At 71.0% G+C, this 55,848-nt stretch carries 57 protein-coding genes and 1 pseudogene (1 of these 58 only partly in view); 23 read left to right on the top strand and 35 right to left on the bottom strand.

Features of this window, described 5'->3' with window-relative positions; translation table 11 throughout:
* The 4 genes from IF02_RS0122210 to IF02_RS0122195 form a co-directional block, all read right to left on the bottom strand.
* Positions 1 to 6: the 5' portion of an AI-2E family transporter gene (locus IF02_RS0122210; RefSeq protein ID WP_037836890.1), read on the bottom strand. Its footprint begins 1,395 nt before the window's first position; the window shows 6 of its 1,401 coding nt (coding positions 1–6); the start codon lies at positions 4 to 6; its stop codon lies beyond the left edge, outside the window.
* Positions 7 to 114: 108 nt separating this feature from the next.
* Positions 115 to 816 carry a transglycosylase SLT domain-containing protein gene (locus IF02_RS0122205; protein WP_030159552.1) on the bottom strand — a complete coding sequence of 234 codons (702 nt, stop codon included), beginning with the start codon at positions 814 to 816 and terminating at the stop codon, positions 115 to 117.
* Positions 817 to 1,241: 425 nt separating this feature from the next.
* On the bottom strand, positions 1,242 to 2,558 hold the full coding sequence (locus tag IF02_RS0122200) for a PhoH family protein (RefSeq protein ID WP_030159550.1): 1,317 nt from the start codon (positions 2,556 to 2,558) through the stop codon (positions 1,242 to 1,244).
* 318 nt (positions 2,559 to 2,876) lie between these two features.
* The gene (locus IF02_RS0122195; protein WP_030159549.1) at positions 2,877 to 3,638 is read right to left on the bottom strand and encodes an isoprenyl transferase; all 762 of its coding nucleotides are present in this window, start codon (positions 3,636 to 3,638) and stop codon (positions 2,877 to 2,879) included.
* Between the two features lie 128 nt (positions 3,639 to 3,766).
* Here IF02_RS0122195 and mgrA point away from each other — a divergent pair, with 128 nt between their 5' ends.
* A complete protein-coding gene (mgrA, locus tag IF02_RS0122190; protein ID WP_030159548.1) occupies positions 3,767 to 4,804 on the top strand; it encodes an L-glyceraldehyde 3-phosphate reductase in 1,038 nt (345 codons plus the stop codon).
* 131 nt (positions 4,805 to 4,935) lie between these two features.
* Here mgrA and IF02_RS0122185 read toward each other — a convergent pair whose 3' ends face one another.
* Positions 4,936 to 5,709, bottom strand: coding sequence for a prepilin peptidase (locus tag IF02_RS0122185; RefSeq protein WP_030159547.1), 774 nt, complete (start codon positions 5,707 to 5,709; stop codon positions 4,936 to 4,938).
* A 70-nt stretch (positions 5,710 to 5,779) separates the two neighbouring features.
* Between IF02_RS0122185 and IF02_RS0122180 the strand changes: the two genes are divergently transcribed.
* From IF02_RS0122180 to IF02_RS0122170, 3 genes are all read left to right on the top strand, one after another.
* Entirely contained in the window at positions 5,780 to 6,190 is a 411-nt protein-coding gene (locus IF02_RS0122180) for a DUF192 domain-containing protein (RefSeq protein ID WP_078622247.1), read from the top strand.
* A gap of 36 nt (positions 6,191 to 6,226) precedes the next feature.
* Positions 6,227 to 6,844: an SMI1/KNR4 family protein gene (locus IF02_RS0122175; protein ID WP_030159545.1), complete on the top strand. Its 618-nt coding sequence runs from the start codon at positions 6,227 to 6,229 to the stop codon at positions 6,842 to 6,844.
* A 311-nt stretch (positions 6,845 to 7,155) separates the two neighbouring features.
* Positions 7,156 to 8,403: an ABC transporter substrate-binding protein gene (locus IF02_RS0122170; protein ID WP_234318299.1), complete on the top strand. Its 1,248-nt coding sequence runs from the start codon at positions 7,156 to 7,158 to the stop codon at positions 8,401 to 8,403.
* A gap of 214 nt (positions 8,404 to 8,617) precedes the next feature.
* On the opposite strand, the gene IF02_RS0122165 is transcribed toward IF02_RS0122170, so the two are convergent.
* From IF02_RS0122165 to IF02_RS0122150, 4 genes are all read right to left on the bottom strand, one after another.
* On the bottom strand, positions 8,618 to 9,244 hold the full coding sequence (locus IF02_RS0122165; RefSeq protein WP_030159542.1) for a hypothetical protein: 627 nt from the start codon (positions 9,242 to 9,244) through the stop codon (positions 8,618 to 8,620).
* Positions 9,245 to 9,336: 92 nt separating this feature from the next.
* The gene (locus IF02_RS0122160; RefSeq protein WP_030159540.1) at positions 9,337 to 9,657 is read right to left on the bottom strand and encodes a hypothetical protein; all 321 of its coding nucleotides are present in this window, start codon (positions 9,655 to 9,657) and stop codon (positions 9,337 to 9,339) included.
* 124 nt (positions 9,658 to 9,781) lie between these two features.
* Complete coding sequence (locus IF02_RS0122155; protein WP_030159533.1) at positions 9,782 to 10,630, bottom strand: polysaccharide deacetylase family protein; 849 nt, start codon at positions 10,628 to 10,630, stop codon at positions 9,782 to 9,784.
* A gap of 302 nt (positions 10,631 to 10,932) precedes the next feature.
* Positions 10,933 to 12,522, bottom strand: coding sequence for an MDR family MFS transporter (locus IF02_RS0122150; protein ID WP_030159532.1), 1,590 nt, complete (start codon positions 12,520 to 12,522; stop codon positions 10,933 to 10,935).
* Between the two features lie 118 nt (positions 12,523 to 12,640).
* On the opposite strand from IF02_RS0122150, the gene IF02_RS0122145 reads away from it, so the two are divergent.
* The 4 genes and pseudogenes from IF02_RS0122145 (at position 12,641) to IF02_RS0122130 (ending at position 15,089) form a co-directional block, all read left to right on the top strand.
* The gene (locus tag IF02_RS0122145; protein ID WP_030159531.1) at positions 12,641 to 13,219 is read left to right on the top strand and encodes a TetR/AcrR family transcriptional regulator; all 579 of its coding nucleotides are present in this window, start codon (positions 12,641 to 12,643) and stop codon (positions 13,217 to 13,219) included.
* A gap of 144 nt (positions 13,220 to 13,363) precedes the next feature.
* Positions 13,364 to 14,368, top strand: coding sequence for an SGNH/GDSL hydrolase family protein (locus tag IF02_RS0122140; RefSeq protein WP_030159530.1), 1,005 nt, complete (start codon positions 13,364 to 13,366; stop codon positions 14,366 to 14,368).
* A 56-nt stretch (positions 14,369 to 14,424) separates the two neighbouring features.
* Positions 14,425 to 14,882, top strand: a pseudogene (locus IF02_RS32605) (DUF5753 domain-containing protein); the annotation flags it as partial.
* A 9-nt stretch (positions 14,883 to 14,891) separates the two neighbouring features.
* Positions 14,892 to 15,089, top strand: coding sequence for a hypothetical protein (locus IF02_RS0122130; protein ID WP_030159529.1), 198 nt, complete (start codon positions 14,892 to 14,894; stop codon positions 15,087 to 15,089).
* On the opposite strand, the gene IF02_RS0122125 is transcribed toward IF02_RS0122130, so the two are convergent.
* Both IF02_RS0122125 and IF02_RS0122120 read right to left on the bottom strand, forming a co-directional pair.
* A complete protein-coding gene (locus tag IF02_RS0122125; RefSeq protein WP_030159528.1) occupies positions 15,052 to 15,921 on the bottom strand; it encodes an alpha/beta fold hydrolase in 870 nt (289 codons plus the stop codon). The two genes, IF02_RS0122130 and IF02_RS0122125, sit on opposite strands and share 38 nt — an antisense overlap.
* An 85-nt stretch (positions 15,922 to 16,006) precedes the next feature.
* The gene (locus tag IF02_RS0122120; RefSeq protein ID WP_030159526.1) at positions 16,007 to 16,432 is read right to left on the bottom strand and encodes a nuclear transport factor 2 family protein; all 426 of its coding nucleotides are present in this window, start codon (positions 16,430 to 16,432) and stop codon (positions 16,007 to 16,009) included.
* 105 nt (positions 16,433 to 16,537) lie between these two features.
* Between IF02_RS0122120 and IF02_RS0122115 the strand changes: the two genes are divergently transcribed.
* Positions 16,538 to 17,101: a TetR/AcrR family transcriptional regulator gene (locus IF02_RS0122115; protein WP_030159524.1), complete on the top strand. Its 564-nt coding sequence runs from the start codon at positions 16,538 to 16,540 to the stop codon at positions 17,099 to 17,101.
* Here the strand turns inward: IF02_RS0122115 and IF02_RS0122110 are convergent.
* From IF02_RS0122110 to IF02_RS0122045, 14 genes are all read right to left on the bottom strand, one after another.
* Positions 17,098 to 17,745, bottom strand: a complete 648-nt coding sequence (locus tag IF02_RS0122110) for an OmpA family protein (RefSeq protein ID WP_037836888.1) — start codon at positions 17,743 to 17,745, stop codon at positions 17,098 to 17,100. The genes IF02_RS0122115 and IF02_RS0122110 overlap by 4 nt on opposite strands.
* Positions 17,746 to 17,749: 4 nt before the next feature.
* The gene (locus IF02_RS0122105) at positions 17,750 to 18,292 is read right to left on the bottom strand and encodes a hypothetical protein (protein ID WP_420708190.1); all 543 of its coding nucleotides are present in this window, start codon (positions 18,290 to 18,292) and stop codon (positions 17,750 to 17,752) included.
* Positions 18,293 to 18,365: 73 nt separating this feature from the next.
* Complete coding sequence (locus IF02_RS34440; protein ID WP_030159518.1) at positions 18,366 to 19,007, bottom strand: pilus assembly protein TadG-related protein; 642 nt, start codon at positions 19,005 to 19,007, stop codon at positions 18,366 to 18,368.
* Positions 19,004 to 19,204, bottom strand: coding sequence for a hypothetical protein (locus IF02_RS34435; RefSeq protein ID WP_037836886.1), 201 nt, complete (start codon positions 19,202 to 19,204; stop codon positions 19,004 to 19,006). Before IF02_RS34435 ends, IF02_RS34440 begins: the two co-directional genes overlap by 4 nt.
* A gap of 110 nt (positions 19,205 to 19,314) precedes the next feature.
* A complete protein-coding gene (locus tag IF02_RS0122090; RefSeq protein WP_030159517.1) occupies positions 19,315 to 20,001 on the bottom strand; it encodes a response regulator in 687 nt (228 codons plus the stop codon).
* A complete protein-coding gene (locus IF02_RS0122085) occupies positions 19,998 to 21,146 on the bottom strand; it encodes a sensor histidine kinase (RefSeq protein WP_234318298.1) in 1,149 nt (382 codons plus the stop codon). The genes IF02_RS0122090 and IF02_RS0122085 overlap by 4 nt, the downstream gene beginning before the upstream one ends.
* 68 nt (positions 21,147 to 21,214) lie before the next feature.
* Positions 21,215 to 22,108, bottom strand: coding sequence for a DUF5936 domain-containing protein (locus IF02_RS0122080; protein ID WP_030159514.1), 894 nt, complete (start codon positions 22,106 to 22,108; stop codon positions 21,215 to 21,217).
* A 13-nt stretch (positions 22,109 to 22,121) separates the two neighbouring features.
* The gene (locus IF02_RS0122075) at positions 22,122 to 23,060 is read right to left on the bottom strand and encodes a type II secretion system F family protein (RefSeq protein WP_030159513.1); all 939 of its coding nucleotides are present in this window, start codon (positions 23,058 to 23,060) and stop codon (positions 22,122 to 22,124) included.
* Complete coding sequence (locus IF02_RS0122070) at positions 23,057 to 24,403, bottom strand: CpaF family protein (protein WP_030159511.1); 1,347 nt, start codon at positions 24,401 to 24,403, stop codon at positions 23,057 to 23,059. The genes IF02_RS0122075 and IF02_RS0122070 overlap by 4 nt, the downstream gene beginning before the upstream one ends.
* Positions 24,404 to 24,410: 7 nt before the next feature.
* Positions 24,411 to 24,788, bottom strand: coding sequence for a TadE/TadG family type IV pilus assembly protein (locus tag IF02_RS0122065; RefSeq protein ID WP_030159508.1), 378 nt, complete (start codon positions 24,786 to 24,788; stop codon positions 24,411 to 24,413).
* Positions 24,785 to 25,159, bottom strand: a complete 375-nt coding sequence (locus tag IF02_RS0122060) for a TadE/TadG family type IV pilus assembly protein (RefSeq protein WP_030159506.1) — start codon at positions 25,157 to 25,159, stop codon at positions 24,785 to 24,787. The genes IF02_RS0122065 and IF02_RS0122060 overlap by 4 nt, the downstream gene beginning before the upstream one ends.
* 3 nt (positions 25,160 to 25,162) lie before the next feature.
* Positions 25,163 to 26,440, bottom strand: coding sequence for an AAA family ATPase (locus tag IF02_RS0122055; RefSeq protein ID WP_051696441.1), 1,278 nt, complete (start codon positions 26,438 to 26,440; stop codon positions 25,163 to 25,165).
* 7 nt (positions 26,441 to 26,447) lie between these two features.
* Positions 26,448 to 27,149 (bottom strand): Flp pilus assembly protein CpaB, encoded by a 702-nt coding sequence (gene cpaB, locus IF02_RS0122050; protein WP_030159501.1) that lies wholly within the window; start codon positions 27,147 to 27,149, stop codon positions 26,448 to 26,450.
* Positions 27,150 to 27,188: 39 nt separating this feature from the next.
* Positions 27,189 to 28,106 (bottom strand): hypothetical protein, encoded by a 918-nt coding sequence (locus tag IF02_RS0122045; protein WP_234318297.1) that lies wholly within the window; start codon positions 28,104 to 28,106, stop codon positions 27,189 to 27,191.
* 382 nt (positions 28,107 to 28,488) lie between these two features.
* On the opposite strand from IF02_RS0122045, the gene IF02_RS0122040 reads away from it, so the two are divergent.
* A complete protein-coding gene (locus IF02_RS0122040) occupies positions 28,489 to 30,183 on the top strand; it encodes a carbohydrate binding domain-containing protein (protein ID WP_030159497.1) in 1,695 nt (564 codons plus the stop codon).
* Positions 30,184 to 30,324: 141 nt separating this feature from the next.
* Positions 30,325 to 31,662, top strand: coding sequence for a M14 family metallopeptidase (locus IF02_RS0122035; RefSeq protein ID WP_030159496.1), 1,338 nt, complete (start codon positions 30,325 to 30,327; stop codon positions 31,660 to 31,662).
* A gap of 119 nt (positions 31,663 to 31,781) precedes the next feature.
* On the opposite strand, the gene IF02_RS0122030 is transcribed toward IF02_RS0122035, so the two are convergent.
* Both IF02_RS0122030 and IF02_RS0122025 read right to left on the bottom strand, forming a co-directional pair.
* Positions 31,782 to 32,192, bottom strand: a complete 411-nt coding sequence (locus tag IF02_RS0122030; protein WP_030159494.1) for a RidA family protein — start codon at positions 32,190 to 32,192, stop codon at positions 31,782 to 31,784.
* Positions 32,189 to 32,971, bottom strand: coding sequence for an IclR family transcriptional regulator (locus tag IF02_RS0122025; protein WP_030159492.1), 783 nt, complete (start codon positions 32,969 to 32,971; stop codon positions 32,189 to 32,191). Before IF02_RS0122025 ends, IF02_RS0122030 begins: the two co-directional genes overlap by 4 nt.
* 156 nt (positions 32,972 to 33,127) lie before the next feature.
* Between IF02_RS0122025 and IF02_RS0122020 the strand changes: the two genes are divergently transcribed.
* From IF02_RS0122020 to IF02_RS0122000, 5 genes are all read left to right on the top strand, one after another.
* Positions 33,128 to 34,408 carry an amino acid deaminase gene (locus IF02_RS0122020; protein WP_030159490.1) on the top strand — a complete coding sequence of 427 codons (1,281 nt, stop codon included), beginning with the start codon at positions 33,128 to 33,130 and terminating at the stop codon, positions 34,406 to 34,408.
* Between the two features lie 13 nt (positions 34,409 to 34,421).
* Positions 34,422 to 35,993, top strand: a complete 1,572-nt coding sequence (locus IF02_RS0122015) for an N-acyl-D-amino-acid deacylase family protein (RefSeq protein ID WP_030159488.1) — start codon at positions 34,422 to 34,424, stop codon at positions 35,991 to 35,993.
* A 24-nt stretch (positions 35,994 to 36,017) separates the two neighbouring features.
* Entirely contained in the window at positions 36,018 to 37,028 is a 1,011-nt protein-coding gene (locus tag IF02_RS0122010; RefSeq protein ID WP_030159486.1) for a YdcF family protein, read from the top strand.
* Between the two features lie 225 nt (positions 37,029 to 37,253).
* Positions 37,254 to 37,439, top strand: a complete 186-nt coding sequence (locus IF02_RS0122005) for a hypothetical protein (protein WP_030159484.1) — start codon at positions 37,254 to 37,256, stop codon at positions 37,437 to 37,439.
* A gap of 164 nt (positions 37,440 to 37,603) precedes the next feature.
* Entirely contained in the window at positions 37,604 to 38,050 is a 447-nt protein-coding gene (locus tag IF02_RS0122000) for a nitroreductase family deazaflavin-dependent oxidoreductase (protein ID WP_051696440.1), read from the top strand.
* A gap of 30 nt (positions 38,051 to 38,080) precedes the next feature.
* Here IF02_RS0122000 and IF02_RS0121995 read toward each other — a convergent pair whose 3' ends face one another.
* Complete coding sequence (locus IF02_RS0121995) at positions 38,081 to 38,557, bottom strand: macro domain-containing protein (RefSeq protein ID WP_030159480.1); 477 nt, start codon at positions 38,555 to 38,557, stop codon at positions 38,081 to 38,083.
* Between the two features lie 64 nt (positions 38,558 to 38,621).
* The gene (locus tag IF02_RS0121990; RefSeq protein WP_158708536.1) at positions 38,622 to 38,867 is read right to left on the bottom strand and encodes a hypothetical protein; all 246 of its coding nucleotides are present in this window, start codon (positions 38,865 to 38,867) and stop codon (positions 38,622 to 38,624) included.
* A 352-nt stretch (positions 38,868 to 39,219) separates the two neighbouring features.
* Between IF02_RS0121990 and IF02_RS0121985 the strand changes: the two genes are divergently transcribed.
* Complete coding sequence (locus IF02_RS0121985; RefSeq protein ID WP_030159477.1) at positions 39,220 to 40,431, top strand: pyridoxal phosphate-dependent aminotransferase; 1,212 nt, start codon at positions 39,220 to 39,222, stop codon at positions 40,429 to 40,431.
* A 90-nt stretch (positions 40,432 to 40,521) separates the two neighbouring features.
* Positions 40,522 to 40,935 (top strand): hypothetical protein, encoded by a 414-nt coding sequence (locus IF02_RS0121980; RefSeq protein WP_030159475.1) that lies wholly within the window; start codon positions 40,522 to 40,524, stop codon positions 40,933 to 40,935.
* 121 nt (positions 40,936 to 41,056) lie between these two features.
* Here the strand turns inward: IF02_RS0121980 and IF02_RS0121975 are convergent, their stop codons facing one another.
* The gene (locus tag IF02_RS0121975; RefSeq protein ID WP_158708535.1) at positions 41,057 to 41,482 is read right to left on the bottom strand and encodes a hypothetical protein; all 426 of its coding nucleotides are present in this window, start codon (positions 41,480 to 41,482) and stop codon (positions 41,057 to 41,059) included.
* Between the two features lie 143 nt (positions 41,483 to 41,625).
* On the opposite strand from IF02_RS0121975, the gene IF02_RS0121970 reads away from it, so the two are divergent.
* Genes IF02_RS0121970 through IF02_RS0121955 form a run of 4 tightly spaced genes read left to right on the top strand, consistent with a single transcriptional unit; the run spans position 41,626 to position 46,133 of the window.
* Positions 41,626 to 42,702 carry a substrate-binding domain-containing protein gene (locus tag IF02_RS0121970; RefSeq protein WP_030159471.1) on the top strand — a complete coding sequence of 359 codons (1,077 nt, stop codon included), beginning with the start codon at positions 41,626 to 41,628 and terminating at the stop codon, positions 42,700 to 42,702.
* Positions 42,703 to 42,716: 14 nt separating this feature from the next.
* Positions 42,717 to 43,904, top strand: a complete 1,188-nt coding sequence (locus IF02_RS0121965; protein WP_030159469.1) for a toxic anion resistance protein — start codon at positions 42,717 to 42,719, stop codon at positions 43,902 to 43,904.
* Positions 43,901 to 45,526 carry a substrate-binding and vWA domain-containing protein gene (locus tag IF02_RS0121960; protein ID WP_030159467.1) on the top strand — a complete coding sequence of 542 codons (1,626 nt, stop codon included), beginning with the start codon at positions 43,901 to 43,903 and terminating at the stop codon, positions 45,524 to 45,526. Before IF02_RS0121965 ends, IF02_RS0121960 begins: the two co-directional genes overlap by 4 nt.
* Positions 45,513 to 46,133, top strand: coding sequence for a hypothetical protein (locus IF02_RS0121955; protein ID WP_030159464.1), 621 nt, complete (start codon positions 45,513 to 45,515; stop codon positions 46,131 to 46,133). Before IF02_RS0121960 ends, IF02_RS0121955 begins: the two co-directional genes overlap by 14 nt.
* A gap of 85 nt (positions 46,134 to 46,218) precedes the next feature.
* Here the strand turns inward: IF02_RS0121955 and IF02_RS0121950 are convergent, their stop codons facing one another.
* Positions 46,219 to 48,063, bottom strand: a complete 1,845-nt coding sequence (locus IF02_RS0121950; RefSeq protein ID WP_030159462.1) for a phosphoenolpyruvate carboxykinase (GTP) — start codon at positions 48,061 to 48,063, stop codon at positions 46,219 to 46,221.
* Positions 48,064 to 48,274: 211 nt separating this feature from the next.
* Between IF02_RS0121950 and trhA the strand changes: the two genes are divergently transcribed.
* Positions 48,275 to 48,952 (top strand): PAQR family membrane homeostasis protein TrhA, encoded by a 678-nt coding sequence (gene trhA, locus IF02_RS0121945; protein WP_106977339.1) that lies wholly within the window; start codon positions 48,275 to 48,277, stop codon positions 48,950 to 48,952.
* Between the two features lie 74 nt (positions 48,953 to 49,026).
* Here the strand turns inward: trhA and IF02_RS0121940 are convergent, their stop codons facing one another.
* From IF02_RS0121940 to IF02_RS0121925, 4 genes are read right to left on the bottom strand one after another with little or no spacing between them, the layout of a single operon-like run.
* A complete protein-coding gene (locus tag IF02_RS0121940) occupies positions 49,027 to 51,450 on the bottom strand; it encodes a galactose oxidase-like domain-containing protein (protein ID WP_030159458.1) in 2,424 nt (807 codons plus the stop codon).
* 46 nt (positions 51,451 to 51,496) lie between these two features.
* A complete protein-coding gene (locus IF02_RS0121935; protein ID WP_030159456.1) occupies positions 51,497 to 52,714 on the bottom strand; it encodes a glycosyltransferase in 1,218 nt (405 codons plus the stop codon).
* 6 nt (positions 52,715 to 52,720) lie between these two features.
* A complete protein-coding gene (locus IF02_RS0121930; RefSeq protein ID WP_420708189.1) occupies positions 52,721 to 54,436 on the bottom strand; it encodes an ArnT family glycosyltransferase in 1,716 nt (571 codons plus the stop codon).
* Positions 54,433 to 55,758, bottom strand: a complete 1,326-nt coding sequence (locus IF02_RS0121925; protein WP_051696439.1) for a glycosyltransferase — start codon at positions 55,756 to 55,758, stop codon at positions 54,433 to 54,435. Before IF02_RS0121925 ends, IF02_RS0121930 begins: the two co-directional genes overlap by 4 nt.
* Between the last annotated feature and the right edge of the window lie 90 nt (positions 55,759 to 55,848).

Here is a 55,848-nt window from a genome sequence, read left to right as displayed (position 1 = left end):
CGCCATGTCGTTCCCTTCCCCCCGCCCGTGGACACACCTCGAAAGACCGTACACGCGAGGAGCCCCGCACCGTAGGACGGTGCGGGGCTCTTCGAGGTTGAGCGGAGGCGGGCTCTAGTACCAGCCGTTGGCCTGGTGGAAGCTCCAGGCCGCGCACGGGCTGTGGTAGCGCTCGTTCATGTAGTTGAGGCCCCACTGGATCTGGGTGGCCGGGTTGGTGCGCCAGTCGTCGGCGACCGAGGACATCTTCGAACCCGGGAGTGCCTGGACCAGACCGTACGCGCCCGAGGACGAGTTCACGGCCTTGTAGTTCCAGGTGGACTCCTCGTTGATGATGTTCGAGAAGCACTGGAACTGACCGGCCGGGACGATCTGCCGGGCGATGTCCTTGACCTGGGCGACCGTGTAGGAGCTCTGGACGGCGAAGTCGCCGGCGCTGCGAGCCGCGGAGCGGCTGGCGATCTGCTCCTTCTCGTCGCGGTCCTTCTTCGCCTTCTCGTCGGCGGCCTTCTGCGCCTCGGCCTTCTTGGACTTGGCGTCCTCGGCGGCCTGGATGCGGGCGGCTTCCTCGGCGACGCGCTTGGCGTCGGTGTCGGCGCCCTGGGCGATGGCGTCGGCCTGCTGCGTCAGGGACGCGTTCTGGACCTGCGCCTGCTCGCCGACCGGGATGTCGGTGAGGAGGGTCGCCCCGGACGCGGTGGTCTCGAGATCGTTCGAGGCGGCGGGGTCGCCAGTGGCAACGCCCACGACTGCGCCAACGGTGGTGACTGCGGTGGCCGAAGCCACAGCGAATCCCCGGACCGAGATCCGGCTCACACGGTGTCCTTCCAGCAGCGTCCGCAGTGACCGGGCGGGCGCAATAGTGCCCCTCGACACTGGCCTCCGTGGTGCTGTGATCACTGGAGGCGCGGGCCCGTGGGCAACTCCCTTGCGGGGGCTGCCGCGTGACGACTCGGGCGGCATACGGCGAACGACTCTGGAGTTGTGGTGCAGCGCGTACCCCCGTCGTGGTGACGGGAGATACAGATGTGCCGTATGCGGGGCCTGACGGAAAACAGACTCTGCCGGACCCCGACACCGCAAGGCAATTCTCCATTGCGTGTGAAAGGTCACACCTGGCATGTTGCCGTTGGTTTCCTCAAAGGGCTGTGCAGCACGACGCCGCCCGGCTAGGCTCTCGGGCCTTTGCCGGGCGGCGCCAACTCGCTTTCCCGCTATGGGGTTTTTGCCCCCATCGGCGGCTACAGCGATTCGAGCATCTCGGTCACCAGAGCGGCGATCGGGGAGCGCTCGGAGCGGTTGAGCGTGACGTGCGCGAAGAGCGGATGTCCCTTCAGCTTCTCAACGACGGCGACCACTCCGTCGTACCGGCCGACCCGCAGATTGTCCCGCTGGGCGACATCGTGGGTCAGAACGACCCGCGAATTCGCACCGATCCGGGACAGAACGGTCAGCAGGACATTGCGCTCCAGCGACTGCGCCTCGTCCACGATCACGAAGGCGTCGTGCAGCGAGCGCCCGCGGATGTGCGTGAGCGGCAGGACCTCCAGCATCCCCCGGTTCAGCACCTCCTCGATGACCTCGCGCCCGGCCACCGCCGAGAGGGTGTCGAAGACCGCCTGCGCCCAGGGGCTCATCTTCTCGGACGCGTCCCCGGGCAGGTAGCCCAGATCCTGGCCGCCCACCGCGTACAGCGGCCGGAAGACCATCACCTTCTGGTGCTGCCTGCGCTCCAGCACCGCCTCCAGGCCCGCGCACAGCGCCAGCGCCGACTTTCCGGTGCCGGCCCGGCCGCCCATGGAGATGATGCCGATCTCCGGGTCGAGCAGCAGGTCCAGGGCGATGCGCTGCTCGGCGCTGCGGCCGTGCAGCCCGAAGGCCTCGCGGTCGCCCTTGACGAGCCGTACGTTTCCGTCGGGAGTGACCCGCCCCAGGGCCTTGCCGCGCTCGGACTGGATGACCAGCCCGGTGTGCACGGGCAGTTCCGCGGCCTCCGGTACGTACAGCCGCTCCTCGGAGTAGAGCAGGTCGACCTGCTCCCCGGACAGCGCGAGCTCGCTCATGCCGGTCCAGCCGGCATCGGTGATCGCGAGCTCCGCCCGGTACTCCTCGGCGAGCAGCCCCACGGAGGAGGCCTTGATGCGCAGCGGGAGATCCTTCGAGACGACCGTGACGTCGTAGCCCTCGGCCTGGAGGTTGCGGGCGACCGCGAGGATCCGCGAGTCGTTGTCCCCCAACCGGAAGCCGGCCGGCAGGACACCGGGGTCGGAGTGGTTGAGCTCGACACGGAGGGTGCCGCCGAGATCGCCCAACGGGATGGGGGCGTCGAGGCGACCGTAGCGAACCCGGAAGTCGTCGAGCAGGCGCAGGGCCTGACGGGCGAAGTAGCCGAGTTCGGGATGGTGCCTCTTTGCCTCCAGCTCGGTGATCACCACGATCGGGAGCACGACCTCGTGCTCGTCGAAGCGCGTGATCGCGTTGGGGTCTGCCAGCAGGACGCTGGTGTCGAGGACGTAGGTCCGCCTGTCGGGCAGGCGGCGCTTTGTGCTGGTCACCACGGAAGGACGTACCCCCTCGGAAGAGGTCGGGCCATGAAGACCGGACCGGTCATCGGCACCCCTGCGGGGCCGATTTCCGGCCCTCCCACTCCGTCCGTGCGAACCGCACGTGCGTCCTGGTGCAAAGGGCCTCCCGGGCGGACGACCCCATGTCGCCCGCTGAGACTCGACACCCGTGGATCGGGCATCGACCTGAAAGGGATATTCCCCGATCAGGCCCGGCCATGCCATGGCATATGACGGACGCTCGGTGAATCCCTGGTGAAGGCCTTGCAGGGGGGACGGCCGGGGCCGAGGGGGCGTCAGCCCGCCCGGCCGTCAGGCTCCGTAGCGCCGGTGGCGGGCGGCGTAATCGCGCAGTGCCCGCAGGAAGTCGACCTTGCGGAAGGCCGGCCAGAACACCTCACAGAAGTAGTACTCCGAGTGGGCGCTCTGCCACAGCATGAATCCGGACAGCCGCTGCTCGCCGCTGGTGCGGATCACGAGGTCCGGGTCGGGCTGGCCGCGCGTGTAGAGGTGCTCGGCGATGTGGTCGATGTCGAGGATCTCGGCGAGCTCCTCGAAGGAGGTGCCCTTCTCCGCGTGCTCCAGCAGCAGCGAGCGGACCGCGTCGGCGATCTCCTGGCGGCCGCCGTAGCCGACGGCGACGTTGACCAGTATCCCGTCCACGTCGTGGGTGGCCTGCTCGGCCTCCTTGAGCACGGACTGGGTCTGCGCGGGCAGGATGTCGAGGTTGCCCACGTGGTGGACGCGCCAGCGGCCGTCCGCGGCGAGGCCCCGGACGGTGTTCTCGATGATGTTGAGCAGCGGGCGGAGCTCGACCTCCGGCCGGTCCAGGTTGTCCGTGGACAGCATCCACAGGGTGACGACCTCGACGTCCGTCTCGGTGCACCAGCCCAGCATCTCGGAGATCTTGTCGGCCCCCGCCTGGTGGCCCTGCTCCGTCGTACCTCCGGACGCCTTCGCCCAGCGCCTGTTCCCGTCCAGGATCACGCCGATGTGCTTGGGCGACGCGTCATGGTCGAGGCGGCCTTCCACCCGGCGTGCGTAGAGCCTGTACACCAGGTCGCGCAGCTTCACGATCTTCGAGCCCCTCCGTGCAATGCCCCCGTGCGAATTGCGGTCCCTCCCCCGGTCCGCCACATTACTGCGCGGCGGGATCGGGTACCCAACTCGGTCTGTCACAAGTCCGTGATAGGGAGGACAACGTGACTGATAACAATCCCTATCGGGCAGAGCCCTCGCGCTACGACTCCATGGAGTACCGGCGCACCGGCCACAGCGGCCTCAAGCTCCCCGCCATCTCCCTCGGCCTCTGGCACAACTTCGGCGACGACAAGTCCCTGGAGTCCCAGCGGGCGATCTTGCGCCGGGCCTTCGACCTCGGCGTCACCCACTTCGACCTGGCGAACAACTACGGCCCGCCCCCCGGCTCGGCCGAGCTGAACTTCGGGAAGATCTTCGCGCAGGACTTCGCCTCGTACCGCGACGAGCTGATCCTCTCCACCAAGGCCGGCTACTTCATGCACGAGGGGCCCTACGGCGAGTGGGGCAGCCGGAAGTACCTGATGAGCTCGCTCGACGCCTCGCTGAAGCGCATGGGCGTGGACTACGTCGACATCTTCTACTCGCACCGCTTCGACCCGGAGACCCCGCTGGAGGAGACCATGGGCGCGCTCGCGTCCGCGGTCCAGCAGGGCAAGGCGCTGTACGTGGGCGTGTCCTCGTACACGGCCGGGCAGACGGCCGAGGCGGCGCGGATCCTGCGCGAGATGGGCATCCGCCCGCTCATCCACCAGCCCTCGTACTCCATGATCAACCGCTGGACGGAGGAGGACGGGCTGCTGGACACCCTGGAGGAGGCCGGCATGGGCTGCGTCTCCTTCGCGCCGCTCGCGCAGGGGCTGCTGACCGGCAAGTACCTGAAGGGCATCCCGGAGGACTCCCGTGCGGCCGCGGGCAAGTCCCTGAGCCCGGACCTGCTGTCGGAGGACGTGGTCCGCCGCCTGGCCGGCCTGAACGAGATCGCGGCGCGCCGCGGGCAGTCGCTGGCGCAGCTGGCGCTGAACTGGGTGCTCCGGGACGAGCGCATGACCTCGGCGCTGATCGGCGCTTCGAGCGTGTCCCAGCTGGAGCAGAACGTGGCGGCACTGGGCGGTGCGCCGCTGTCGGAGGAGGAGCTGAAGGAGATCGACTCCTTCGCCGTGTCCACCCCCGGCACGAACATCTGGGCCCAGCGCGGCTGACCTGCGCTTTTGTGCGTGGGGTGGTGGAAACAAAAAACGGGCCGGTCCGTGGGGGGGATACGGACCGGCCCGAGGGGGGGGTTCCACCATAACCCTTCGTAAAGCCTGATGCGTGCATCGGCGCAAGATGATTACGCTCCGAAACCGCCCAGCAGCACTGCGGTGAGGGCTCCGGCGGCCATGAAGGGGCCGAACGGGAACGCCGTCCGGCGGCCCGCGGGGCCCCGCAGCACAAGGGCGAGCCCGTACAGGGCGCCGTAGAGGAACCCGAGGAAGGCTCCGGCGGCCCATACCCCCCAGCCGTACCACCCAAGAGTGACCCCGAGCGCGAGCGCCAGCTTGACGTCGCCGAAGCCCAGGCCGGCGGGGTTGATGAGGAAGAGCAGGAGGTACGCCCCTGCCAGCGCGCCCCCGCCGATGAGCGCCCCCGTCCAGGACCCCCCGGACCCGGGTACGAGGGCCGCGACCCCGAGTCCGGCGGCGAGGGCTCCGGCGAGGGGGAGGGTCAGCACGTCGGGCAGCCGCTGCACGGTGAGGTCCACGATCCCGAGCAGGAGCAGCACCGGCACGGCCGCGACGAACACGACCCCTTCGGGCCGCCCCCCGACAGCACCACCCAGTACCCCGCACACCACCCCGGCGGTCCCGGCGGCCCGCCCGAGGCCCACTCCGTACGTATGGCGAGGGCGGACGGAGGGGCGGGCGAAGGGGCGGGCGGGCGCGGCGTGTCCGGCGTCGCGGCAGTGCGGCAGGCCCAGCCAGCCGGGGATGGCGTGACCCTCGGGGCAGCGGTCGCGCCACGCGGCGTCCGGCTCGACCGACAGGCGGTACGCCGCCCGCGGCACCAGCAGCCCCGCGGCCACGCCGTAGGCGACCGCGGCGGCGGTGATCACGAACAGGCCCATCCGCCGACCGTAGGCGCAGACACCGGCACCCGCATGGGCCCGGGGGCCCAACCACCCCTACCCTGCCGCCATGACCACCAGCAACGGCCTCCTCCGGCTCGGGCCGGACCTGCCGGCGGTACCCGTGGAGATCGCGGCCTCCTACCGCGCCCGCACCCGCGGGCTCCTCGGCCGCGACGGCATGCCCGGCGCCGCCCTGCTCCTCACCCCGGCCGGCAGCGTGCACACGTTCCGGATGCGGTTCGCGATCGACGTCGCGTACCTCGACCGCCGCCTGCGCGTCATCGCCCTGACCACCATGGACCCGAACCGCCTCGGCCTCCCCCGGCTCCGCTCCCGGCACGTCCTGGAGGCCGAGGCCGGCGCCATGGCCGCCTGGGGCCTGCGCGTCGGGACCCGGCTGGACATCGAGGGGCCGGACGACCTGACCCGTCTCGGCCGCAGCCGGCCGCGGCTAGGCGCCGCGCGAGGACGGCGGTAGGTTGGGGCGGTTGAGCTGGGGTCTCAGGGGAGCGGCATGACGGAGAACGCGCGGATCAAGGCGCTGGAGCAGATCATGCCGGCGACGCACGGCGCCGACGAGGACATCGACTGGCCGGCTGTCGAAGCCACCTGGCGCACCCGGTTCCCGGCCGATTTCATCGCCTTCATGGGCCGCTTCGGCGCCGGCTCCATCAACGGCGAGGCCAGCATCCTCCTCCCCCTCCCCAAGCCCGGTCTCCAGTGGGACCCGGCCGAGATGGCCGAGGAGACCGCCAACGCCCGCCAGCTCTGGGAGGCGGAGGGCGGCCGGGCCGCCTTCGGCGTCGACCCCGAGTCGATCATCGCGTGGGGGGTCACCGGCGGCTCCGACATCCTCTGCTGGCTCACCACCGACCCCGACCCGGACCGCTGGCCCGTCCTGGTGGTCGGCCGGCACACCGCCGACGCCTTCGCCGTGTACCCGTACGGCATGGCGGAGTTCCTGTACCGGCTCTGCTCCGACGAGTTCGACGTGAGCCCGGTCAGCATCACCTTCTGGGACGGCGGGCACCTCAGCTTCGTGCACTGGCGCAAGGCCCAGCGCCGCTGGCAGGAGGGCCGCAACCCCGAGACGGGCGAGCCCGACCCGTACGCGGGCGAGTTCGCCGACTGACCTGATCCGGACGCCCGACCCGTTCCACAGCCCCAATGGGCCGGAATCGGGCCATTCGGCATGTCTACGCGCGTCCGACTTGTTGATCACATATCGGAAAACACCAGCCGGAAAAGCCGCAGTTGGAGCATTGACCACAAGTTCCGCCCCAATGGAATCAACCGCCCGCGCACAGGAGAGAATTCCGGCCAACGGGCCACGGACGGACACCCCAGCCCGGAGCAACTCATAAGTAGTAACGGGACTCAAAAGAAATCCAGGGGAATACACCCGTGCAACGAAGAATCTTCGGCCCGGCTACGACCGCAGTCGTGCTCGGTCTGCTGATACCACTGTCCGGATGCGGCGATTCAGGCAACAGCGCAGGTGACAGCGGTACGCTCCGCCTGGTCGCCGCGGAATACGGGGACAGCCAGGCCACCAGTTCCAAGGCCTACTGGGACAAGGTGACGGAGGATTTCAGCAAAACCAACCCCGGTATCAAGGTCGAGGTCCAGCTCCTGCCCTGGGCCGACATCGACCGCGAGGTCTCCCGTATGGTCAAGAGCGGCAATGCGCCGGACATGGCCCTCATGGGCTCGTACTCGGACTTCGCGGCGCAGGACAAGCTCTATTCCGCGGACGAACTCCTCTCGGTCACCGCCGAGGCGAACTTCCTCCAGCCGCTGGCCGAGGCCGGCTCGGTCGGCAACACCCTCTACGGCCTGCCCTGGGTGGCGAGCAGCCGGCTCCTCTTCTACAACCAGGGCCTGTTCAAGCAGGCCGGCGTCAGCGAGCCCAAGAACTGGTCCGACCTGAAGTCCGCCGCCAAGGCGCTCAAGGAGAAGGGCGTGAAGTACCCGTACGCCCTCCCCCTGGGCCCGGAGGAGGCGCACGCCGAGGCGATGATCTGGGAGCTCAGCAACGGCGGCGGCTACGCCGACAGCAGCGGCAACTACAACCTGGCCTCCGACCAGAACATCCAGACCTTCCGCTGGCTCAAGGACAACCTGGTCGGCCCCGGCCTGACCGGGCCCGTCCCGCCGTCCCAGCTCAACCGCGCCGACGCCTTCGCCGCGTTCACCCGCGGCGAGGTCGGCATGCTGAACGGCTATCCGCAGCTCCTGCACGAGGCCCGCGCCAAGGGCATCGACGTGCGCACCGCGCCCATGCCGGTCTCGGACACCCTCGGCTCCGGGGAGAGCACGCCGGCCGTGGGCGTCGCCGACTGGATGATGGCGTTCAAGCAGCACGGCAAGCGCGTGGAGATCGGCAAGTTCCTGGACTTCATCTACCAGGACAAGAACCTGTCGGACTTCGCGGGCCGCTACCACCTGCTGCCGTCGACCGTCTCGGCCTCCCGCAATCCCTCCGGCGGCGGCCTCGACAGCAACGACCAGTTCTTCCTGACCGCCCTGCGCGGTGCGCAGTTGTACCCGGTGAACGACCCGTCGTGGGTGACGGTCAGCGACACCATCAAGCGCAACATCGGCCGCGCCGTGGAGCCGAACGGCGACGCGAAGAGCGTCCTGGAGGAGATCGCCGCCAAGGCGAACGAGGAAACCAGGAAGAGGCACTGACGGAAGCGGCACTGCCCGCCGAAACTTCTGAACATCCCGTCCGACACGGGACTTTCGACCCTGTCGCACCCCACCCCGTGCGGCAGAATGACTGCCACGGCTCTTGATCCAAGGCCGCGGACCAGTCGCCGCCGACCACCCACAAGGTGCGCGGGGCGGCCGGCCCTCTCCTTCTTCTCCCCTCCCCCTCCCCCCCCTTTTTCCCGCCTCCGGGTCAGACCTTGCCGTTCTCCGTCGAGAACGCCGTCCGGTACTGCTCGCAGCTGGAGTCCCAGCGCAGCGTGCCCGTGAGCGTCCCGTAGCCCGTGCGCGTGACCGACCACTCCACCGTGTACTCACCCGTGTCGCAGGCGATCCGCTTCCCGCCCGGGACCTTGGCGCGCCCCGTCGCCGGCCGGTCCGCCAGCTCCTGGTGCACCTCGACCGCCTTGGCGTGGTCCGAGGAACGGCGCAGTACGGCGTGCACGACGATCGGGTGCTTGCCGTCCTTGGTGGTCACGGCCTTCTTCACCAGCGTCGAGTCCGACACCGCCCAGCCGAAGTCGAACGACGGCTGCCACGCGAGGGTCTTGGGGTCGGCGACCTTCCGCTCGTAGTCGGGGGCGCCCGAGGGGCCGGGGCGGGTGACCATCTTGTACTGCACTCCGGGGTAGAAGCGGAACTGCCCTTCCACCTTGTGCATCTCGTCCTTGGTCCACTGCGACTTCATCGCCTTCTCGCCGCCGGCCGGGTCCTGGAGGTACGTGCCGTCCGCGGCGGTGGCGGCGGCCTGGCCGAGGGCCGGGGCGAGGGCCGCCGCGGCGGTCGCGAGGGCGAGAACGGCGGTACGGGTGCGCTTCATGCCCGGCCCAACGGGGACCCGCGGCGGGCTGAAACGAGGCCGGGCGCGCTTTCACCCGTACGGGATCCGCCGCGGACGACGCGGGCTGCGGCTCAGGCCTGACCCGTCTCGAAGCGGCTGATGCGGCCGCTGTCGGTGATGAACCGCCAGGCGGTGCGCATCTCGCCCCAGGTGTCGTTGCGGTAGTTGACGATGAGGGCGAGGCCGCCGTCGGACTCCTTCTCGACGTCCATGTGCCCGCCGGAGGAGAAGATCTCCCTGTCGGCCCACTGGGCGATGTCCCGGTCCGAACCGTCGTCGGACATGGTCGCGTCCGGGGTGAGGACGGCGTGGAAGGCACTGCGGTCGCCGGCGTTGACGGCGGTGACGAAGGCGCGGACGGTGGGGTCGGACAGCTGGTCCGGTGCGATCACGGGGGCCTCCTGGGGCGGTCGTACGGGCTTCGTACGGGCTGTGTGCGGGCTGTGTGCGCGACCAGGGAACACCGCGGGCGGCGCCGGGGCGGCGACCTTCACCCGTTCGCCACCGGACGGCGTGTCAGGAGCCGTCCGGGGCGGTGCGGACGGGGAATCCGGTGGGGCGGCCCTGGTCCTTCAGCCAGTCCAGTACCTGGTCGAGGGCCGCGACGGTCTGGGAGCGGTTGCCGCCGCCGTCGTGGAACAGGACGGTCGGACCGTTGCCGATCTCGCTCTTGACCGCGTTGACGATGGCGGCGACGCCGGGCTTCCCGAAGTCCTTGGTGTCGACGTTCCATCCGAGCGGGCGCATGCCGTTCGCGGCGGCGATGCGGCGGCTGTCGGGGGTGAACGCGCCGCCGGGGGCGCGGTAGTACTCCACCTTGGCGCCGCCGCCCGCCGCGTCCTCGATCATCTTCTTCGCCTCCAGGATCTGCTGCTCCTGGTAGGCGAGGGGCTTCTTGTCCATGGTCGTGTTGTGGTCCATGGTGTGGTCGCAGAGCCGGTGGCCGGCCGCGACGACGCGCTTGACCAGCTCGGGGTGGGCCCTGGCCTGCGGTCCGATCATGCAGAAGGTCGCCTTCACGTCGTACTTCTTCAGTACGTCGAGGACCTTGGGGGTCCACTGGGGATCCGGGCCGTCGTCGATGGTGATGTTGACCGCGTTGCCCCCGCTTTCGGAGGCGTGGGCTATGCCGTCGGGTATGCGCGACTGCGGCGCGCCGCCGTTCTTCGCGCCGTCGTTCTCCGCGCCACCGTCGGGAGTGCCGGTCCCGGTCTGGCGTGACACGTTCTCGTGCGCTGGCTGCTGTCCGGCCCCGTGGCCCGGTCCGACGAAGGTCGCCACCCCCCACACCGTCCCGGCCACCGCGGCGGCTGCCGCCACGACGACCGCCCCGGCCCGGATGCCCTGCCTGTTCGCGCGCGCCATGAAGCCCATGGACCGTCCCCTCCCCGTCCGTTCCCCGTCCGTTTTTGTGTGCGCTCTCCTCTCCAGGACGACCGGTGAAGCAGACGGGTTCCCGCCAATTCCCCCATAAAATCCAGCTAATAGGACCTTGGTCCTTGATCCTCCCGATTTGGACCCCACCTGAAACAGGACGGAACCAGATCAACCTCCCCTGCATCACGCGTACTCACCTACCCCACGGGACACGGATTCAGCCCATGAAAAGACCCGGCCCCGGCGGAAGATCCGCCGGGGCCGGGCTGGTGAACGTCAGGGGTCAGGGGTCAGTGCGCGAGGGACTCCGCCTGAGCCTGCGCCGCGTTGCCGTCGGCCGCGTCGCCGGCCTTGGCCGGACCCGCGCCCCGCAGCGGGACCTCCTTGACGAACCAGGCCGCCACGAAGCCCAGTACGGCGACAACCGCACCGAGGAGGAACGCCGAGTGCGTACCGGCGGCGACCGCGTGCTGGTAGGCCTCGCGGATGGTCGGCTCCAGCTTGGCGAGGCTGGCCGCGTCGAGCTGGGCCGAGCCCGCGGCCTTGGCGGCACCCGGACCCAGACGGTCGGTCATGGTCTGGGTGACCTGGCTGGTGAACAGCGAGCCCATCAGGGCCACGCCGAACGAGCCGCCGAGCGTACGGAAGAGGGTGGCCGAGGAGGACGCGACGCCCATGTCCTTCATGTCCACGCTGTTCTGCGCGACCAGCATGGTGATCTGCATCAGGAAGCCGAGGCCTGCGCCGAGGATGGCCATGTAGACGCCGGACATCAGGCGGGTGGTGTCGGTGTCCATCTGCGCGAGCAGGAAGAGCCCCACGACCATGAGCGCGCCGCCCGCGATCGGGAAGATCTTGTACTTGCCGCTGCTGGTGGTGACCCGGCCCGCGATCAGCGAGACGACCATCATCGAGAGCAGCATCGGCAGGAGCAGCAGGCCGGAGTTGGTGGCGGAGGCGCCCTGGACCGACTGCTGGAAGAGCGGGAGGTAGAGCACGCCGCCGAACATCGCGAAGCCGACGAGGAAGCCGATGACCGACATGAGCGTGAAGTTGCGGCTGCGGAAGATGTGCAGCGGCATGACGGGCTCGGCGGCCTTGGTCTCGACGAAGAGGAACGCGGCGATCGACAGGATGCCGACGACGATCAGGCCGATGATCTGGCCGGAGCCCCAGGCGTACTCGGTGCCGCCCCAGGTCGTGACGAGCACGGTGGAGGTGATGGCGACGGTCAGGAGGGCCGCACCCAGGTAGTCGATCTTCGGCCGCTGAGCCCCGGTCTTCTTCGGCAGGTGCAGGACGGCGGTGACCATCGCGAGCGCGACGGCGCCGAGCGGCAGGTTGATGTAGAAGGACCAGCGCCAGCCCAGGTGGTCGGTGATGGTGCCGCCGACCAGCGGTCCGCCGATCATGGCGAGGGCCATCACCCCGGCCATCATGCCCTGGTACTTGCCGCGCTCACGGGGCGGTATCAGGTCGCCGATGATCGCCATGACGCCGACCATCAGACCGCCGGCGCCGAGGCCCTGGACGGCGCGGAAGCCGATCAGCTGGGCCATGTCCTGGGCCATGCCGCTGAGCGCGGAGCCGATCAGGAAGATCACGATGGAGGTGAGGAAGGAGCCCTTCCGCCCGTACATGTCGCCGATCTTCCCCCAGATGGGGGTGGAGGCGGCGGTGGCCAGCGTGTACGCGGTGACCACCCAGGAGAGGTGCTCCAGGCCTCCGAGCTCGCCGACGATCGTCGGCATCGCCGTACCGATGATCATGTTGTCGAGCATGGCGAGAAGCATTGCGATCATGAGTGCCATGAGGACGACACGGACGCTGCGCGGCTTCACCTCCTCGGAGATCTCCGCCGCGTTTGTGTTTTCAGCCATGTCACTCCCCGTTTACCCATGCGCTCCGGGCCCTTACTTGCCGCCCGGCTAGTTCACTACACTGGGGAAGGTAGACCCGTCACTAGCCGGGCGTCAAGTAAGTAGTTTGGGGATAGCCATGTCCAGTAGCAGTCCGCACGCGCGCCGCGGCAACACGCGCCAGCGCATCCAGGACGTCGCGCTGGAACTCTTCGCCGAGCAGGGGTACGAGAAGACCTCGTTGCGCGAGATCGCGGAGCGGCTTGAGGTCACGAAGGCGGCGCTGTACTACCACTTCAAGACCAAGGAAGACATCATCATCAGCGTCTTCGAGGACCTGACGAGGCCGATCGACGAGCTGATCGACTGGGCGAAGCGGCAGCCGCGGACGCTGGAGACGAAGCGCGAGGTGCTGCGGCGCTACAGCGAGGCGATGGCGGCGGGCGCGCCGCTGTACCGCTTCATGCAGGAGAACCAGGCGACGATGCGGGAGCTGAGCATCGGCGAGACGGTCAAGCGCCGGCTTTTCACCCTGGTGGAGCTGTTGCGGACGGAGGACGGGCCGCTGACCGACCAGGTGCGGTGCGTGAGCGCACTGTTCACCCTGCACGCGGGGATGATGTTCCTCCAGCACGTGGAGGGCGACCCGGAGGAGACCCGGCTGGCGGCCCTGGAGGTCGCGACGGACCTGATCACCCAGGCCCACCAGGCGTCCTGAGGGCGGGGCGCCTCCAAGTCCCACCGTTCACCCGTTCCGGGGGTTTGGGCACCCGATCGCTACTCTCCGTAACCGAATCGACTACCTTGAGTGATGTGCGCCACCCGGATCGGCCGGTACGGCGCCTGAGCCAAGGACACCGCCATGCCATTCCGCGCCAGGTACGCACTCGTGAGCGCCCTCACCCTCATGACCCTGACCACCGCCCCGGCCACGGCCGCACCACCCCCCGCTCCCCTCGACTACACCGCCCTCGGTGACTCGTACAGCGCCGGCGCCTTCGTCCGCCCGTGGGCCGCCGATGACGGCTGCGGGCGCTCCACCCTCAGCTATCCGCAGCAGACCGCCCGCCGTCTCAACGTCCGTCTCACCGATGTCACTTGTTCCGCCGCCGAGGTCAGAGCCGGCATTCTGGAGCCACAGACCGAGTTCACCGGTCCCCCGTCCGTGCCGCCCAAGGGCGGCTGGGCCCCCCGGCCGGCCCAGATCAAGGCCGTCACCGCCGCCACGGACCTCGTCACCCTCGGGATCGGCGGCAACTCCGTCGGCTTCGCCGACATCGTCACGAAGTGCGTCGAGCAGGGCATCGCATCCTTCGGAACCGGCAGCCCCTGTTCCACCCACTACACCCGCGGCTCCGGCACCAGCTGGCTCGACGGCAGGATCACCGCCCTGGAGGCGGACTTCGCCGCCACCCTCAAGGACATCCGGACCCGGGCACCCCACGCCAAGGTGGCGGTCGTCGGATACCCGGCCGTCGTCGCCGAAAGCACCGGCTGCTCCTTCGGGTCCTGGCGCCAGCTCGGCACCGTCACCAAGGGGGACATGCCCTTCCTCGACGCCCTGGAACGCCGGGTCAACACGGTCCTGCGCACCGGGGCGCAACGCGCCGGCGCCGTCTACGTGGACACGTACACCTCCAGCACCGCCCACGGCGTCTGCGCGCCCTCGGACCAGCGGTGGATGTACGGCATCAAGGACAGCCTCACCGGCTCCGGCACCCAGACCGACCCGCCCTCCGGCCTCTGCCGCAGGATCCCCGCCACCGGCGAAGCCTGCACGGTCCTCCACCCCAACCTCCAAGGCACCACCCACCAGGCCGACTTGGTCACCCAAGCCCTGACGGGGCTGGGGGCAGCCAGGAGATGACCCCGGAGTCCTCACGGTCGGCGCCAGGAATCAGGGTTCAGGCGGCGAGGTAGCCGTACATCAGTGTGCTCGTCTCCATGGCGCAGCCACAGGGGCGCGGCTGGTGGGAGCGCTACCGGGGCTCGCTGTCGGCCGCGAGGCTCGACATGATTCGGCACCCGAGTACGTTGCGGTCGTCCACGAGGCGGCGCTGCGCATGCGGTTCGGTGGGCGCAAGGTGGCGCGGGCACAGTTGGAGCACCTGCTCCGCGCATCGGAGCGGGACAACGTCGTCCTGCGCGTCCTGACCTTCGAGGCGGAGGGATTCCCGGGCGCCGGCCAGACGGTCAACTACCTGGAGGGGCCGGTGCCGCAACTCGATACCGTGCAGATCGACAGCGCGCACGGCGCCGAATTCCTGCACACCGAGGCGCAACTATCGAAATACCGTGCCCAGCTGGACTGGATGGAGCGGATCAGCCTGCCGCCGGGCCCATCGCGGGACTTCATCCACCAGCTGGCTCGCGAACTCTAAGGGGACACGATGGCCGACATCACGTGGGAGGACGCCTTCTGCGGCGAAGGCGCGAGCTGCTACCGGCTCGGGGTGGACGGGGAAGGGCGGAGTTACATCGCGGTGGCGGGTCAGGAGGCGGCGTACCTCAGCGACACGGCGGACGCGCTCCGGCAGATGATCCGGGACATCAAGGCCGGGAAGGCCGATCACCTGCTGGCCGACTGAACGGCTTCGACGCGGTCGACCGGATGAACTCGGCGAGGCCGTCGGCGTACCGGTCGGGGTGGGTGAGGTGGGGGACGTGGCCGTCCCCCTCCAGCGTCCGCATCCGCGCCCGGCCGCCGAGCGCGGTCGCGAGCTTGCCCACGATCACCGGGAACCACGGCGGGCTCTCGCTGCCGAAGGTCAGCAGCGCGGGGCCGGGGAAGCCGGCGAGGCGGGCGAGGTCGAGGCGCGCCCAGTCCGGGTCGCCGTGTTCGTCCGCGAACGTGGGGGCGTTCGCGGTGAACGTCTGGCGCACCCGGTCCGGCAGTTGCTCCCAGGCGCCCGGGCCGATGGCCACGTCCTCCACGAACCGCTGCGCGCCCGCCCGGTCCTCGCCCGCATGCAGGGCCGCGAGGACGCCGTCGAGGGCGGTCTCCATGGCCTGGAGCACCGGGCGGAGCTCCCGGTCCCCGTCGCCCACGATGTCCATGAGCGGGGGCTCGTGCGCGGTCAGGCTGCGCAGCAGCTCGGGGCGGCGGGCGGCGAGGCCGAGGGCGGTCGAGGCGCCGAAGGAGTTCGCGGCCACGTGGGCCGGGGCGCCGAGGATCTCGATGAGGGAGGCGAGGTCGTCCTCGTCCTGGCGCCGGCTTCCCTGGCCCGGCGGGCGCTCGCTGCGGCTGTGGCCGCGCCGGTCGTAGACCAGTACGCGGAACGACCGCGCGAGGCGGGGGACGACGCGCTGCCAGGTCTCGTGGTCGACCCACGAGCCGTGGACGAGGACCAGGGGTTCACCCTCGCCCACGACCTCGTAGTAGAGGTCCACGCCGTTCACGCGAGCCCGTGCTGCCGCCATGCCGAGTCTCCTCACGGGGGTCCGGGGGTTGAGTGCTCGCGCAGACACATACCGCGGGGCGGGGGACGGCACACCTGGCCGCGGATCAGGTGAGGCGGCGGTCCTCGGGGGTGATCGGGATGTCGTTGATGCTGGCCTCGCGGCGGCGCATCAGCCCGTTGTCGTCGAACTCCCACTGCTCGTTGCCGTGGCTGCGCCACCACTGGCCGGAGGCGTCGTGCCACTCGTACTCGAAGCGGACGGAGATCCGGTTTCCGGTGTAGGCCCAGAGCTCCTTGCGGAGCCGGTAGTCGAGCTCGCGCTCCCACTTCTCGGCGAGGAACTCGCGGATCTCGTCGCGGCCGCTGAGGAAGCGGTCGCGGTTTCGCCAGAACGAGTTCTCGGTGTAGGCGAGGGCGACGCGCTCGGGGTCGCGGCTGTTCCAGGCGTCCTCGGCGGCCTGGACCTTGGCGCGGGCGGTCTCCTCGGTGAAGGGCGGCAGGGGCGGGCGTACGGCGGCGGGGTCGGCCATGGCGGTCACCTCGGGTCGAGAGAGTTGCGAGAGTCGAGAACGGTCGTTCTCGACCTTAGAGAACGATCGTTCTCGGCGCAAGCGATCCTGGGCTACGCTGCCTTCATGGACGACGAAGAGGCCCGGACCCGGCTGCTGGACGCGGCGGAGGCGCTGTTCTACGCCGAGGGCATCCAGGCCGTCGGCATGGACCGCATCCGCACGGAGTCGGGCGTGCCGCTCAAGCGGCTCTACAAGGTCTTCCCGGCCAAGGAAGCCCTGGTCACGGCGTACCTCGACCGCCGCGACCGGCGCTGGACGGCGAGCCTGCGCGACGCGGTGGCGGAGGCCGCGGAGGCCGCGGATCCTGTCGGGGCGGTCGAGGCGGTCTTCGAGTGGCTGGCGCAGTGGTTCTCGGAGCCGGGCTTCCGGGGCTGCGCGTTCCTGAACGCGTACGGGGAGCTGGGCACCGGCCCCGCCGCGGTGCTGGACGTCGTACGCCGCCACAAGGCGGAGCTGCGGGAGCTGCTGGCGCGGGCCGCCGGGCCCGGGCGGGAGGTCCTGGCGGACCAGCTGCTGATCCTGGTCGAGGGCGCGACGGTGGTCGCGGCCCTGGACCCCGGCCCCGAGCCGGCCCGCCGCGCGGGGGCGGCGGCGTCGGCGCTGATGCGGGCCGGGGACGCCTCCTAATTGCCGCCGGCGGGGGTGGTGCGGGGGAAGGTGATCTCGACCCGGCGGTTCTTCTTGCGGCCTTCCTCGGTGCCGTTGTCGGCGATCGGGTAGTCCTCGCTGTAGCCGCGTACGTCGTAGATGACGCCGGGACTGGTGACGGTCTTGGCGAGCTCGGCCTGGACGGCGTCGGCGCGCTGCTTGGAGAGTTCCTTGCCGTGCTCGTAGCTGCCCTGGTCGTCGGTGAACCCGAAGACCCGGACGCGGGTCGCCTTCTGCGTGTTGATCTCGTTGGCGATGGCCTGTATCCGGGCGGCGGCCTGGGCGTTGAAGACGGCACTGTTCTCGGGGAAGAGCACCTCGGACTGCAGGGCCATCATGACGGTCTGATTGGTCTCCTGCCGCCGCTGCTCACCGCCGAGGTCTTCGACGACCTCGGCGATGTCCAGCACCTTGATCGGAGCCAGGGTTCCACCCTGCGGGATCTTCAGGCCGGGCGCGTTGGAGTCGATCGGCACCGGCGCGGCGGCGGAGGGTTCCGTGCCGGGAGGCGCGGACGGCTTCACGTCGTCGGCGTAGGCGCTGGTCGCGCCCATCAGATGGGCGCCGGCGATGACGAGACCGACGACGGCTGTCGCAGCGGAGGCGCGGTGGCGTTTATTCATGGGGTCACCCGGAGATTTTGATGGTCGCCGTGGCGAAGGTAGGGAGATTGAAGTCCACCTGAGTGGTGTTGTTCGGAGGCACCGGGAACTGCGCGAAGAAGGGCACCGTCTGTCCGGCATCGATGACGGTCAGCCCGGTCGTGCACAGACATCTGCCGTCGGTGTCCCGCAGCACGTAGTACCGCTTCTTGCCCGCCTTGTCGACCAGGGTGACACCCGCGACCGAGGCTCCACTGCTGTTGAGTTCATTGCCCCGCCACGCCGCGGTACTGGCGAAGGCCTGACTGCCGGTGTTCTTCAACTGGCCGCTGACCGTCAGGAAGCCGCCCGCGTCACGCACCGCCGAGTTGATGGTGAGGGTCATGCCGCTCTCGCCGTTGACGGTGGCGAGCACTTCGGTCGGCGTGGGCGCGGGGCTGCCACTGGGCGCCTGCGACTGAGGTGCGGCTCCCTGGGAATTCGACGACGCGCTCTGGGCCGCCTTGGGCTTGTTGTCGTCGCCCCCTCCGCATCCGGCCATCGTGATCGCCAGAACCGCCGCAGCCACGGCGGCCGCTCCCCCGCGGACCTTCACCGAGTGCCGAGTGCTCATCTATGCCGCTTCCTTCTCTCATTCACTGTCAATCGACCAAGCGCACGTCAAACAGGGTCCTGGCCAGCTTGCGCCAGGGGTCGGGCTTCAAAGGGTCCAGCACCAGGGCCTTACCGCCCTTGCACTTGAACGTCACGGGCAGCGCCGGGGTCGGCGCCGGAGTGGGGCCCTGGGTAGCGGTCGGGGACGGAGTGGGGCCAGGCGCCGGAGCGGCGTCCAGAGTGCAGCGCGGCTCGATCGCCGCGGTCGCCTTGGCTTGCCCGTGCACGCTGTCGGTGCCCGGGACGACCGACTTCCCCACCGTCCCGTTGGTCGTCACCTCTACCGCGAACTCGCGAGGCCGCGGAGTGCAGGTCGCCGACGCGTCGTTCTTGGCCGCGAAGCTGCTCGCCTCCGCGCAGGCACCGGTCGGGTCCAGCAGCTCCCCACGAAGGATCTTCTCCCAGTCCTCGGGTTCGAATTTCGCGAAGTCCAGGCCCGGGATCAGGTGATCTCGGGCATCACGCGCAGCCGCGAGGGCAGCCGCGTCGGCGGCTCCCTGCGCATTGCTGCGCGTGAGTGCCGCCTGCCCGAAGACGAAGAAGACGAACGCAGCGAAGAGCATCCCCGCCACCAGCACGATGTAGATGGGGAATGCCTGCCCTCGTTCACCGAACTTCGCCGAGATCACTTCCCTGCGGTGACCGCGGTGACCGCTGCGGCGATCCGGTTGGTGATCGTCTGGCCGATGCCCGTGCCGACGATTGCGCCGATGATCACTACGACCACCAGGATGATGCCCAGGTATTCGAAGGCCGTCTGGCCTCGGTCCTGGGCGGCCTTGGTTTGGTACCGGTTCCGCATCCTCGCCAGGGTGTTCTGCAACATGGGGGTTTCCTCCCGGGCCGGTGGCGCTGTTGGTTTGCGGACCGTACGGGGAGTCACCGGTGATAACCAAGGGTCCCGGGGCCCAATTACGGACCCACTGCGCACTCCGTCTACCCATGGCCGCTCACCCCTGGACGGGCCGTTCCCAGCCAGCGCGCTATCGCCTCGCTGCGGCTCGCGCTCTGGAGCTTCGCGAAGATGCGGTTGATGTGGTTCTTCACCGTCTTCTCGCTGATGAAGCAGGTGGCCGCGATCTGCTGGTTGCTCATCCCGGACGCGATGAGATCCATGATCTCCACCTCCCTCGAACTCAGGCCGAAGAGAACCGAGTTGTGCAGTCGCTCAGGAGAGCGTGCCACAGTTCGTTGCGGTTGCGAAGAGGTCCGGAGTTCCGCGAGGAGTGCGCTCGCCGCCGTCGGCGTGAAATGGGCCCTCCCCTCCCGGACGCCCTGGACCGCGCGGACCAGGTCCTCCGGCGTGAATTCGCCGTGGACCAGGTAGCCGCCCGCGCCCAGGAGGAGCGCTTCTCGGACGACCTCCGACTCCTGGCTGTACGTCAGCATCAGTACGGGCGCCAGCTGTACGAGGTGCGGCAGGGCCGAGATGCCGTCGACGCCCGGCATGCGCACGTCCAGCAGGATCACGTCCGGGGCGTGCCGGCGGGTCAGGCTCAGGGCCTCGCGGCCGTCGGCCGCCTGGGCCACGACCTCCATGTCCCCGGCCGTCGCCAGGAGGGACGTCAGGCCCGCCCGTACCACCGGGTTGTCGTCGGCGATCAGAACGCGGAGCGGCGTCACGGGCTCCCCTCCGGGGTCGGGGCCTCGAGCGGGAGGTCCAGGCGGACCACCGTCCCGGGGCCGGATGGCCGGGCTTCGATCCGCAGGCGGGCGCCGATCGCCGCCGCGCGTTCGGTCATGCCGCGCAGCCCGAAGCGGCCCCCGCGCCGCAGGGCGTCCGGCGGGAGGCCGCAGCCGTCGTCCTCGATGGTCAGGGTGAACACCCCCGCCTTCGCCGCCGCCGAGACCAGTACGCGCGAGGCTCCCGCGTGGCGGCGGGCGTTCTCCAGGGCCTCCGCGGTGATGGCCACCACGTGGTGCGCCACCCAGGGATCCATCACCGGGAGGGCCTCCGCCGTCCGGAGCTCCGCGTCCGCCCCGGCCAGGCGGCGCAGCTCCCCCTGGAGCGAGACGCCCGGCGCCTGCGCCTCCCGCCGCAGGTCCGTCAGCAGTGCGCGGGATTCCGCCGCCGCCGCGCGGGCCGCGCCGGAGAGGAACAAGGCCTGGCGGCGCACGGTCGCCGGGTCCGTGGTGCGGGCGAGGGCGTCCGCCGCCAGGGCCAGGCCGTGCAGGGTCTTCGCGACCGAGTCGTGCATCTCGCGGGCCAGGTGGTCCCGTTCGGCGCGTACCGCCTCGGCTGCCGCCAGCCGGGCCCGCGCCTCCGTCAGGGCCTGGCTCGCCGCGCCGAAGCGGAAGAGGAGGTCCCGGAGCGAGGCGCCGGCCGCGCCCGCCAGCAGGCACAGCACCGGCAGGGTCAGGCCGCCGGCCACGGCGGCCACGGCCACCGCCGCCAGGGCCGCGTAGAGCGCCGAGCCGCGCCACCCGTAGACCAGCCCGGCCAGCAGCGGTGTGCAGAGCACGGCGAAGCCGAGCGGCGACTCGGGCCTCGCCGTGACCAGCAGCAGCCCGCAGCACGCCAGGTCCGGGGCCAGCAGCCACCGGTGGCGCAGCAGCAGCGGCCCGAAGCGCTCCCAGTCGCGGAAGAGCACGTACGAGGCCATGAAGGTGAGCAGGATCGCCCCGCCCACCAGGTACGTCGGCCCGCCCGCCGCCGTGCGCCCCAGTGCCAGCGGCGCGCCCAGGCCGATCATCACCATCCGGAACGCGAAGACCCGCCGGGAGAGGGCCTGGAGCGCATGGGACTGGAGTGCCGGGGAGGGTGCCAAAACGGGGGCCCCCGCCGTCCTTCCGCGTACGGACGGCCCCGCCAGGGGGATGTGGAGGACCGCCATGGTCACCCGCCCCCGAGCAGCGCGCCGAAGTCGACGTCCGCGCCGTACACGAAGCCGCAGACCAGCAGGATCAGCGTTCCCGGCAGCATGAACATGGTCACCGCGAAGGTGGCCTTCGGGACCGCCCGGGCCGCCCGCCGGCGGGCGTTCTGGGCATCCGTACGGCGCATGTCCTCGGCGATCGCGATCAGCGTGTCGACGATCGGCGAGCCCAGCTCCTCGCCCTGGAGCAGCGCGGTCACGAACTGCGCCACCTGCTCGGAGTCGTTGCGCCGGCGCAGCTCGTCGAAGGCCTGGCGGCGGCTGACGCCCATGTCCATCTGCTGCAAGGTGATCCGGACCTCGTCCGACCAGGGGCCGTCGTACTTGGCGGCCACCCGCTCCAGCGCCTGCCGGAAGCCGAGCCCCGCGCTCACCACGACCGCGAGTACGTCCAGGAAGTCCGGCAGGGTCCGCTCGATGTGGTCGCGGCGGACCCGGATCGCCGACCACAGGCCGACCTCGATCCAGAACAGGCCGAACGCGACCATCAGCAGGGCCGGTACGAGCTGGCCGTTGATCAGCATCGAGAAGGCGCCGAGCGCGCCGAGGAACCCGTACACCGCGCGGCGCGCCGCGTACCGGTCTATGGTCAGGCCGGCCGGATTGCCCGCCAGGTCGATCTGGCGGCGCTTGCGGGCGACCCGGTTCGGGCCCATCAGGCGCAGTACGAGCGGCGCCCAGCGGATGCCCAGCCGGTCGACGGCCGAGCCCACGGCCGTCGTACGGGTGGCGCCGACCTCCAGGGCCAGCGCGAGGTCGCTCGGCAGTTTCACCTCGGCGCGGTAGAGGCGGATGCCGTGGAAGACACCGAAGACCGACACCCCCAGCAGTAGCGCCAGCAGCAGAGCCGTCATGTCCGTCGCCCCCTCACACGTCGATCTTCGAGAGCCGGCGGATCAGGACGAAGCCCAGCGTGAAGAGCCCGATCGCCACCAGCACCGCCGTCTGGCCGATGAACGCGCCGGTCATCCGGTCCAGGGCGCCCGGCATCATCGCGTTCACCAGCAGCAGCGAGCCGAGCCCGATCGCCGGCACCAGATAGGCCGTCACGGTCACCTGGGAGAGCTGGGTGCGGACCTCGCGCCGCGTCTCCTTGCGCTGCTCCAGCGTCACCGTCAGGTTGCGCAGGCTGCCGACGATCGCGCCGCCCGCCCGCGCGGACAGTACGAGGGTGGAGACCAGGACGACGAGCTCGCGCGAGGGCAGCCGTTCGGCGATCTCGCCCAGCGCCTCGTCGATGGAGTGCCCTACGGCGAGGCGGTCGGCGACGCGCGAGAGTTCCTCGCCCGCCGGGGCCTCCAGCTCGTCCGCCGCTATGGCGATGGCCGTACGCAGGGCCAGCCCGGCCTGGGTGGCGTTGGCGAGGATGCGGGCGAGCTCGGGCAGCTGGTTGATGAAGCGCTCGTTGCGGCGGGCCCGCTGCCAGTTGAGGAAGGCGTCGGCCGCCCACAGGCCGATCAGGCCGGCCACCGGGCCGAAGAACGGGGCCAGGAAGCTGGCGGCGACCAGCCACACCCCGGCGACGGACATCAGCACGTAGACGAAGAACTCGCCGGGGGTGAGGTCCAGGCCGGTCACGGCCAGCTTCACCTCGATCCGCTTGCCGAGCGCGGTCCGGCGCAGGCGCCGGTCCACCCCGGGGAAGCGGCGCCTGCGGCCCGCCTGCTCCGGTGCGCCTTCCGCGGCCAGGCGTTCGATGAGGGCGGCGCGCTGGGCGCGGCCGGCGGCGTACGCCTGGACGCCCGCGACCACGAGGACGCAGGCCAGCAGTGTGACGCCGAGGGTGAGGAGGATCAGTGGGTTCACAGGACGGTCCGGGTGATGCGGGTGGCGAGCTGGTCGTCGGACATGGCGACCCCGAAGGCCTGTGGGATCGGCTGGTTGTTCATGTAGAGGCGGTCCGCGATGCGGCGCGGCAGCGGGTGGTACTCGAAGTGGCCGTGGACGCGGCCGTCGGCGCTCATCGGCTGGGCGGCGAACCGGCAGACAGTGGTGATGCGGAAGGGCTCGCGGCCGTGCGAGTCGAGGATGGCGATCTCCGTGAGGCGGCGCGAGCCGTCGCCGAAGCGGGTCAGCTGGACGACCACGTTCACCGCGCTGTTGATCTGGTCCTGGAGGGCCTCGAAGGGGACCTCCACCTCGGACATCGAGGCGAGGGTCTGCAGGCGCATGAGCGCGTCCTCGGCGCTGTTCGCGTGGACGGTGGCCAGGGAGCCGTCGTGGCCGGTGGACATCGCCTGGAGCATGTCGAGGGTCTCGCCGCCGCGGACCTCGCCGACGATGATGCGGTCGGGGCGCATGCGCAGGGAGTTGCGTACGAGGTCGCGGATGGTGATCCGGCCCTTGCCCTCCACGTTCGCCGGGCGGGATTCGAGGCGGATGACGTGCGCCTGCTGGAGCTGGAGCTCCGCCGAGTCCTCGATGGTGATGATCCGCTCGCCCTCCGGGATCAGACCGGAGAGGGCGTTGAGGAGCGTGGTCTTCCCGGTTCCGGTGGCCCCGGACACGATGACGTTCATCTTCGCCTGGACCAGACCGGACAGCAGCAGGAGCATCTGGGCGTCCAGCGAGCCGAGGCCGATCATCTCGTGCAGGGTGAAGGCGCGCGGGAAGCGGCGGATCGTGAGGGTGGCCCCGGTCAGGGACAGCGGCGGGATGATCACGTTGACGCGCTCGCCGCTGGGCAGCCGGGCGTCGACCATCGGATTCGCCTCGTCCACGCGGCGGTTGACGGTGGAGACGATGCGCTCGATGGTCTGCATCAGCTGCTCGTGCGAGGCGAAGCGCAGGGGCAGCTGCTCGACGCGGCCGGCGCGCTCGACGAAGATCTGGTCCGGGCCGTTGACCATGATCTCGGAGATCGAGGCGTCTTCGAGCAGCGGCTCGAGCACGCCGAGGCCGAGCGCCTCGTCCACCACCCGGCGGATCAGCTGCGCCCGCTCGACGGTGGACAGGACCGGGCCCTCGCGGCTGATGATGTGCCCGAGTACGCGCTCCAGCCGGGCCCGCCGCTCGGCGGGCGCGAGGGCCGACATCTCGGCGAGGTCGATCTCCTCCAGGAGCTTCGCCCGGTACGCGGAGACCAGCCGGCCGTCCTCGCGCGGACTGTGCCGGTCGTCGGGGGTGTTGACGCGGGAACGCAGGCTCATGGTGCGCTCACCCCTTCGGATCGTCGTTGGGCATGACGGCCGTGCGCTCGGCCGTGTAGGAGTCCAGGCCGGGCACGATCGACTTGACGGTGATGCGGGCCGTCGCGGTGACCGCGTCGGGCGTCCCGGCGACCTCGATCTCCGCGAGCGAGGCGAGGCTCGGCCGGATCGCCGCCTTGCCGGCGGCCTCCCCGCCCTCGCCCTTGCGGGCCTCCACGCGGGCCGCGGTACGGGCGGCCGTGTCCGCCTGCTGCTCCACGTACGCGACCCAGCCGAGCTGGATCCCGCAGAGCGCGACGAAGAGCAGGATGGGGATGAAGCCGATGTACTCCAGGGCGACTTGGCCCCGGTCCCGGCCCGCGCCCCGGTATCGGTGTCGGTTCACTCGTCCTCCTTCGGGGAGCCGCCCTCGCCCGTGATCGGCGTGCCGATGTCGAGGCCCGGGAAGAAGACCGGGAGGTTGAGCTCCACGGTCGCCTTGTAGACGTCGCCCGACTCGCCGCAGCGCACGCTCATGTGCCAGGCGCCCCCTACGTGCCGCCGCGCCGCCGCATCGCACGCCCCGTCCCCGTGCACCGCGCCCACCCGCGCCGCCTCGTCCGCCGCGTTGCCCGCCAGCGAGAACGCGTACCCGATCAGTACGCACTCCCACACCGCCGCCACGAGCAGCAGGATCAGCGGCACCATGCCGACGAACTCGACCGCCACCTGGCCGCGATCACCCCGGGCGCGCCCGACGGGTCTGCGCGCGGGCATCGGTCAGCCCTCCCGGCCGCGGCGCAGCCGCGCCACCGGGCCGGCGGCCCGTATGGCGAGGGCCGCGCCCGGGGTCCCCGCGGCAGCGGCTTCGGGCTCCGCCGCGGACGGGGGTGTCAGCAGGCCGAGTTCGCCCGCCAGCGTCCACAGCGCCTGCTTCACGCTGGAGCGGTTGTCCAGGTCCTGTACCCGGCCCGCGTCCACCACCGCCTGGAGCTCCTTGAAGGCGGCCGGCACCGGGGTCCGGGTGGCCCGGGTCTTGGTGATCTTCTCGATCAGCGAGGGCTGGATCTCCGTGTGCTTGCTCCAGCGGTTGACCACCATCGCGGTGTCCTCCGCCTTGCGGACCTGGAGCCGCTCCCACATCCGGACCAGCCGCTTGGCCGCCCGTACGCAGACCACGTCGGGCGTGGTGACCAGGACCGCCACGTCCGCCATCTCCACCGCCGCCGCGTTCGCGCCGGTCACCTGGGTGCCGCAGTCGATGACGACGAGCTCGTACCGGCTGCGCAGGGCGCCGACGATGTGCCGGGCGGCGCGTTCGTCGACCTCCTCGCCCCGCTCGCCCTCCGCCGGGGCCAGCAGCAGCGCGAGCCCGGTCCGGTCCTCGTACACCGCGTCCTGGAGCACGCGCGGGGAGATGTCGTGGATCCCGGCGAGGTCGGCGATCGAGCGCCGGAACTGCACGTCGAGGTACGAGCCGACGTCGCCGGCCTGGAGGTCCATGTCGACCAGGGCCGTACGCCGCCCCGAGGCGGCCGCGGCCAGCGCGAACTGCACGGCGGTGAAGGTGGTGCCGACGCCGCCCTTGGCCCCGGTGACCGTGACCACCTTGCCGCCGGGGCCGGTGAACACGTCGGCCCCCCGCCCCAGGTGGCGGCGTACGCCGACGGACCACTGGGCGGCGGCCTGGACGCGGGCGGCGAGTTCCTCGTACGCGAGCGGCAGCCCGATCACACCCCGCGCGCCCGAGTCCATGGCGGCGGAGAACACGGCCGGTCCGGCGTCCGAGGAGACCAGCACCACGCCCACCGCCGGGAAGCGGAGCGCGACCTCGCGGATGAGGTCGAGCGCGGGCACCGGGCCGATCCGCTCGTGGACGAGGACGACCTCGGGCAGTTCGTCGATGGACTCGGCGGCCAGCCGCCCCAGGGTGTCGAGCAGGGTGGTGGAGTCGGGGACCGGGGCGCCCGGCTCGGCGGCCGGGAGCTGGCTGAGCAGGGTGGAGATGTGGCGGGCGGCGTCCGGGTCGCCGGCCGCGGGGAGGATTCGGGTGGTCATCCGGGCCTCACTTGTCCCCGTCGAGGGTGTACGTACGGTCGCCCGGGCCGGGCGCGGAGTCGGTGCCGGGGGCCACCAGGGCCAGGCGTACGTGCTCCGCGAAGGACTCGGCGTACGCGACGCGCTGGGTGTCCTTGGTGTTGAGGGCGAAGGTGATCGGGACCGCCTCGGCGGGGCCCTTCTTGTCGCTGTCCTTGTCGAGGGCGGTGAGCTTGCCGACGTTCAGGACGCGGGCGTTGGCCACGATGATCACCGAGCGGGAGGGCTCGGTGTCCTTGGCGCCCTTGAAGGTGGCGATGATGTTGACCTTGGCCCCGGAGTAGATCTTGCCGGCCACGCCGGTCGCCGCGTCGATCATGATGGCGATCTCCTGCTCCCCGGGCTGGAGCTGCGGCTTGTCGACGAACATGTCCGACTGGAGCAGCGAGCCCTTGCGCAGGGTGGTGAGCGCGATCTTGTCCTTGAGCCGGCCGAGGTCGGTGACGGCGGTGTCGGACAGCCAGCGCTTGGGGATGGAGACTTCCTCGAACTGGCCCGCCGACAGCGGGCTGTACGGCGGGATGTCGCCCTTGGCGCGGTAGGCGGTGACCTCGGCCCCGACCTTGGAATTGACGTCGCCGATCACCACGAGGACCCCGCCGAACGCCGCGAGGGCGCACAGGACCGACAGGAGCAGCAGGATGACGCCGCGGCGCTGGCGTGAGTTCATGGGCCGTACTACCTCGCCGTTCTTCGATCGTTCAGCCGGTCAGTGTCTTGGTCTGGGGGCGCCGGCGAAGGCCGGCGATGTCGTCCTGTCCCCGGCCTCGGCCGGCGGCGGGGCGGCCAGGGGGGCGGCGCAGAAGGCGCAGCGGTCGCCGATGAGTTCGAGGCCGCACCAGTGGCACTGTTCGCGGCGGACGGAGGCGACCAGCTGGTAGAGCACGGACGGGTCCGGGATGGCGGCGGCGAACTCGACCAGCTTCGCCGTGGCCCACCAGGCGGGCGAGTCGGCCGGGAGCGGGTTCTCCATCACGCCCTGGACCCGCCAGGCGGGGGCGAGTTGGACCGTCACCCAGTCGGAGGCGAGCTGGCCGCGCGCGAAGGTGAGGTGGGTGGCGTACGCGGGGCCGGGGGGCAGGGCGGCGCCCCCGGCGTGCGCCCCGCCGCCGCCGGAGCCGGTCAGCTTGACCAGGTGCGGGGTCGGGTGGGCCAGTACGGCGAACTGCGCGCTCGGCGACCACGAGCGGGCGTGCGCCTTGAGGCCGACCGGGACCCGGTCCAGTTTGGCGACCGAGCCCAGCAGGGCCCCGGCGTGGATGTAGTGGGACAGCAGCCGGGCGGCCGAGGCGATGACTCCGGGGCTGAAGTCGCAGACGCTGAGCTGGCGCAGCTGACGTACCAGCAGGGCTGTGGCCAGCGGGGGCAGATCGACGTCGATGAAGGCGATCCGGTCGGTCTCCAGGATGGCCCGCACGGTGTGCAGCCGCTGGACGGTCGCGGTCGGCAGCCAGGGCGGTACGAAGGCCACGATGTGGCCGTGGCGCTCCAGCAGGGCGCTCGTCTCGGCGAGGGCGCCCGCGAGGTCGAGCTGTCCGGGCGGGTGCAGGACGACGGCCGGCGGTGTGTGCCGGTCGGGGGCCGGCAGCACCAGATCGGCGCTGGTGACGGCAATGGCGGTCGGCACGCGAATCCCCCTGTTCACCCCGTACGCCCCATACGTCGGCGCCGCCGTCGCGTACGCGCACCCCTGCGCGACCGCAAACGATCGGCGCCCTTCCCCCTTGCCCCAGCACCATATCCGCGTCGTCCCTGGCAGGGCAGGGCCTTGGTAATTCCCGTACCGGCGGCCCCGGTCACAGGTGGCGGGAAACCCGGACATCCGGGATCGGACGCCCGATCAATTCAAGCCACATTGCAAAGAGTCTTGACAGGGGGATTGGTCTGGACCAACTTGGCCCCAACACGGCGACGCGCCAACGGGGTTTCCCCCACCCACGACCCCGGGTGCGTTCGTTCACCTGTTCCACCTCCCCCTCCACATCCCCTTCTCCCCCCACGGAGACCACGTGAACCGCATACGCTCGCTCGCCCTGCTGGGCGCCGCCACCCTGACCGCAGGCGGCCTGACCGCCCTCGCCGCCGGCACCGCGCAGGCCGCCGACGTCAACGTCGTCCGCAACGGAGGCTTCGAGTCCGGTCTCGCCGGCTGGACGTGCAGCTCCGGGAGCGGCGCCGTCGTCTCCTCGCCCGTCCACGCCGGGGCCGCCGCCCTCAAGGGCACCCCGGCGGGCCAGGACAACGCGCAGTGCAGTCAGACCGTCACGGTCAAGCCGAACTCGACGTACACGCTCAGCGAGCAGGTGCAGGGCTCGTACGTGTACCTCGGCGTGACCGGGACCGGTACGCAGGACGTGTCCACCTGGACCCCCGGCTCGGGCGGCGGCTGGCAGCAGCTCTCCACCACCTTCACCACGGGGGCGAGCACCACGCAGGTCACGGTGTGGACGCACGGCTGGTACGGGCAGCCCGCGTACGTCGTCGACGACTTCAGCGTCTTCGGCCCGGACGGGGGCGGCGGCACCGACCCCGGCCCGTCCGTCCCCGGCGCCCCGGGCGGGAGCGCCGTTTCCGGCCAGAGCGCGAACGGGCTCACCCTTTCGTGGAACGCGGTCAGCGGGGCGAGCGGCTATTACGTCTATCAGGACGGAGTCCGCATCCAGACCCTGTCCGCCTCCCCCGCGCAGATCACCGGGCTCGCCGCCGCCACCTCGTACTCCTTCCAGGTGAGCGCGTACAACGCGGCCGGCGAGGGTCCGAAGTCGGCGGCGGTGACCGGCACGACGACCGGCGGCGGCAACCCGAACCCGAACCCCTCGGTCCCCAAGCACGCGCTGACCGGCTACTGGCAGAACTTCAACAACGGCGCGACCGTCCAGAAGATCTCCGACGTCTCGGCGCAGTACGACATCATCGCGGTCTCCTTCGCCGACGCCACGACCACGCCCGGGGCCATCACCTTCAACCTCGACTCGGCGGGCCTCGGCGGCTACACCGTCGACCGGTTCAAGGCCGACATCGCGGCGAAGAAGGCGGCCGGCAAGTCGGTCATCCTCTCCATCGGCGGCGAGAAGGGCACCATCTCGGTGGGGGACTCGACCTCCGCGAACAACCTGGCGAATTCCGCGTACGCACTGATGCAGGAGTACGGCTTCAGCGGGATCGACATCGATCTGGAGAACGGCCTCAACCCGACCTACATGACGCAGGCGCTGCGCTCGCTGTCCGCCAAGGCCGGCCCCTCGCTCGTCATCACGATGGCCCCGCAGACCATCGACATGCAGTCGACGGCGGGCGGCTACTTCAAGACGGCGCTGAACATCAAGGACATCCTGACCGTCGTCAACATGCAGTACTACAACAGTGGCTCGATGAACGGCTGCGACGGCAAGGTCTACGCGCAGGGCTCGGTGGACTTCCTCACCGCGCTGGCCTGCATCCAGCTGGAGGGCGGGCTCGACCCCTCGCAGGTGGGCATCGGCGTGCCGGCCTCGCCGAGCGGCGCGGGCAGCGGGTACGTCTCCCCGACCATCGTGAACAACGCCCTGGACTGCCTGGCCAGGGGCACGAACTGCGGGTCCTTCAAGCCGTCGAGGACCTACCCGGGGCTGCGCGGCGCGATGACCTGGTCGACCAACTGGGACGCCAAGGCGGGTAGCGCTTGGTCCAACTCGGTGGGTCCGAAGGTTCACGCCCTGCCCTAGGCGGTACGTGTGGGGGTGGCCGTCCCGGCGGGTGGCCGACCGGCGGATCTGGCCGGAATGGAGTTCTTGACCGGGACATGCCAGAAGAGCACGCTGTGCGCGTCCGCACGGCTACCCCACACTCCCCACCCAGGAGAACGCATGCGGCTCCACACACGACGCAGGGCCGCCGTCACGGCGGCCCTGCTCGCTCTCGCGCTCGGCGCGCCCGCCTACGGCATGAGCGCGACGGCGGCCCCGCCGCCCACCCCCTCGACGGCCACCCAGGACGAGGCGATCGTCCAGTACGAGGTCAAGGGCCCGGCCACCGCCGCCGAGCGAACGGCCCTGCTCCGTACGGGCGTCTCGATCGACGAGGTCGACGCCCGCTCGGTCGTCGTCAGCGCCGACCCGCAGCAGGCCAAGGAACTGCGGGCGCTCGGCTACAAGCTGACCGCCCTGCCCGGGCCGCCGGACCGCTCGGAGCGCGGTGTCGCGGCGAGCCCGATGGACTTCCCGTCCAAGGACTCGATGTACCACAACTACGCCGAGGCCACCACGGAGATCGACCAGCGCATCGCCCAGTACCCCTCGATCATGAGCAAGAAGGTGATCGGGAAGTCGTACCAGGGCCGGGACATCGTCGCCATCAAGATCAGCGACAACGTCGCGACCGACGAGAACGAGCCCGAGGTGCTCTTCACGCACCACCAGCACGCCCGTGAGCACCTGACCGTCGAGATGGCGCTCTACCTGCTCAAGGAGTTCGGCTCCAAGTACGGCACCGACTCGCGGATCACCAACATGGTCAACGGGCGCGAGATCTGGATCGTGCCGGACCTCAACCCGGACGGCGGCGAGTACGACATCGCGACCGGCTCGTACCGCTCCTGGCGCAAGAACCGGCAGCCGAACACGGGCTCCTCGTACGTCGGCACCGACCTGAACCGCAACTGGGACTACAAGTGGGGCTGCTGCGGCGGCTCCAGCAGCAGCAAGAGCTCCGAGACCTACCGCGGGGCGGCCGGCGAGTCGGCCCCCGAGGTGAAGGTCGTCGCGGACTTCGTGCGCAGCCGCGTGATCGGCGGCAAGCAGCAGATCACCGCCTCGATCGACTTCCACACGTACAGCCAGCTGGTGCTGTGGCCCTTCGGGTGGACGTACAACGACACCGCGCCGGGCCTGACGGCGGACGACCTCGCCGTCTACAAGACCATCGGCACGAGCATGGCCCGCAGCAACGGCTACACGCCGGAGCAGTCGAGCGACCTGTACATCACGGACGGGACGATCGACGACTGGCTGTGGGGCAACCAGAAGATCTTCACGTACACCTTCGAGATGTACCCGTCCGAGTCCGGCAGCGGGGGCGGCTTCTACCCGCCGGACGAGGTGATCGAGCGCGAGACGGCGCGCAACCGTGACGCCGTGCTCCAACTGCTGGAGAACGCGGACTGCATGTACCGCTCGATCGGGAAGCAGGCGCAGTACTGCACGTGAGCCGACGGCACCGGCAGGGGCGCCTCACCGCCAGGGGGGCGCCCCTTGTCACGCCGCTTGTCGCGCCGCTTGTCGCGCCGCTTGTCGCGCCCCTTGTCGCGCCGCTTCGCCCGGCCGGCTCATCCGAGGACGGCGAGGGCGTCGATCTCGATGAGCAGGCCGGCGGGGAGGCCCACGTAGACCGTGGTGCGGGCGGCCGGGGCCTCCTTGAGGCCCTGCTCCTCGAAGTAGGCGTTGTAGAGGGCGTTCATCTCGGCGAAGTGGTCCGTGTCGGTCAGGTAGACGCGGATCATCATCACGTCGTCCCAGCCCGCGCCGCCGGCCTCCAGTACGGAGCGGACGTTCTCCAGCGTCTGGAGGGTCTGCTCGCGCAGGGTCGGCCCGGCGGGGGTCGGCGCCCGGCCGTCCACGTGCGGGAGGAAGCCGACCTGGCCGGCGACCTGGAGGATGTTCCCCTTGCGCACGCCGTGCGAGAAGCGGGCCGGCGGGGTGGTGTGGGTGTCGGGGGTGAGGGCGGTCTTCTCGGTCACGGGGTGTCCTCGTCGTCGTGTGAGGCGTGTGGGGCGTGCGGGGAGCCGGAGTACTCCCGGCTGATGGTGTCGGCGGTGCGCCGGACCAGGGGCAGCAGTTCGAGCAGTTCCCCGGCGGTGACGACCACGCTGGGAGCGGAGACGGACAGCGCGGCGACCGCCCGCCCGTCGGGCCCGCGCACGGGCGCGCCGAGGCAGTTGACGGACTCCTCGTGCCCGCCGAGATCGGTGGCCCAGCCCTGTTCCCGTACGAGGGCCAGCTCGCGCAGGAAGGCCTGCGCGTCGGGGGTGGAGCGGGCGGTGTAACGGGGGTAGTCGATGCGCTCGGCGAGGCTGCGGCGCTCGGCCTCGGGGAGGTCGGCGAGCAGCAGCTTCGCGACGGCGGCGACGGTGAGGGGGACGGGCCGGCCGATGCGGGAGTACATGCGGACGGGGTAGCGGCTCTCGACCTTGTCGATGTAGACGACCTCGTCGTCCTGGTGGAGCGCGAGGTGCACGGTGTGGCCGGTGAGGCGGTTGAGCTCGACGAGGTGGGGGTGGGCGACGGTGCGGACGTCGAGGTTCTCCACGGCCTCGGCGGCGAGCGCGAAGAGCTGGGCGCCGAGGCGGTAGCGGCCGTCGGGCTGGCGGTAGACGAAGCCGTGCTCGTGCAGGGTGCGCAGGAGGCGCAGGGCGGTGCTCTTGTGGACGCCGAGCTCCTCGGCGACCTCGCCGAGCCCTGCCGGACCCCGGGCGAGCAGCGGCAGGATGCCGAGCGCTCTGTCCACCGACTGGCTCACGCCGTGTCCTCCCCTGCTGCCGCCGCCCGCTGCGCGGGGCCTTCCGGAACCCGTACACGCGGCCGGGCGTTGACCCCTCGTACGCAGGATGCTAGACAGCAAGCGGCACAACACGCAACGCACGTTGCAGCAGATGCAACGCGAGGAGGAATCCGCATGGGCAGCGACGCAGTCCGACGGCTCGCCGACGAACCGGTCGACCACCGGTTCAAGGGGCTGCCGCCCGACGCCGAGCGGGCGAGCCTCACCGTCGGGCAGCTGGCCGCCGAGAAGCGGGACCTCTACACCGGCGGGTTCACCACCCCCGTCCTCACGCTCGACGCCGAAGCGCTGGAGCACAACCTCACCGCCCTCGGCGCGTACGCCGCCCGCCACGGCCTCGCCTTCGCCCCGCACGGCAAGACCTGCATGGCACCGCAGCTCTTCCGGCGCCAGCTCGACCACGGCGCCTGGGGCATCACCGCCGCCGTCCCCCACCAGGCCCGCGTCTACCGCGCCTTCGGCATCCAGCGGATCTTCCTCGCCAACGAGCTCGTCGACCCGGCGGCGCTGCGCTGGGTGGCCGCCGAGCTCGCCGCCGACCCCGGCTTCCGCTTCGTCTGCTACGTCGACTCCGTGCGCGGGGTCCAGCTCATGGACCGGGCCCTGCAAGGGCAGCCCCAGGTCGTCGACGTCGTCGTCGAGCTCGGGGCCGGCGAGGGCGCCCGTACCGGCGCGCGGACCGACGAGGACTGCCGGGCCGTCGCCGACGCCGTGGCCGAGGCCGCCGGCCTGCGCCTCGTCGGCATCGCCGGGTACGAGGCCGAGGTCCCCGGCGCCGACCCGGAGTCCGTCCACGCGTATCTGCGCCGGCTCACGGCGCTGGCCGTCGAGTTCGACCGGGCCGGGCGGTTCGCCGCCGACCTCGACGAGATCGTCGTCAGCGCCGGCGGCTCCGCCTGGTTCGACGCCGTCGCCGACGTGTTCGCCGAGCTCCCGGAGCTGTCCCGGCCCGTGCTGCGGCTGCTGCGCTCCGGCGCGTACGTCTCGCACGACCACGGCTGGTACACCCGCCTCACCCCCTTCAACCGGGTCCCGGAGGAGGGCGGCCTGCGCCCCGCGTTCCGGCTCTGGACCCAGGTCGTCTCCCGCCCCTCCCCCACCCAGGCCTTCGTCAACGCCGGCAAGCGCGACATCGCGTACGACCTCGGCCTGCCCGAGGCCGAGCTGGTCCGCGACGCCCTGACCGGCGAGGAGCGCCCGGCCGCCGGGGTCCGCGTGGTCAAGCTGTCCGACCAGCACGCCTGGCTGGAGACGGACGCCGCCGACGACGTGAACGTCGGCGACTGGGTGGCGCTCGGCATGTCCCACCCCTGCACGATCTTCGAGAAGTGGCCGCTGATCCCCGTCGTCGAGGCCGACGGCACGGTCACCGACTACGTGCGCACCTTCTTCTAGCGGCGCCGCGCCGGTGGACCTGGTCATCCGCGGGGCCCGCGTCGTCGACGGCACGGGCGGGCCCTCGTACACCGCCGACGTGGGCGTCCACGAGGGCCGGATCGCCGAGATCGGCCGGATCCGCTCCGGCGGCCGCCGCACCGTCGACGCGCACGGGCTCGCCCTGGCGCCGGGCTTCGTCGACATGCACGCGCACAGCGACCTCGCCCTGCTGCGCGACCCGGACCACAGCGCCAAGGCCGCGCAGGGCGTCACCCTCGAAGTCCTCGGCCAGGACGGGCTCTCGTACGCGCCCGTCGACGACCGCACCCTCGCCGAGGTGCGGGCGGCCATCACCGGCTGGAACGGCGCGGGCGAGGACGTCGAGTTCGACTGGCGGGACGTGGGCGGGTACCTGGACCGGCTCGACCGCACCGGCATCGCCGTCAACGCCGCGTACCTCGTCCCGCAGGGCACCGTCCGCGCGTACGCCCTCGGCTGGGGCGACCGCCCCGCGACCCCCGCAGAGCTCGACCGGATGCGCGCGCTCGTCGCCGAGGGCCTCGCCCAGGGCGCGGTCGGCATGTCCTCGGGGCTCACGTACACCCCCGGCATGTACGCGTCCGACGCCGAACTGACCGGGCTGTGCCGGGTGGTGGCCTCGTACGGCGGCTACTACTGCCCGCACCACCGCTCGTACGGGCGCGGCGCGCTGGCCGCGTACGCCGAGATGATCGCCCTGGCCCGGGAGGCCGGCTGCGCGCTGCACCTCGCGCACGCCACCATGAACTTCGCGGAGAACGAGGGCCGGGCGGGCGAGTTGCTCGCCCTCCTCGACGGGGCGCTCGCCGCCGGGGCCGACATCAGCCTCGACTCGTACCCGTACACCCCCGGCTGCACCACCCTCGTGGCGCTGCTGCCCGGTTGGGCGAACGAGGGCGGGCCGCAGGCCGTGCTCGCCCGGCTGCGCGACGACGCCGAAGCCGAGCGGATCCGGCACGCGCTGGAGGTGACCGGGGCGGACGGCTGCCACGGCGTCCCGGTCGACTGGGCGACGATCGAGATCTCGGGGACGGCCGACCCGGCGCACGGGGCGTACGTGGGCACGCGCCTGCGGGACTGGGAGGCGGCCCGGCGGCTGCTGCTGGCGGACCGGCTGGGGCCGACGATCCTCCAGCACGTCGGGCACGAGGAGAACGTCCGGGCGATCATGCGCCACCGGGTCCACACCGGCGGCTCCGACGGCATCCTCCAGGGCGCGAAGCCGCACCCGCGGGCGTACGGGACCTTCCCGCACTACCTGGGCCACTACGTGCGCGAGCTCGGCGTGCTCTCGCTGGAGGAGTGCGTGGCCCATCTGGCGGGCCGGCCGGCGGCCCGACTGCGGCTGGTGGACCGGGGGTTGGTGCGTGCCGGGTACCGGGCCGATCTCGTGCTCTTCGATCCGGAGACGGTCGCGGCCGGGTCGACGTACGAGAACCCGCGCGTGCTGCCGTCCGGCATCCCGCACGTGCTGATCGACGGCCGGTTCGTGATGCGGGACGGGCGCAGGACGGACGTCCTGGCGGGGCGGTCGGTCCGCAGGGCTCCGTACAGGGGCCGTTGAAGGCTTCCGCCTACGATGGGCGGCATGCTCGCCTTTGTCCCCGCCGCGCTGTTTTTCGTCCTCTTCTGCATGAGTGTGCGGGAGGACCGCCGACGCTTCCGGAACGCGGTCCTCCTGGGCCTCACCCTCATATGCGGGTCGATCGGCCTGCTGTTCCAGATACCTGAACTGCCGTCACCGCTGGACGCCATCGCCGTGCTGCTGGTGCTGGTCGTACCGACGGTCGGCACGCTCGTCCTCGCCGGCTACCTGATCCGCAACGGCCTGACGATGGTCCGCAAGGAGGGCCGCAGGCCGACCAATCTGCTGTCCATGGCGGCGGGCCTGGGGATCTTCGCGCTGATCGGGCTGGTCCTCGGGGTGGCGGGGCGGGGCTCGCGGGTCGCGGACACGGTGGTGGCGGGCCTGGTCATGCTCGTCGGGTACGTCTCCTTCATCTTCCTCTGCTTCCTGGCGTACGCCTTCCTGTACGGGCGGATCACGGTGCGCGGGGACGTCGACTACGTGGTGATGCTGGGCTCCGGGCTCATCTGCGGCGAGCGGGTGTCCCCGCTGCTGGCCTCCCGACTGGAGAAGGGCCGGCAGATCCACGCCGCCCAGGTGGCCCGCGGCGGCCGGACGCCGTTGCTGCTGGTCTCGGGCGGGCAGGGGTCGGACGAGAAGCTCTCGGAGGCGCGGGCGATGGCCGACTGGCTGATCGCGCGGGGCGTCCCGGAGGAGCGGATACGGCTGGAGGACCGCTCGCGCACGACGCGGGAGAACCTCGCGTTCAGCCGCACGATCATGGCCGACGCGGACCCCGGCTACCGGTGCGTGGTCGTCACCAACAACTTCCACGCCTTCCGGGCCGCGATGACGGCCCGCACGGCCGGTGTCAACGGCCAGGTGCTCGGCTCCCCGACCGCCACGTACTTCTGGCCGAGCGCCACCCTGCGCGAGTTCGTCGCCGTGTTCTGGGAGCACAGGGCGGTGAACCTGAGCATCTGCGCGGCCATCGCCGCCCTGACCACCGCTGCGGCCATCGCCTCGGTGTAGGCGGCGCGAGGCGAGGGCCGCGCGAGGGTCAGAGGCCGCGCTCGCGCACGTGCAGGTGCCGGTGCCACGTCCCGGCCGCGGGCGGGGGCGGTCGGCGTGGCGGCGGCCTCCGGACGGAAAGCGACCTTGCCCATGGGGGAGGGTGCGAGTCCGACGTGCGTTCATGGCGCTGTCGCCGGAGGATGAGGGAACCGGGGGGCATTGCATTTCCGAGGAGGTATCCCGATGGACAGTGAATCGGGCCAGCAGCCCAATCGGCCGGCCAAGCTCTTCAGCGGCGGGGAACGGCCGTACGACCCCGAGGACCTCGTGATGGTGCAAGGCATGGAGCCGACTCCGGAGCGGCTCGAGAAGGCGCGCCAGCTGATCGAGAAGGAGGGTCCGCAGGTCATCGAGCGCTACCTCCCCTAACCGGGGCGGTGGCGCGGCACTGAGCTGCTGGTGGCCCCGACCGGGGCGGCGTCCCGGGCCGGGGCCGCACATCGCCTGGACGGGTGTCCACCGCGGGCCGACCGCATCCAGAGACGGAGAAGGATCGTTAAGTCTCGCGGGGGCCCTGACTCGGAGGCACCGCCATGCAGACGATCACCATCGACTGGGACCACCCCACCGACCCCCGCCAGAGCCGCGAACGCGACCACGTACAGGACTACGTGACCACCGGAGGACTCGACGGGCACCTGTGGCACGGGGTCCCCACGCTCCTGCTCACCACGCTCGACCGCGCCACGGGCCGGACCTCCCGGACCCCGCTGATCTACGTCGAGGACGAGGGCCGCCACATCGTGCTCGCGGCCCGCTGGGGCGCCGCGGAGCACCCGGCCTGGTACCGGAACCTGACCGGGCACCCGGAGGTCCGCCTCCAGGTCGGCGCGGCCGTCTTCCAGGCCACGGCCCGCACGGCCTGCCCGGCGGAGCGCGAGGTCTACTGGCCGGCGATGACGGCTCTGTGGCCCCTCTTCGACGACTACCAGGCGTCCGCCTCCCCCCGCGAGATCCCCCTGGTGATCATCACCCGGTAGCCCCGGGCGGCGCCCCGCCCCCGCCCGCGCTCAGGCGTGGTCGTAGACGGTCACGGCCACGTCCCGGGCGCACAGGGCCTCGGTGATCAGCGGTTCGACGCGGGACCACTTCCCGCCGGCCAGGCCGCAGCCGATGCGGGGCATGTGGACCGAGGCCTCCAGGGCGAGCGCGTGCTCTCCGAGTGCCGCCAGACAGCGCCCCAGCGCGTCGTAGCGGATCGGCGGGCCGCCGCTGCCCGTGCGTATGCCGCGCTGGGCGACCATGTTGGCCACCCAGGTGTCCGGCCGCACCTGGACCAGCTGGACCGCGCCGAGGCCGAAGTCATTGCCGCTGCGGCGCCGGTGCCAGGCCCGGAACTCCTTCTCGGGCTCGGGCCAGCGCTTCGAGAGCGCCAGCACGAAGCCCTTGCCCCAGCCGCCGATGTCGTTGCAGACGTGCCCGATGATCTTCGGGCCCTTGGCCTGCGGTCCGGTCGCGTCCCCGGCCATGATGCGCAGCTGCTTCATGTTCCGCCCCTTTCCCCCGCTCACGACCCTACGGGCGGCCGCTGACAACGGCGCCGGGTGTCGGTCACAGGTACTCGCGGGCGAATTCCATCGCCCATTCCACCGCCGCGATCGGGACGCTCCCCGACAGGGGGTCGATGGTCAGACGGGCGGCCTCCCAGCCCTGGTCGTGCTCGCGGTGGATCGCGAAGTGCGCCTCCTCGGCGCCCACCGCGCCCGCGCCGCCCTCGCCGCAGTCCCCGCTCCGAGGTGCGACCAGGAACTCGATCGCCCGGTCGTCGCCGTCCGTGCCCACCGTGCTGATCGCCATGTCCCCGACCATGAATTCCACCGCTCCGCCCCGCCCTCTCGCGCCTCCGACCGGCGTCGAAGGCAAGCCTGCGCCGCGGCGGCGCCGTGACGCATGAGTACGCGCACTCATGCCCCTACTCAGGCCCCGTACGCGCACTGCGTACGCACACCCCGACGTGACGAGTGCAACACCACCGGTCCGGCGCCGCTCGGGGCCCACCCATTCCGCAGGTCGCGGCGGTGGCGTGGCCGCCGTTTCCAAGGGCGGACCGCGCCGCCACCGTCCCATCATGCGAAACGGGACATATCCATCCCGCACTCCCTCCCCGAATACCTCGGCGGACCGGCCGCCCGGCCCGTAAGCTCCCGTCATGCAGGTGATCCAGTCAACGAAACTCGCCAACGTCTGCTACGAGATCCGCGGGCCCGTGCTCGAAGAGGCCATGCGGCTCGAAGCAGCAGGTCATCGCATCCTCAAGCTGAACACCGGCAACCCCGCGGCCTTCGGCTTCGAGTGCCCGCCGGAGATCCTCGAGGACATGCTCCGCAACCTGGGCAACGCCCACGGGTACGGGGACGCGAAGGGGCTGCTCTCCGCGCGCCGCGCGGTCATGCAGCACTACCAGACCAAGGGCATCGAGCTGGACGTCGAGGACATCTACCTCGGCAACGGCGTCTCCGAGCTGATCCAGATGTCGATGCAGGCGCTGCTCGACGACGGCGACGAGGTGCTGGTCCCGGCGCCGGACTACCCCCTCTGGACCGCCTCCGTCAGCCTGGCCGGCGGCACCGCCGTGCACTACCGCTGCGACGAGCAGTCCGACTGGATGCCGGACCTCGCCGACATCGAGCGCAAGGTCACCGACCGCACCCGCGCGATCGTGATCATCAACCCGAACAACCCGACCGGCGCCGTCTACGACGACGAGATGCTGCGCGGGCTCACCGACATCGCGCGCCGCCACAACCTGATCGTCTGCTCCGACGAGATCTACGACCGGATCCTCTACGACGGCGCCACGCACACCAACACCGCCGCCATCGCGCCCGACCTATTGACCCTCACGTTCAACGGGCTGTCCAAGAACTACCGCGTCGCCGGGTACCGGGCCGGCTGGATGGCGGTCTGCGGCCCCAAGAAGCACGCCTCGTCGTACATCGAGGGCCTGACGATCCTGGCCAACATGCGGCTGTGCGCGAACATGCCCTCGCAGCACGCCGTCGCAACCGCCCTCGGCGGCCGGCAGTCGATCAACGACCTGGTCCTCCCGGGCGGACGGCTGCTGGAGCAGCGCGACACGGCGTACGACCTGCTGACGCAGATCCCCGGCATCACCTGCGTGAAGCCGAAGGGCGCGCTGTACCTGTTCCCGAAGCTGGACCCGGCCGTCTACAAGATCAAGGACGACCGGCAGATGGTCCTCGACCTGCTGCGGGCCGAGAAGATCATGGTGGTCCACGGTACGGGCTTCAACTGGTCCGAGCCCGACCACTTCCGCATCGTGACGCTGCCGAACGCCAAGGACCTGGCGGACGCGGTGACCCGGATCGGCAAGTTCCTGGACGGATACGGCCAGCACTAGGCGACGACTGCGTACCGGATACCGGATCAAGCACAACTTTAGAACCAATCCAATGTAGGATGGCCTCCTGACCACGCAGGAGGCCTCCTCATGTACGAGCCGATCCGCACGAAGCCGGTCGTCCACCGTGTGGGCGGCCACCACTCCGACAGCCACGCGGGGTACCCGCACAGCAGCCGCGCCGAGGCGCTGGACATCCAGCTCGCCGGGCACCTGGCGGCCCTGCTCACCGTCACGGACGAGCTCGGCCTCGACGGCGCCGCCGCGCGGATCGCCGCACAGGTGGCGCGGCTGCGCGGCGCCGATCCGGCGCGGACGGCGCGCGCCGACATCTCGGGTGCCGCCGGTCTCCTCGCCCTGCACCAGCGGGCCCATGACCTCGCCGGCCGCGCGCTGGTCGTCGCCGCGTCGCGCGCCGACACCACCGTCGCGATCCTCGCCGCCGAGCGCATGGACGCGCATGCCGCTGCCCTGGCCTCGCGGGACCTGGCCGGCAGCCTCTGATCGGCCCCGGTCCGGGGCCGCGGAGGCTCCGGACCGGGTGCCATTGCCCTGGCCGGGCTTGCCATGGGTTCCGGCTCGGCCGCCCCGCCGAGTGCGGGTGTGCCGCTGCGCGGCGCTGGAATCAGCCGGCCGGGCTCGATTCGAACTCCGCGGCCGCGACCCCGCACCAGAGGGTCGTCGCCGGGGGCCAGATCGGGCCCAGCGCTTCCGAGTGTTCCGTCGCGCCCGGGGCCACGCCCGGGAGTTTCACCAGGGCCTGGGACGGGCGGGCGGCCGGGTCCGGAGTCGCCTTTTCGCGGAACTCGACCGTCACCACGTACGCGCCCGTGCCCTCGGGGCGGCCCGAGACCTCCACCGTCGCCACCACGCGGCGGCTGCCGGGGTCGATCCGGCAGCCGGTGACCCGTACGTCCTCCACCGCAGGTCGCGGCGGCGCCGCGCCCGGCTCGCCGCTGGCCCACACGTACAGGCCCAGCGGGGCGAACACCAGCAGGCCGGCCAGGACCGTCAGGCCGACCGCCCAGCCCTGCCACTTCAACGCGCTCACGCCCATGGGACGATCCTCCCGGCCTGCCGCCCCGCCTGCCAGCACCGGCCGATCCACACAGCATTTCGAAGTGGGACCGCCTGGACACCTGACGTTCATTCGACTTCGCGCGGAATGTGGGTTTCCGCGAGCACGCTGCACCCGTGAGACGCATCCTAGGTATCGCCCTGGCGGTCCTCCTCCTCGGCGGCGTGATCGCCGTCGTGCTCGCCGGAGGAGAGAAGACCCCCACCACGGCAACGAAGACCGTGAAAGGCGTCATCGGATCCGAGAAGTCCGAATACTTCCGCGACCCCGACGTCGTCAAAGCCCTGGCCGACAAGGGCTACACCGTGAAGACCGAAACGTCCGGCTCCTGGGCGATGGACCAACTCGCCCTCAAGGAATTCGACTTCGCCTTCCCCGGCAGCAGCGAGCCCGCCCCGGAGATCGAGGCCGCGGCCGGTGTCAAGGGCGCCCAGACCACCAAGCCCTTCTTCTCCCCGCTCGTGGTCATCGCCCGCGCCAACGCGGCCAAGGTGCTCGCAGACAACAACCTCGCCAAGATGACCGGCAAGAACTCGGGGGCCCTCCTCATGGGCCCCTACCTCAAAGCGGCCGCCGAGGACCGCAACTGGCAGGACCTGTCCGGCTCCGCCGCCTTCGCCGAGCTGACCGGCCGGGTGTACATCAAGACCACGGACCCGGCGACGTCCAACTCCGGGGCGCTGTTCCTGGCCGCCACCTCGAACGTCGCCAACGACAGGACGGTGGTCTCCGACCAGGCCGGGATCGACCGCACCGCGCCCCTGATGCAGAAGCTGATCCGCGTCCAGGGCGCCCTGGAACCGAGCACCGACGACCCGTTCCGGGCCTTCATCTCCGGCAGCGGCGAGCCGCTCATCCTGGCGTACGAGTCCCAGGTGGCTTCCTTGCTCCAGCAGAAGCAGGCTCCTGGGGACATGGTCGTGCTCTACCCGGACACCACCGTCAACTCCCCGCACACCTTCGTGCCGATCAGCGAGAACGCCAAGGAGCTCGGCTCCCTCCTCGCCAACGACCCGAAGCTGCGCGAGCTGGCCGTCCGGCACGGGTTCCGGCCGCAGAACGGCGTGCCCGAGTTCACCGCGGCGACCGCCGCGCACGCCGCGTACCTCAACCCCGAGCTGACCGGCATCCGCCAGGTCAGCGCACCGACCGTCAAGATCCTCATGGCGCTTGCCGCGCGCGCCAAGGGCTAGGGGGGACACCGCACATGACTCTGACACCACCGGAGGAGAGCCCGCTCGTCCTCACCGCCCCCGAGCCCGTCGCCCCCGTACGGCGGGAGCAGGCCTCGGGCCTGGTCCCGCTCCCGGACGGGGTGCGCGAAGAGATGGCCCGCCGGGCCGGGGAGTACGTCGGCTCGCTCGCCGGGATCGACACCCGCTCCCCCGAGTTCGCGAGCCGCGTCGGGGAGATGTCCGGGCTCGGCGCCGGCGAGATCCGCAGCGCCGCCCAGCAGTCCAACCGGATGCTGGAGCGGGCCGTACGGTCGCTGGGCTCCGACGGGGGCGGCGACGCCCAGGCCCGCGTCGCGGGCTCCCTCGTCGAACTGCGCCGCACCGTCGAGGACCTCGACCCGCGGGACACGCCCGCCAAGGGAGCCCGCAGGCTGCTCTCGAAGCTGCCCGGCGGCAACAGGTTCCGGGACCACGTGGCCAAGTACGCCTCCTCGCAGACCACGCTCAACGCCATCGTGGGCGCGCTGCGCGGCGGCCAGGACGAGCTGCGCCGCGACAACGCGGCCCTGCACACCGAGCGGGCCCGCCTGTGGGAGACCATGGGCAAGCTCCAGGAGTACGCCGTCCTCACCGAGGCCCTCGACGCGGCCGTGGAGCAGCGGATCGCCGAGACCGGGCACACGGACCCTTCGGCGGCCGACGTGATGCGCGCCGATCTGCTCTTCCCGGTCCGGCAGAAGCACCAGGACCTGCTGACCCAGCTGGCGGTGTGCGCGCAGGGCTACCTGGCGATGGACGTGGTCCGGCGCAACAACGACGAGCTGATCAAGGGCGTCGACCGGGCCGCCACCACCACCGTGTCCGCGCTGCGGACCGCCGTGATGCTGGCCTCGGCCCTCGACAACCAGCGCAGGGTGATCGAGCAGGTCAACGCCCTGAAGGGCACCACCGAGGAGCTCATCCGGGGCAACGCGGACATGCTGTCCACGCAGAGCGGGGAGATCCAGCGGATCGCGGCCGACCCGGCGGTGGGCGCGGAGACGCTGCGCACGGCCTTCGGGCAGATCTACAAGACGCTGGACGCGATCGACACGTTCAAGGCGCAGGCGACCGAGAACATGGCCGCCACCGTCGAGTCCCTGACCGGGGAGCTCCGGACCGCCTCGGCCCACCTGGCCCGTACGCGCACCTCCGGTGTGCTGGAGGGCGGTGCCCGATGAGCGTGCGCAGCGTGCGCACCGCATCGGTGCGCAGACGGCTGGCCGCGGCGGTCGCGCTCACCGCGACCCTGCTCGGAGCCTCGGCCTGCGACGCCGGCTCTCCGGATCCGGCGAAGCCCACCCGGTCGAAGTACCAGGAGGGCAAGCTGCGCGTGCTGGCCTCCAGCGAACTGGCCGACATGGAGCCGGTGCTGAAGGCGGCGAAGGCGGCCACCGGGGTCAGCGTCGAGCTCACCTGGTCCGGCACCCTGGACGCGGTCGAGCAGGTCGCCTCCGGGAAGGCCGACGGCGCGTACGACGCCATCTGGCTGTCCTCCAACGACTATCTGCGGCTGCGCCCCGAGGCCGCCGGGAAGCTCAGCAGCGAGACGCCGGTGATGTCCTCGCCGGTCGCGCTGGGCGTACGGGCGGACGCGCTGGCCCGGCTCGGCTGGAAGCCGGAGGAGGTGACCTGGTCGGCGGTGCACGAGGCCGTCGCCGCCGGGAAGCTGACGTACGGGATGACCGATCCGGTGCGCTCGAACTCCGGGTTCTCCGCACTGGTCTCGGTGGCTTCCGGGCTGTCGGGCGCGCAGGCGGCGCTGACCGACGCGGACGTGAAGACGGCGCAGCCCAAGCTGAAGGAGTTCTTCGCCGGGCAGAAGCTGACCTCGGGCTCCTCCGGCTGGCTTGCCACCGCGTACGCCAAGCGCGGGGACGTGGACGCGCTGGTGAACTACGAGTCCGTGCTGCTGTCCATGAACCGGGACGCGAAGGCGGGCCTGACGGTGATCCGGCCGCGGGACGGGGTGGTCACCGCCCACTATCCGCTGACCCTGCTGACCTCGGCCCCGGCCGGGGCCCGCGAGTCGGGTCGGGCCCTGACCGACTACCTGAGCGGCGCCGAGGCACAGAAGGCGATCACCGAGAAGACCTTCCGCCGGCCGGTCGCGGCCGGGGTGCAGCCCGCGGCCGGGCTGAACGCGGACAAGCGGCGCGAGCTGCCGTTCCCGGGCACCCAGTCGGTCGCGGACGGGCTGCTGGCCTCGTACGAGAACGAGCTGCGCCGGCCCTCGCGGACGGTGTACGTGCTGGACACCTCGGGTTCGATGGCCGAGGAGGACCGCATCGGGCGGCTGCGGTCGGCGCTCACCGAGCTGACGGGGACGGGTGATTCGGGGACCGGGCAGCGGTTCCGGGACCGCGAGGAGGTGACGCTCCTGCCCTTCGGCGACAAGGTGAAGAAGGTGCTGACGCACGTCGTCGAGCCGGGCAATCCCGGGCCGGCGCTGGACGCGATCCGGGGCGATGTGAAGTCGCTCCAGCCGGAGGGGGGTACGGCGGTGTACGGCAGTCTGAAGGCCGCGTACGAGCACCTGGGCAAGGGCAACGCGGACGCGTTCACCTCGATCGTGCTGATGACGGACGGGCAGAGCGGCGACAAGGCGAAGGACTTCGACTCCTTCTACGCCGGGCTGCCGGACGCGCAGAAGCACACGCCGGTCTTCGCGGTGCTGTTCGGCGACTCTGACCGCAAGGAGCTCGCCCACATCACCGAACTGACCGGCGGGCGGCTCTTCGACGCCACCGGCGGCAACGGTTCGCTGGACGGAGCCTTCGAGGAGATCCGTGGCTACCAGTAGATCCGTCGCGGGAGCGCTCCGCTGCCTGGAGTCGAAGAAGAACCTGGTGGGCAGCGCCTGCGGGCTGGTCGGGCTGGGCCTGACCGTCACCGGGGTGGCGGGCACGTACTGGCCGGTGGTCGTGGCCGGGCTGTACGGCGCGGGCGCGCTGATCGCCCCGCCGGAGCGGCCGGCGCCGCCCGAGCCCCGGGGGCCCTCGCAGCAGCTGGACGACATACGGGAGCGGTTCGGCCGGCTGCGGGAGTACGTGGCGGAGGTGGACCTGCCGGATCCGGCCGAGGGCCGGCTCGCGGAGCTGATGGGGCTGTACGGGGCGCTGCTGGAGCCGGGGTGGGTGGCCGATGTGCTGGCCGCCGATCCGGAGTCGGTGCACGCGCTGTCGCGGGCGATCGAGCTGGACGTGCCGGAGTGCGTGGACACGTACAACCGCACGCGCTGGTGGACCCGGCTCACGCCCGGCGGGGAGTCGCCCGAGCGGCACCTCGAACGGCAGCTGTCGCTGCTGCACGAGGAGGCGGAACGCCTGACGGCGGACCTCCGCGAAGCAGAGGCCCGCCGTCAGCAGACGCACACGACCTACCTGGAGGAGCGCGGACAACACTCCTGACCGGTATCGGCCGGTGCTGCGGTGGGAACCGCTTGGTCGGGGGCTCCCACACTCAGGTGCCCGGAGCTTGCTCCGGACAGGTCTTTCAGCCCAGGCGCTCGACGAGCGCGTGGTACTGGTCCCACAGCTCCTTGGGAGTGTGGTCGCCGTAGGTGTTCAGGTGCTCGGGGACCAGGGAGGCCTCGTCGCGCCAGACCTCCTTGTCGACGGTGAGCAGGAAGTCCAGGTCCGCCTCGGGGAGGTCCAGGCCGTCCAGGTCGAGGGAGTCCTTGGTCGGCAGGATGCCGATGGGGGTCTCGACGCCGGCGGCCTTGCCGTCGAGGCGCTCGACGATCCACTTCAGGACGCGGCTGTTCTCGCCGAAGCCGGGCCACACGAACTTGCCCGCGTCGTTCTTGCGGAACCAGTTCACGTAGTAGATCTTCGGGAGCTTGGACTGGTCCTTGCCCTTGGCCACGTCGACCCAGTGACCCATGTAGTCGCCCATGTTGTAGCCGCAGAACGGCAGCATGGCGAACGGGTCGCGGCGCAGCTCGCCGACCTTGCCCTCGGCGGCGGCGGTCTTCTCGGAGGCGATGTTCGATCCGATGAAGACGCCGTGGTTCCAGTCGAAGGACTCGGTGACCAGCGGGACGGCGGAGGCGCGGCGGCCGCCGAAGAGGATCGCGGAGATCGGGACGCCCTTGGGGTCCTCCCACTCGGGGGCGATCGTCGGGCACTGGGAGGCCGGGACGGCGAAGCGGGCGTTGGGGTGGGCCGCCGGGGTCTCGGACTCCGGGGTCCAGGCGTTGCCCTTCCAGTCGATGAGGTGCGCGGGCGCCTCTTCGGTCATGCCCTCCCACCAGACGTCGGAGCCGTCCGGGGTGAGCGCGACGTTGGTGAAGACGGTGTTCGCGTACATCGTCTTCATGGCGTTGGCGTTGGTGTGCTCGCCGGTGCCGGGGGCGACGCCGAAGAAGCCGGCCTCGGGGTTGATCGCGTACAGGCGACCGTCCTCGCCGAAGCGCATCCAGGCGATGTCGTCGCCGATGGTCTCGACCGTCCAGCCGGGGATCGTGGGCTCCAGCATGGCCAGGTTCGTCTTGCCGCAGGCGCTCGGGAACGCGGCGGCGACGTACTTCGCCTCACCCTGCGGCGGGGTGAGCTTGAGGATCAGCATGTGCTCGGCGAGCCAGCCCTCGTCGCGGGCCATGACGGACGCGATGCGCAGGGCGTAGCACTTCTTGCCGAGCAGGGCGTTGCCGCCGTAGCCGGATCCGTACGACCAGATCTCGCGGGTCTCCGGGAAGTGCGAGATGTACTTGGTGGTGTTGCAGGGCCACGGCACGTCGGCCTGGCCCTCGGCGAGCGGAGCGCCGAGGGTGTGGACGGCCTTGACGAAGAACCCGTCGGTGCCGAGCTCGTCGAGGACGGCCTTGCCCATGCGGGTCATGGTGCGCATGGCGACGGCGACGTAGGCGGAGTCGGTGATCTCGACGCCGATCGCGGAGAGCTCGGAGCCGAGGGGGCCCATGCAGAAGGGGACGACGTACATCGTCCGGCCCTTCATGGAGCCGCGGAAGATACCTTCCTGCCCGGCAACGCCCCCCTCACCGGTGAAAAGGGCCTTCATCTCGGAAGGAGCCTTCCAGTGGTTGGTCGGGCCCGCGTCCTCCTCCTTCTCGGAGCAGATGAAGGTCCGGTCCTCGACGCGCGCGACGTCGGACGGGTCGGAGGCGGCGTAGTACGAGTTGGGTCGCTTGCCCTCGTCCAGCTTCTTGAACGTGCCCTTGGCGACGAGCTCCGCGCACAGGCGCTCGTACTCGGCCTCGGAGCCGTCGCACCAGACGACCCGGTCGGGCTGGGTGATCGCTGCGATCTCGTCCACCCAGGAGATCAGCTCCTGGTGGGTCGTCGGGACGGTGGTGGGAGCCGCGTTGTCGCGCGCCACGATTGCTCCTTGTTGAGGGGTGTGTTTGGTGTTTGCCCCGTGGGGGCTGCGACCCGGATGCTTCGCGCTCCGCTCATCCGGTGCCGACCGCACTCATCTGATCATCCGGTGCGTGTGCGCATATGTCCAGGGGGCCTCTCACGTGAGCATCGCCACTCCCGTCAATCTTCCGTAAAGCGCACTAACGGAAACCTACGGACCCGTAGGTAGCATGGCGGTCATGACTTCTGACGCCGCCGCCGCTCCGGCCGCACCGGAGGCCAAGCCGCTGATGCGCGGCTGGCTGCACACCGGGATGTTCCCTGCCGTGGTCGTCGCGGGGCTGGTGCTGATGGCTTTCACCGAGTCCACGCGGGCGCGGGTGGCGTGCGGGGTGTACATCCTCACGGCCTGCCTGCTGTTCGGCGTCAGCGCGGTGTACCACCGCGGCACCTGGGGTCCGCGGGGTGAGGCCATTCTGCGGCGTCTCGACCACGCCAACATTTTTCTGATCATCGCAGGGACCTATACCCCGCTGACGGTGCTCCTGCTCCCTCCCTCCACCGGACGGACGCTCCTGTGGGCGGTGTGGATCGCCGCCGCGGCCGGCATCGCCTTCCGCGTCTTCTGGGTCGGCGCACCGCGCTGGCTGTACACCCCCTGCTACATAGCGATGGGCTGGGCGGCGGTCTTCTTCCTCCCCGACTTCCTGCGCACCGGCGGCATCGCCGTCCTGGTCCTGGTGATCGTCGGCGGGCTCCTCTACAGCGCGGGCGGCGTGATCTACGGGATCAAGCGCCCGAACCCCTCGCCCCGCTTCTTCGGGTTCCACGAGGTCTTCCACTCCCTGACCCTGGCCGCCTTCGTCGCCCACTACGTCGGCATCTCGCTCGCCGCGTACCAGCACTAGCCGGGCACCGGCACCAGCGGAGCCCCGTCGCGGCGTGCGGCGGGGCTCCGTTCTGCCGGTGCGGCCGGGTGCGGCTACGTGCAGGCGTAGCCGTCGCCGTCCGGGTCCAGGCGCAGCGGGTCACTGCCGTTGACCTTCATGCGCTTCGGGTACTGGTGGGAGGCCAGCCAGTCGCAGCGGGCCTTCGTCGTCTCCTTCACCTCCGCCGGGAACTTCGTCGGCACGCACTGGCTCGCCGTCCCGTAGTGCCGGTCGCAGCCGGCCACGCTCGGGGCGACCGGCGCCGAGTCCCGCTTCCCGGGGTTCTGCTTCGGGGCCGCCTGCGGCGCGTCCGCGAACTCGTGGACGTGCGGGGACGGGGCCTCCTCCGTGGCCGCGAGCGCCGACGCGCCGCCCAGGTGCACCCAGGTCGCCACCGACGGGATGCCGTTCGCGTCGACCCCGAAGAGCATGTACCAGCCGGGCGGCGCCAGGTTCGGGTTGCTGGTGACGTTGAGGTCGACGGTCGTGTTGTTGATCACCGACAACGGCAGGTCCACGTACCGCTGGTTCGGGTCCGAGGAGTGCGTGACCGCCGCCGGACGGATCAGCTCCGCCTTGGCGATCGGCCGGTCGACGGTGATCCGCTGCGTGTCCCCGTACACCCACTGCGTGTCGATCACCGAGGTGAGCTTGGGGCGTGCGCCCTTGAAGAGGTACGGCGGGGTGTAGATCGACACGTTGTTGTTGTACGTGCCGTTGCCCGGGTTGTCGCCGACCGTCATGACCCGCCCGTCGGGCAGCAGGAAGGCGCCCGAGTGGTACGTCCGCGGGATCGGGTCGGCCGGCAGTCCGGCCTTGTAGGTGTTGGTCACCGGGTCGAAGAACGAGGCCTCGAACACCGGGTCGGCCCGGTCGTGCAGCCCGCCGCCCGTCTCCAGCACCTTGCCGTCCGGCAGCAGTACGGCCGACACGTACATCTTGCCCTCGGCCCCGGTCTGCGCCCGCTTGACCCCGCCCACGTCGACCAGGCCCTGCGGCAGGTCCGGCCCGGCGGTGTACGCGGGGCTCGCCGCCTTGAGGTCGATCAGCTCGGTGAGCCGGTTCGCCGCCGGGTTGGACTCGTTGTTGCCGCCGCCGATCGTCAGGACCCGCTGGTCCTGGGCGGGCGGCAGCAGCACGCTCGCCGACTCGTCGCGCTCGTCCTTCTTGCGCAGCCCGGGCACGTCCGTGATCGTGTTCGCGTTGTAGTCGTAGATCGACGCGCCGCTGCCCTGCGTGCCGTTGCCGAAGGTGTGGCTGCCGGAGTAGAAGAGCCGCCCGTCCTGCATCAGGATCATCGACGGGTACAGGCCCCAGTACGACCAGGTCTGGTTGACCTCGTTCATCGGCAGCCACTTGCCCTGCGCCGCCGAGAACTTCTCCGCGGTGACGTTGCCCGTCGAGTCCTCCTTCAGACCGCCGAAGGAGATCACGTCGCCGTTGCCGAGGATCGTCGCCGACGGGTACCAGTGCCCGCCGTTCAGGTCGTTGGTCTTGGTGTACGCCTCGGTCGCCGGGTCGAAGACGTAACTGTCCTTCAGCCCCTGGTAGCCGACCTTGCCGTCGGCGGACGGGTACCCCTTGTTGCCGCTCATGACCAGCACCCGGCCGTCCGACAGCTGCACGTGGCCCGAGCAGAACATGTCCACCGGCGTGGGGATCGTCTTGAAGGACCCGTTCGCCGGGTCGTACACGGCCGAGGTGAACGTGCCCGCGTTGAACTGGGCGATGTCGTTGCCCGAGCCCGCGATCAGCAGCACCTTGCCGTTCTTGAGCACGACGGCGTGCATCGAGCGCACGGGGTTCTTGGCCGGGATCACCTCCCACTTGCCCTTGGCGCACTCGTCTGGCGTGCCCGTGCAGCCCGGCTGCGGCGGGGCCGCGCCCACCTCCTCCAGTGTGTAGTCGTCGGTGGTGAGCGTGCCCACCCCGTAGACCGAGAGCCCCCACGTGATCTTGTCGGTGCCGGGCGGGACGGCGGGCGTACGGACCTCCGTGCGCGCCCATCCGGCGCTGACCGGCGGATTCTGCAGGTCGGTCCAGTACTGCCAGCCCGCGGTGGCGTCGTGGCGGAACACGGTCACCGACACGTCCGGGGTGTTCGACTTGTACCAGGCGGACAGGTCGTACTGCTTGCCCGGTACGACGGTGGGCGCGCAGGTGGGGTTCTCGGTCACGAGCGCCTTGCGGTCTCCGCTGAGGCGGCGGGTGAGCGAGACCTTCATGGCCTTGGTGCCGCTGTGCGCGTCGGCGACGGTGGCGTAGGTGAAGTCGTTGTCGCCCCAGCCGGACTTCTCCCAGCAGGACGGCATGTCCTCGCCGGGTGCGCCGGCGGTCTCGAAACCGGAATTGGTGAGCAGATTGGGCGGTCCGGCCGTGGCCTGCTGCGGTGCGGTGAGCAGCAGGCCCGCGGTCATCGCCCCGACGGCGGCCAGGGCGGCGCGCCGCCCGGCCTTCCGCCGGATGTTCGCTGGCATGGACGAGTTCCCTTCTGTTCTGTGCTGTGCGGCGGCTCTGTGCGGCTCAACTCCTGGTGGTGCGTGCGATACGGGTCGCGGTACGGGTCCCCCGCGGGAGGTAGACGAGGGCCTCGGTGGCGGCGAAGCGCAGGACGAAGGTGGTGACCAGGGCCAGGGCCGTGGCGGGCAGCACCTCCACGCCGAACCTGCCGACGAACAGGGCGATCAGCGGGATGCGCAGCAGCAGGTCGGCGTTGGCCAGCAGGGCGAAGCGGCCGACCCGGTCCGCCCAGTGGCGGTGGCGGCGCCGGTCGCGGAAGAGCAGGGTCTCGATGAGGACGAAGTTCCAGAGCACCCCGGCCTGGTTGGCGGCGATCTCGGCCGGCAGGTAGTGCACCCCGGCGTGCGTGAGCAGCCACAGCGCGAACAGGTTCGGGACGAAGCCGGAGAGCCCGATCAGCCCGAAGCCGATCATCCGGGCCAGCGGGGTCGCGGAGCGCAGCGCGGCGAGGTGGGCGAGGAACCGCAGCCCCTCGCGGGCACCGGACTTGGACTCCCCCGAGTAGCGGTCCTGGAAGACGAAGGGCACCTCGGCGACCTTGGCGGGCCGGCTGCGGACCGCGAGCTCCAGCAGGATCTTGTAGCCGAGGGGTTTGAGGGCGTCCGAGGTGACCGACCGGCGGCGCATGGCGAAGAAGCCGCTCATCGGATCGCTGATCCCGCGCAGGGCGCGCGGGAAGAGCCCCTTGGTGAGCCAGGTCGCGCCGCGCGAGACGGCGATGCGGTAGTTCCCGGCGAGTCCGGCCCGGCTGCCGCCGGGGATGTAGCGGGAGGCGACGACGAGGTCGGCGCCGGTGCGCTCGCCCTCGCCGACGAGCTCGGGCACCAGGTGGGGCGGGTGCTGGAGGTCGGCGTCCATGACGACGATCCAGTCGGTGTCCGCCCGCTTCAGGCCCTCGACGACGGCGCCGCCGAGGCCACCGTCCGGCCGCTCGCGGTGCAGGACGCAGACGGGGAAGGGCAGGTCGAGGGCGGCCTTCTCGACGACGGCCGGGGTGTCGTCCGTGGAGTCGTCCACGAACAGCACCTCGCAGGACAGGCGGGCGGGGAGCGAGTCGGCGAGCCGGCTCAGCAACTCGCCGATGTTCCCCGCCTCGTTGAAGGTCGGGATGATGAGGGTGACGCTGCCCGCCGTCACGCTGCCCGCTTCCGCCTCCCCCTCATGCGGAATGGAAGTTTCCGGATCGCTCAGGGCATGCGGGGTCCACAGGTCCTCGCTCATGGCGGATCAGCTCCCGTCGGCTCGGTCGGTCCTGCGGATCTCGATGCGGTCCTCGCCGGAGCCGAAGACGGCCACGGCCGTCGAATGCTCCAGCGCGGCCTTCACGTTGGGCAGGTCCACCGCGTCGCGGCGGACGGTGGGTGAGGAGACGACGTAGTCGATGTCGCGCCAGCCGCGCGGCAGGGTCCGGGTGACGGCGGGGTCGAGGTCCGCCTTGTAGAACCAGATGGCGCCGAGCCCGGGCTCGAAGCCGTGGTGCACGGCGTCCAGCCACAGCGCGTCGTCGACCAGGACCCGGGTGCGCCCGGGGTCGGGGACCTCCCGGCCGAGCCAGGCGGCGGCCTGCCGGTACGGGGCGTTCGCGTCGGCGGTGAGCGCGGTGCGGTTGCCCTCGTACCAGCGCGGCAGGACGTACACCGCGGCGGCCGCGGCGAGTACGCCGATCAGCACCCGGCGCCCGTACGTGAGGGCCCGGCGCTCCCCCGGCGCGCGGCGGCGGCGCAGTACGGCGTGCGTGACGCTGGCCGCGCCCCCGGCGAGGACCAGCGCGAGGAACGGCAGCGCCTGGATCACGTACATCGCGGGCAGGTAGCCGGAGGGCCGCATCGCGACGGCGGCGAGGAGCACGGCGGCGAGCGCCGGGCCGGCGAGCGCGCGGGCGGTGACGGACCAGCGGAGGGTGGCGAGCAGCAGGAGCGCTCCGGCCAGCCCGCCGAGCGGCAGGACGGTGTCGTAGTACAGCCAGGACCGGAACACGCCGTTCGAACCGGAGCCGGGGGTGAGGATGAAGCCCGAGCCCGGCCGGCTCATCTGGTACGTGATGCCGTCGATCAGCGAGACGTGCCCGGCGCCGGGCAGCAGCTCGCTGTTGAGCAGCGCGTACAGGGGGTACGAGAGCCCGATGAGCGCGCAGGCGGTGACGGCCCCGGTGACGGCGAACTTGCGGGTGTCGCGGTGGCTGTGGCGCCACATGGTCACCAGCAGTGCCGGGAGCACCACCAGCATCGTCTCCTTGGTCAGGACGGCGGTGGCGGCGGCGAGTCCCGATCCGAAGTGGTGCCACAGGTGACGGCTGGGGGACGCGGCCAGGCAGAAGGCCAGCAGCATCCACATCACGGCGAGGTTGTCGAGGAATATCTCCCGCTGGAGCACGACGGAGAGCGGGGAGAGCCCGAAGAGGGCCATCGCGAGTCCGGCCGCCCAGCGCGGCAGCCAGAGCCGGCGGGCGAGGACGTAGATCAGCACGGAACTGGCGGCGGAGACCGCGAGCATCGAGAAGCGCATCGGCGCGACGGTCATCCAGTCGGGCACGAAGAGGGAGGGCAGGTAGGTCAGGCCGGCTATCTGTATCCAGCCGAGCGGCGGATGGTCGTACCAGTACGTGTAGTGGGCGAGGCCGTCGCCCTGCTGGACGGCCCACGCCTGGGCGAGGTACGTGCCCTCGTCGTCGCTCAGGGTCGGGAAGTGCGTGATGTTCCAGCCCTGGACGAGGACGATCGCGAGCAGGACCGCCCCGCAGAGCAGCAGGTCGGGGCGGGAGGAGCGGAAGCGGACGAGGGGGTGGGCCGGGGCGGGCGGCCGGACCCCGAGTCCGCCGCGGCTGCCGGGGCTGCCGGGGCCGCTGGGACCGCTGGGACCGCGCTGGGCGGGGACGCGCGGTTCGACGAGGGCCGCGGCTGCGCCGGGCTGGGGATCAGTGGCCGTGGGCAGGGTGGCGGTCACTGGTGGCTGTCCTCTCGGATCGCGGTGGACGCGCCGGCGGTGGAGACCGCGGCGGTGGCGCTGATCGGAGCGAGGTGGGCACCGGTGTGACTGGTCAGCTCCCACTCGTTGCGGCCGCGCTGTTCGCGCCAGACCGCCCGGATCGCGGCGCCCGCCAGCATCACCTGGTAGAACGGGCCGCCGACGACGAGCTTGAGGTAGTGCACGAAGCGGACGCGCAGCCCGTACTGGCGGCCGAAGTCGTGCAGGCCGACGATCTCGAAGACGAACGTCACCATCGCCGTGATCATCGGGAGGAAGGTGATGATCGCGATGCCGACGGGCACGTCGAGCAGGACCGCGACGGCGAAGTTGAGCGGGATGATCACCCCGGAAGCGGCCTGCATGAACGGGGTCATCAGCGTGTAGCGCGCCAGCCAGCGCTGGCCGCTGCCGGGCAGCTGCTGCCAGTCCTTCTTCCGGTAGACCTGGAGGAAGCCCTGGTTCCAGCGGGTGCGCTGCTTGAGCAGGCTCATCAGCGATCCGGGCGTCTCCTCGCGGGTCACCATGTCGGAGTCGTACGCGACGACCACCTTCTTGCCGACCGAGGAGAGGCGTACGCCCAGGTCGCAGTCCTCGGCCAGGCAGTTCTGGTCCCAGCCGCCGGCCTCGCGGAGCACCTCCGTGCGCACGAAGACGGTGTTGCCGCCGAGCGGGATGAACCCCTTCTCGGCGTGCAGGTGCAGCCGGGAGCGGAACCAGAAGAAGTACTCCAGGCAGTTGCGCAGGCTGTACCAGGAGGAGTGGAAGTTGATGAGCTGGACCCCGCCCTGGACCACGTCGGCCGCGGTGGAGCGGAAGGCGTGGTCGACGTGCGCGAGCAGTTCGGGGTGGACCTGGTCCTCGGCGTCGAAGACCCCGACGATGTCGCCCCGGCAGTGCGGCAGGGCGGTGTTGAGGGCCTTCGGCTTGTTCTTGGCCTCGTGGTGGTCGACGACGACCCGGACCCGCTCGGGCGCCCGCGCGGCGGCGGCCTCGGCGACGGCGGCGGTCTCCGGGTCGTCGTGCCCGACGATCACGATGATCTCGTAGTCCCCGTGGCTCGATTCGAGCAGCCGCTCGATCGTGTGGCGCAGGACCGCCTGCTCGTGCCGGGCCGGCAGGAGCAGCGAGAACGCCAGCCGGCCCTCACCGTCGGGGCGGTCGAAGCGGGTGGACGCGAGCGTCTCGGGCGTGCGCCACGCGTGCATCTGCCACCACAGCGTGAAGGCGGCCATCCAGAACAGCGCAAGCGAAATCACGGATATGACGACAGAGGTGTACAAAACGTCCCCCACAGACATGCCGCGACACCAGGCGGCGATCGGCAAACCCCCCAGGGGATCAAGGCGGGCCCCCCGGCCCCCCCCCCCCCGCTTCCCCCCCCCCCCCCC

The sequence above is a fragment of the Streptomyces sp. NRRL S-244 genome (genome assembly GCF_000717915.1).
Lineage (GTDB): Bacteria > Actinomycetota > Actinomycetes > Streptomycetales > Streptomycetaceae > Streptomyces.
Note: the sequence above shows the minus strand (reverse complement) of the source record. Positions and strands in the feature narration are given on the sequence as shown.

Coding starts and splice junctions, on each gene's coding strand:
- IF02_RS0122185 (WP_030159547.1), bottom strand. CDS start 5,709: ATGGGCCTGTTCGTGATCACCGCCGCCGCGGTCGCCTACGGCGTGGCC.
- trhA (WP_106977339.1), top strand. CDS start 48,275: ATGGCGGTCATGACTTCTGACGCCGCCGCCGCTCCGGCCGCACCGGAG.
- IF02_RS0121965 (WP_030159469.1), top strand. CDS start 42,717: ATGACTCTGACACCACCGGAGGAGAGCCCGCTCGTCCTCACCGCCCCC.
- IF02_RS0121960 (WP_030159467.1), top strand. CDS start 43,901: ATGAGCGTGCGCAGCGTGCGCACCGCATCGGTGCGCAGACGGCTGGCC.
- IF02_RS0122070 (WP_030159511.1), bottom strand. CDS start 24,403: ATGAGCCTGCGTTCCCGCGTCAACACCCCCGACGACCGGCACAGTCCG.
- IF02_RS0121935 (WP_030159456.1), bottom strand. CDS start 52,714: ATGAGCGAGGACCTGTGGACCCCGCATGCCCTGAGCGATCCGGAAACT.
- IF02_RS0122035 (WP_030159496.1), top strand. CDS start 30,325: ATGCGGCTCCACACACGACGCAGGGCCGCCGTCACGGCGGCCCTGCTC.
- IF02_RS0122000 (WP_051696440.1), top strand. CDS start 37,604: ATGCAGACGATCACCATCGACTGGGACCACCCCACCGACCCCCGCCAG.
- IF02_RS0122110 (WP_037836888.1), bottom strand. CDS start 17,745: ATGAATAAACGCCACCGCGCCTCCGCTGCGACAGCCGTCGTCGGTCTC.
- IF02_RS0122010 (WP_030159486.1), top strand. CDS start 36,018: ATGCTCGCCTTTGTCCCCGCCGCGCTGTTTTTCGTCCTCTTCTGCATG.
- IF02_RS0122080 (WP_030159514.1), bottom strand. CDS start 22,108: ATGACGGCTCTGCTGCTGGCGCTACTGCTGGGGGTGTCGGTCTTCGGT.
- IF02_RS0121985 (WP_030159477.1), top strand. CDS start 39,220: ATGCAGGTGATCCAGTCAACGAAACTCGCCAACGTCTGCTACGAGATC.
- IF02_RS0122145 (WP_030159531.1), top strand. CDS start 12,641: ATGTCCAGTAGCAGTCCGCACGCGCGCCGCGGCAACACGCGCCAGCGC.
- IF02_RS0121925 (WP_051696439.1), bottom strand. CDS start 55,758: ATGTCTGTGGGGGACGTTTTGTACACCTCTGTCGTCATATCCGTGATT.
- IF02_RS0122060 (WP_030159506.1), bottom strand. CDS start 25,159: ATGCCCGCGCGCAGACCCGTCGGGCGCGCCCGGGGTGATCGCGGCCAG.
- cpaB (WP_030159501.1), bottom strand. CDS start 27,149: ATGAACTCACGCCAGCGCCGCGGCGTCATCCTGCTGCTCCTGTCGGTC.
- IF02_RS0121980 (WP_030159475.1), top strand. CDS start 40,522: ATGTACGAGCCGATCCGCACGAAGCCGGTCGTCCACCGTGTGGGCGGC.
- IF02_RS0122120 (WP_030159526.1), bottom strand. CDS start 16,432: ATGGCCGACCCCGCCGCCGTACGCCCGCCCCTGCCGCCCTTCACCGAG.
- IF02_RS0122005 (WP_030159484.1), top strand. CDS start 37,254: ATGGACAGTGAATCGGGCCAGCAGCCCAATCGGCCGGCCAAGCTCTTC.
- IF02_RS34435 (WP_037836886.1), bottom strand. CDS start 19,204: ATGTTGCAGAACACCCTGGCGAGGATGCGGAACCGGTACCAAACCAAG.
- IF02_RS0122115 (WP_030159524.1), top strand. CDS start 16,538: ATGGACGACGAAGAGGCCCGGACCCGGCTGCTGGACGCGGCGGAGGCG.
- IF02_RS0122155 (WP_030159533.1), bottom strand. CDS start 10,630: ATGGCGCGCGCGAACAGGCAGGGCATCCGGGCCGGGGCGGTCGTCGTG.
- IF02_RS0121990 (WP_158708536.1), bottom strand. CDS start 38,867: ATGGCGATCAGCACGGTGGGCACGGACGGCGACGACCGGGCGATCGAG.
- IF02_RS0122150 (WP_030159532.1), bottom strand. CDS start 12,522: ATGGCTGAAAACACAAACGCGGCGGAGATCTCCGAGGAGGTGAAGCCG.
- IF02_RS0121995 (WP_030159480.1), bottom strand. CDS start 38,557: ATGAAGCAGCTGCGCATCATGGCCGGGGACGCGACCGGACCGCAGGCC.
- IF02_RS0122165 (WP_030159542.1), bottom strand. CDS start 9,244: ATGAAGCGCACCCGTACCGCCGTTCTCGCCCTCGCGACCGCCGCGGCG.
- IF02_RS0122130 (WP_030159529.1), top strand. CDS start 14,892: ATGGCCGACATCACGTGGGAGGACGCCTTCTGCGGCGAAGGCGCGAGC.
- IF02_RS0122055 (WP_051696441.1), bottom strand. CDS start 26,440: ATGACCACCCGAATCCTCCCCGCGGCCGGCGACCCGGACGCCGCCCGC.
- IF02_RS0122180 (WP_078622247.1), top strand. CDS start 5,780: ATGACCACCAGCAACGGCCTCCTCCGGCTCGGGCCGGACCTGCCGGCG.
- IF02_RS0122175 (WP_030159545.1), top strand. CDS start 6,227: ATGACGGAGAACGCGCGGATCAAGGCGCTGGAGCAGATCATGCCGGCG.
- IF02_RS0121940 (WP_030159458.1), bottom strand. CDS start 51,450: ATGCCAGCGAACATCCGGCGGAAGGCCGGGCGGCGCGCCGCCCTGGCC.
- IF02_RS0122020 (WP_030159490.1), top strand. CDS start 33,128: ATGGGCAGCGACGCAGTCCGACGGCTCGCCGACGAACCGGTCGACCAC.
- IF02_RS0122140 (WP_030159530.1), top strand. CDS start 13,364: ATGCCATTCCGCGCCAGGTACGCACTCGTGAGCGCCCTCACCCTCATG.
- IF02_RS0122125 (WP_030159528.1), bottom strand. CDS start 15,921: ATGGCGGCAGCACGGGCTCGCGTGAACGGCGTGGACCTCTACTACGAG.